We start from the raw sequence: 57,507 nt of genomic DNA on the forward strand, positions 1-57,507 counted from the left end.
GAAAAATCCGGGTAGTGACAAAGAAATTCGGTGGAGCGGTAGTTCAGTTGGTTAGAATACCTGCCTGTCACGCAGGGGGTCGCGGGTTCGAGTCCCGTCCGTTCCGCCACTTATTAAGAGCCCTGAGCATTAGCTCAGGGCTTTTTCTTTGCCTGCGATTTGATTGTTGCTAAAAACGCAAAAATCCTCTGCATTTTTCACTCTTCTTCTATAAAGAGCAGAAGGTCATAATCCCCTCAGTTAACGAACATTGTGATTAAAAAGAGGAATTCTATGACTATCCCTGCATTTGGTTTAGGTACTTTCCGCCTGAAAGACGACGTGGTTATCGCTTCGGTTAAAACGGCTCTTGAACTGGGCTACCGGGCCATCGACACCGCACAAATTTATGATAACGAAGCGGCTGTGGGCCAGGCGATTGCTGAAAGTGGTGTGCCGCGCAGTGAGCTGTATATCACCACCAAGATTTGGATTGAGAATCTCAGCGAAGCAAAACTGATCCCAAGCCTGAAAGAGAGCCTGAAAAAACTGCGCACAGATTATGTTGATCTGACGTTGATCCATTGGCCTTCACCAAACGATGCGGTTTCTGTTGAAGAATTTATGCAGGCATTACTGGAAGCTAAAGCACAGGGCCTGACTCGCGAGATTGGTATCTCTAACTTTACCATTCCGCTAATGGAAAGAGCCATTGCTGCAGTGGGCGCAGAGAACATCGCGACCAACCAGATTGAGCTGTCCCCGTATCTGCAAAGCCGTCAGGTGGTTGACTGGGCCAAAGCGCACGGTATTCACATCACGTCTTACATGACGCTGGCATACGGTAAGGCACTGAAAAATGAAGTCATTGCCGGTATTGCCGCGAAACATAATGCGACACCGGCTCAGGTGATTCTGGCATGGGCGATGGGTGAGGGATACTCGGTGATCCCTTCTTCGACGAAGCGAGAAAACCTGGCCAGTAACCTGCTGGCGCTGGACCTGTGTCTGGATGCTGAAGACAACGCGGCGATCGCGGCGCTGGACTGCAACGATCGTCTGGTTAGCCCGGAAGGTCTGGCACCCGAGTGGGACTAATGGCCTGACCCTGCGACCCTCTGTGCCCTTTAACCCTCTTTCACAGCTCCTGCGGGAGCTGTTCTTATATGTTCACTCAAAAAGTCGATAAATGCCCGAATGCGAGTGCTTACTGCCCGATCGCTGTAGTAAACGGCGCTGAACGGCATCTCTACTGGCAGGCGTTTATCCGCCAACAATTCGACCAGTTCACCTCGTGCGATCTCCTTATCAATCATATAATCTGAAAGACAGGCAATACCGTTTCCGCTCAGACAAAGTTGTTTTAGCGTTTCGCCGCTGTTAGAAGATAGTCCGCATTCAGCCTCATGAAGCTGCCCATCGCTGCAGGCAATCGGCCAGGTATTGAGTGAAACCGGTTCAGAAAAACCGAGACACAGGTGCTGCTTAAGCGCTTCGACGCTCTCTGGAACACCAAATTTCGCAATATAGTCAGGCGAAGCAATAATCTTACGATAGCTGGTAAACAATGGACGTGCGCGTAGGCTCGAGTCAGTCAGCGTGCCTGCACGTATAGCTACATCCACTTTTCGTTCAATAAGATTGATGAACGTTTCTGAAGAGACCAGCGACAGCGTCATCTCAGGATAGCGTTCGCGGAAGGGCTTGATGAGCGGAATCAGGAAATGCAGCATAACCGGCGTAGCGGCGTCAATACGCAGCAAGCCACGCGGCGTATTGCGAGACTCCATAATTTCCGTCTCTGCGGCGGCCATTTCCTGCAAGATTAGCTGTACGCGCCTGAAGTAACGTTCGCCTTCCTCGGTCAGGCTTAGCTGTCGGGTGGTCCGATTGAGCAAGCTGACACCCAGTTTCATCTCCAGTTTTTTTACGGCCCGACTGACGGCAGAATTAGCCTGTCCCAACTGCTCTGCGGCGCGGCTAAAGCTGCCGCTTTCCACAACAGCCACAAAAATTGCCAGTTCTTCTGAGGTTGCTTTCATTTTTGCACCTGAAGCAAAATTATATTGAGATTTTGAATATTTTTGTTATTAAAGCATCCCGGCATACTGCATGTCATCTGATTACTGATGATATGGAGTTTATTTATGCCACTCGCTTTATTCGCACTGACTATAAGTGCCTTCGCCATTGGCACGACCGAATTTGTGATTGTCGGCCTGGTACCGACTATTGCTGAACAACTGGCGATCTCTTTGCCTTCTGCGGGGATGCTGGTTTCAATTTATGCGCTGGGGGTGGCGATTGGCGCACCAGTGCTGACCGCTCTGACAGGGAGCCTGCCGCGTAAACAGCTGCTGGTTGCGCTGATGGTGCTGTTTACTGCCGGTAATTTGCTGGCTTGGCAGGCTCCGGGCTATATGACCTTAATTGTCGCCCGTCTGTTGACCGGTCTTGCACACGGCGTGTTCTTCTCGATTGGTTCAACCATTGCAACAAGTCTGGTGCCTAAAGAGAAAGCGGCTTCGGCCATCGCCATTATGTTTGGCGGTTTAACGGTGGCCCTGGTGACGGGCGTTCCGCTGGGCACATTTATCGGTCAGCATTTTGGTTGGCGTGAAACCTTCCTCGCAGTCTCAATGCTGGGCGTCATTGCGCTAATTAGCAGCCAGTTGCTGATCCCGGCGAATATTCCAGGTCGGGCTGCCGCCAGTATCCGCGATCAGGTGAAAGTCTTAACCCATCCTCGTCTGCTGTTGATTTATGCGGTTACGGCGCTGGGCTATGGTGGTGTCTTTACGGCGTTTACCTTCCTTGCACCGATGATGCAGGATCTGGCCGGATTCTCCCCGACAGCGGTAAGTTGGATCTTATTGGGATACGGCGTCTCTGTGGCTATCGGTAATATCTGGGGCGGTAAACTGGCGGATAAACATGGTGCAGTCCCTGCATTGAAGTTCATTTTTGCTGCACTGTTTGTTCTGCTGATGCTATTCCAGTTAACGGCATCCACGCAGTACGCGGCGCTGGCAACGATATTAGTGATGGGGATCTTTGCCTTCGGTAACGTACCGGGATTACAGGTTTATGTTGTGCAGAAAGCGGAACAATTTACCCCCAATGCAGTTGATGTCGCCTCCGGACTGAACATTGCGGCGTTTAACGTCGGTATTGCACTGGGTTCGGTGATTGGCGGGCAAACGGTAGAGCATTATGGCCTGGCGCAGACACCGTGGATTGGCGCGCTTATCGTACTGGCTGCTTTCTTACTGATGGGCATCAGTGGTCGTCTTGATAAACCTGCGCGTATCACGCTGGGATAAATCATTGATGTAAGTACCCACTTACAAAACAAACTGCAATTGCTCGTTGAAAGTAAGCCCTAAAGTCCCTATAACTGAAGAACCAGTCCGGCTGCGGACTGGTTGACGTTACAGAGGTTTGAAAGTCTACAGTGCGAAAAAACACCTATGCTATGCGCTATGTTGCCGGGCAACCCGTTGAGCGGATTTTACCGCCAGGGTCGTTTGCGCATCTTGGTCAGGCATTACCCGCCGGCGTTCCCTTAAGCAGTGAAGACCGTATTCGCGTGCTGGTGTGGAATATTTTTAAACAGCAGCGGGCAGAATGGTTGTCGGTGCTGAAGAACTTTGGCAAAGACGCGCATCTGGTGTTATTGCAGGAAGCCCAAACCACGCCGGAACTGGTGCAGTTTGCGACCGCTAACTATCTTGCTGCCGATCAGGTTCCCGCCTTTGTGCTGCCTCAGCACCCCTCTGGCGTCATGACGCTGTCGGCGGCACATCCTGTTTACTGCTGCCCTCTACGCGAACGTGAGCCTATTTTACGGCTGGCAAAGTCGGCGCTGGTGACGGTATATCCCCTGCCAGACTCACGTTTATTGATGGTGGTGAACATCCACGCGGTTAACTTCAGCCTCGGGGTGGATGTCTATAGTAAGCAGTTACTTCCCATTGGCGATCAGATTGCTCATCACAGCGGCCCGGTGATTATGGCCGGTGATTTCAACGCCTGGAGCCGTCGACGGATGAATGCGTTGTACCGTTTCGCCCGTGAAATGTCGCTACGCCAGGTGCGCTTTACCGACGATCAGCGCCGACGCGCGTTTGGTCGCCCGCTCGATTTTGTGTTCTATCGTGGTTTGAACGTCAGTGAAGCCTCTGTGCTGGTGACGCGCGCATCCGATCACAATCCACTACTCGTTGAATTTAGTCCCGGCAAGCCTGAACAATAAAGGTGTGTCAGGTCTGCCGTGGGGCAGGCCTGTTAGGGTGCTGTCCTTTATCTTTCACCACAACCGAAGGACAACACAATGACTACACGCTCTCATCATGACAACGTCGAAAAGCAGTTTGGCTCGCAAGCGAATGCCTATTTAACCAGCACGGTACACGCCTCTGGCCGTGATTTACAACGGCTGGCGGAAAGGCTGTCGGCATTTCCACAGGCCAGCGTTCTCGACATGGGATGCGGTGCGGGACACGCCAGCTTTGCGGCGGCACATCAGGTAAAACAGGTCGTGGCGTATGATTTATCGGCGCAGATGCTCGACGTGGTCGCGCAGGCGGCAAAAGAGAAGGGATTAGACAATATCGCTACCCGGCAAGGATATGCCGAAAGCCTGCCGTTTGAGGATGGCTCTTTTGATGTGGTGATTAGCCGCTATTCTGCGCATCACTGGCATGATGTCGGACGCGCGCTGCGAGAAGTTAATCGTGTATTGAAACCTGGCGGTGTGGTGATTGTGATGGATGTCATGTCACCTGGGCACCCGGTGCGGGACATCTGGCTGCAAACCGTTGAAGCGTTACGCGATACCTCACATGTGCGCAACTATTCCAGCGGTGAGTGGCTGTCATTGATGAATGATGCCAATCTGATTGCCGATACGGTGTTGACGGACCGCCTGCCGCTGGCGTTTAGCTCATGGGTCGCGCGGATGCGTACCCCGCAGGTGTTGATTGACGCGGTTCGTTTATACCAGCAGAGTGCGTCTGCCGAAGTGCAGGCCTACTTCGCGTTACAGCAGGACGGGTCGTTCACCAGTGACACGATTATGGTTGAGGCGCATAAAGCGGCATAAATAAAAAAGGCACTGGGGGGAAACCAGTGCCTTAATGTTTATACTGCTATCAGGAGTCCGGCATACCGTTGTTTTTCACAAACAACGTCAGCTGATCGCCCGGCTGCAGATTGTCGGTATCGTTATTCCAGCGCATCACATCCTTGATGTTGACCCCGTGACGTTTAGCAATGCTCGAAAGCGAATCGCCCTTACGTACACGATAGGTAATGCTATCGCTGTTTTTAGCCAGTCGCTGCGCGCTGGTGCCTGCACCTACGGTCAAGCTTTGGCCCACTTTCAGAGTCGAACTACGCAGATTATTCCACTGCTTTAGCTCATTCGCATTCACGCCAAGACGTGAAGCGATGCCGGAAAGCGTATCGCCAGAGCGAACCTTGTAGCTACGGCTGTTCAGCGGCGTGTTATCCGCGACCAGCGTTGACTGTACGGCTGCAATCTCACCTGACGCCAGGGACTCACGCAGTTTCTCCGCGTGCTTCTTTGGCACCATCACATATTGCGGGCCGCTGACACCCAACGTGGAACCTTTCACGCCAGCATTGAAGGTCTTCAGCTTGCTGACGGAAATACCCGCCATATCGGCAACCTGAGCCATCTCAACCGGGCTGTTCAAGCGAACACGTGCCAACGCGCGGCTTTCGTCTGTGGTTGGCAGACGCACGCCATAACGCTTGCTGTTCTTGAGAATATCACTCAATGCCAGCATTTTGGGCACATACTGCTTCGTTTCCTGAGGCAGAGGGAGTGACCAAAAATCGGTGGGCTTGCCACGAGATTTGTTCGCTTTCATTGCCTTCATCACGCGACCTTCACCGCTATTATAAGCGGCAACGGTCAGCAGCCAGTCGCCATCAAACATCTTGTTCAGACGCTGCATCATGTCCAACGCGGCAGTGGTGGAAGCCACAATGTCGCGACGTGCATCATAATTGCGGGTCTGCTTTAAACCATAATTGCGCCCCGTGCTCGGAATGATCTGCCAAATGCCTGCGGCATTGGCGCCAGACGTTGCGTGAGGATCAAAAGCGCTCTCCACTATGGGTAGGAGTACCAGCTCCATCGGCATGTTACGTTTCTTAACTTGCCCGGCTATCCAGTACATATACGGCTCTGCCCGTAACGTTACATCGTGGAGATAGCTCTTATTGCGTAAATACTTCTGTTTCTGTTCGCGAATCCGGTTGTTTTCCGGAATTCCCATCTTTAGCTCGTCACCAATGAAAGCCCACAAATCCTGATCGGCGGCGATAGATGTCCCATCGTCCATCCAGCGCGCCTGGCTTGTAAACTTTCCTGCTTCCCCTTGACCAGCTGCAGAAAGGCTCTGTGCGTGTTGTTGGACGTTACCAGTATTCTGGCACCCAACAAGCAGGACAGAGGCGAGTAATATCGCTTTTGCCTTCATGTGTGTGTCAATAGTTGCTTAAAAGACGACCGATCATAACGGCGAAGTTTTCAAAAGGCAACCCGGAATTGTCAGAACGTATCTTTCTTTGACCTTAACCACGCAAAACGCGCTTCAGGTTGTTGCAATATTGTTTCTTTGTTAATTTCATTAATCAAATCAATATCTTCCGTTCTTAAAAAAATATTATTTCTGCGCTCATTTTTCAGAATTACGGGTAGTGTCATTTGGTTTTTTACGCGTAACTCATTAACTTTACGATAATAATCATTTACAGACGGATCGTGCGGGAGGATGCTTAAGGCAAACTTCATATTTGCTAAAGTGTACTCATGTGCGCAACAAATTAACGTATCATCCGGAAGGGCACTTATTTTCTTAAGTGATTGATACATTTGTAATGCTGTGCCTTCAAAAAGCCGGCCGCAGCCGCCGGAAAACAGCGTGTCGCCGCAAAACAGATAAGGGTGGCTGAAGTAACAGATATGTCCTAAAGTGTGACCCGGCGTGGCAAATACGCTAAATTCATGCCCTAAAACGAGTGCGATATCACCCTCTTCGACTATACGTGTGGTTCCCTTATCTTGTGTTTCAGCAGGTCCATAGACCACTATTTGTGGAAAGCGCTGCACAAGTTCTTTCACGCCGCCCACGTGATCATGATGGTGGTGGGTAAGTAAAATAGCCTCTGGCACCCAGTTGTGCTCAGTAATGGCTTGCAGTACCGGAGCCGCCTCGCCAGGATCGACAATCAGGCAATGATTCTCATTATTGGTCAGGACCCAGATGTAATTGTCATCAAAGGCGGGAATACTGTTAAGATTCATAAATTACCTCTCAATGCGAAACGGAAGGTTGTGATGAAACCGGCAAGGCTCCCTCAAACTGTCGTAGCGCCCGTGAGCTGGGATGATTTACCCTGGGGCGAACACTATCGTGAGGCGCTGGAGTATCAGCTTAACCCGTGGTTTGCAAAAATGTACGGTTTTCATCTGCTTAAGATTGGTAATTTAAGCGCAGAAATCAATTCCGAAGCGTGCGCGGTTTCTCATCAGGTCAATGTTTCTTCGCAAGGCTCGCCGATGCAGGTGCTGGCGGATCCTCTGCATCTTCCCTTTGCCGATAAATCTGTTGATGTGTGCCTGCTGGCGCATACGCTGCCGTGGTGTTCCGATCCGCATCGGTTACTGCGCGAAGCCGATCGTGTGCTTATCGATGACGGCTGGTTAATACTGAGCGGATTCAATCCGGTCAGCCTGATGGGCCTGCGCAAGCTGGTACCGGTATTACGTAAAACATCACCTTACAACAGCCGGATGTTTACGCTGATGCGCCAGCTGGACTGGCTTTCGTTGCTGAATTTCGAAGTGCTGCACGTCAGCCGTTTTCACGTTTTGCCCTGGAAGAAGCACGGGGGAAAAATGTTAAGTGCGCATATTCCGGCGTTGGGATGTATGCAACTGGTGGTCGCGCGCAAGCGAACTATCCCGCTTACGCTTAACCCAATGAAACAAAACAAAAGCAAAGCGCGTATCCGCCAGGCCGTTGGTGCAACCCGGCAATACCGTAAACCGGACGCTTAAGCTTCGGGTTGATACCCAACATCATCCTGTGTAGGACTCATCGCCGCGGCGCGGGCAAGCTCGTCGCAGCGTTCGTTTTCCGGGTGGCCCGCGTGGCCTTTGACCCATTCCCACTTGATTTGGTGCTGACCCAGCGCCGCATCCAGGCGTTTCCAGAGATCGACATTCTTGACCGGTTTTTTGTCTGCGGTTTTCCAGCCGCGTTTTTTCCAGTTGTGGATCCACTGGGTGATACCCTGGCGCACATACTGGCTGTCGGTACTGAGCACCACTTCACATTGTTCTTTAAGTGCTTCCAGCGCGACGATAGCCGCCATTAGCTCCATGCGATTGTTGGTGGTGAGGTTGTATCCTTCGCTAAAGGTTTTTTCTCGCCCGCGAAAGCGTAAAATTGCCCCGTAGCCGCCGGGCCCTGGATTTCCCAGGCAAGAACCGTCGGTGAAAATTTCTACCTGTTTAAGCATCTCTGGTAGACTTCCTGTTTTAGAGATCGATATAAACGATAAGTCTGACATAAATGACCGCTATGAGCACTGGAATTACACGGCAGATCGTCCTCGATACCGAAACCACTGGTATGAACCAGATCGGTGCCCACTACGAAGGCCACAAGATTATTGAGATCGGTGCGGTTGAAGTGGTGAACCGACGCCTGACCGGCAATAACTTTCACGTTTACCTGAAGCCCGATCGGCTGGTGGACCCGGAAGCGTTTGGCGTACACGGCATCGCGGATGAATTCCTGCTCGATAAGCCCACTTTTGCTGATGTTGCCGATGAGTTTCTTGACTACATCCGCGGTGCGGAGCTGGTCATCCATAACGCATCGTTTGATATCGGCTTTATGGATTATGAGTTTGCAAAGCTCCATCGCGATATCCCGAAAACGAACACCTTCTGTAAAGTGACCGATAGCCTGGCGCTGGCGAGGAAGATGTTTCCTGGCAAGCGTAACAGCCTTGATGCACTATGCTCGCGTTATGAGATAGACAACAGCAAGCGTACCTTGCACGGCGCATTGCTCGATGCCCAGATTCTGGCCGACGTTTATCTGATGATGACCGGTGGGCAGACCACGATGGCATTTTCCATGGAAGGTGACAGCCAGCAGCAGAATGATACCGGGATCCAACGGATTGTGCGTCAGTCCGGCAAGTTACGTGTTGTTTTCGCCACTGATGAAGAGTTAGCGGCCCATGAGTCGCGCCTTGACCTGGTTCAGAAGAAGGGCGGAAGTTGCCTCTGGCGGGCATAGTTTGCGCGTTTACCGTGCAGAAATGGCTATTCGGGTGATTTTTACAGCAAACGATTAAAAACGTGAGAAAAAGCGTTGACGAGGGGCGAGGCAATCCGTAATATTCGCTTCGTTCCCAAGCGGAACACAACGCGGAGTGGTAGTTCAGTTGGTTAGAATACCTGCCTGTCACGCAGGGGGTCGCGGGTTCGAGTCCCGTCCATTCCGCCACTATTCAGAAAGCCTGAATCAGCAATGATTCAGGCTTTTGTCGTTTTAGTCCGCCCAAAATACCTATCCCACCCTGGCTGGCTATCAATCTCCCCGTCCTGTCGATTCCGGCAGCACATCAGGTCATCCTTAACCTGATGAATAGCGCAGCGTGCTTAACCAGAGAAGCGATTCATTACGCAGGCAAAGCGGGGGGAAAAATTATCGCCAATCAGGACCGTCTCTTTATTCAGGTGCTTCAACATATACAGTTTGTCAGTACGTTCGTAGGCATCGAAGAAGAGATAATCAACAGCATCCGTTGCGTTATCATCAGGCGATTTCTCACGTCCCTCGGGCGTTAGCATGAAAACCCCCGCGGTATGGCCGAGCGGCCGTGCGTAACGGAAGAACAGTTTGCGGTTAACGCTGAACTCGCCTTCATCACTTTTTAATTTCCCTTGTACGGACAATGAGAGATGCCCGGAATTGTAGCTGGTTATCAGCAGGATCCCATTGAGCTCCTTTTTTGTATTATGGATGTCGAGTATCGACGTGAATTCTGAGGAACAAGAAAAACTGATTTCCTTTTTCTTGGCATCTCCGGCGACGACGAGAAAAGCGATAGCCGCCAGTCCGCAAATGGCAATCATGACGGACCACAATAATGGAGAGCGATCGCTTTCCGGTTTCATATTATTCCTCATGATGGCGATACTGGCTGATGCAATGGTAGTAGCCGAGGTTGAGTCCGCATTCTGCCGAAAACGACCAGTCAACCAGATTATGGTTGCTCGACCAGGTATTGAGATACAGCTCTTTTGGGGTTGAACAGTTCGGGTTAATGCCGACGGATTTAAAAATATCCAGCGCCTTCTTTTCAGTAATGGTGTCTGTGAGGGCATTCCCTAATATATGTACCCGGCATTGCTCGTAATCGATGGTGCGCAAAATAGAGGCATCGGTCATGGCAATTTCATTTGGTATCCACGTTAACCAGGCTGTTGCCAGCACGGCGATGCCGGTAATTAATGCGGTGATTGCTACAGGCCATCGGTTTCGTTTTTTTGTCTTTCGTACCGATGTAAAAGAAGCGGTACCGGTGAGGGGCTTTTTTTCTTCTTGCTGCTGAATATTGATATTGACGTCGCCCATGCGAAATCCCGTACGCGGAATCGTTACGATGTATTCTGCCGGGTGCCCCGTCGACGTTATTGCTTTGCGCAGAAATGAAATGTGCTGATTGAGATTAGCATCTGTCGCTCTGGCGCCATTATGCTGGAATACATTGAGTAGAATCTCATCGCGCGTGGAGATATCTTTACCATTTTGCAACAAATACATCAGTAATTGTACTGCTACATTATTCAATGTGGCTATCTCACCAGATGAGATATCTTTTAGCGCATTTTTATGTGGTTTAAATACTAATCCATCACCAATAATTACGGATTTAATCTTATTTATTGGTATATGAGAAATCACGGATATCTCCTTTGATGCAACAAAGCATGGAATCTCACAGTCGAGTGGTTGAAGCAATAGCATAACATAATTTATTTATGAAAAATGACTGTGTTATTGAACGTTTTATTAATGTTTTTATAACAATATTTCAATATTTATCTGAACGTGCGCTATTATCCTTTCCCATTTCTCCTATCTTATTGTCATTCCTCGTTTTTGATATCCATTGGTATTTTTACAAAACTTTCATAAATACATTGCTCCTCCTTCTTAAGCTAAATAAAAAAATATTCAATAGATAAAAACACTATAAAAGATATAAATGATAGGTATTAACACTGGTTTTCTTGCGATTTTAGGCGGTTTTGGCGCGATAGATCGGTGTGATAGCGGGGAGACAACATGATTCCCTGAGTTTGATTGAATGCACGATTTTTCGTTGTCTCATTTTATTGCCGATTTAATATAAGCCCAGAAACAGCGTGAACGGCTGCGGAGGGTATTTCGGATGAAATGCCAGTAACGTTCAAAATCAAGGGTGGTTCGAGAAGGAATGTTTGCAAGGTAATGCGCGTCTACCACCTGAAGACCCATATTTCCCAGGAAAAGTAGCCTGTGGAAATAGCACGTCAAAATAACCAGAACAGAAATAAGGTTTAGAAGTAATATGAAAATGAAAAATGTGGTCGTCGTCTGTGCACTGATGGCAGGAATGACTTTTACTGCCTCTTCTGCTTTCGCTGCAAAAAGTGTAGAGCCGACCAACGGTAAAATTCATTTCACCGGTTCACTGGTGAATTCAGCATGCGGCCTGGCACCGGAATCCAGCCCGGTACAGGTAAACTTTGGTGAAATCCCAACGTCTCAGTTAAAAGACAACCAGCGTGCTGGTGTTAAACACGCCAAAATCGTTCTGCAGGGCTGTGATACCACTGTCGCCAAAACCGCAACCGTAACATATACCCCAGCAACAATTGACCAAGACAATAGTGCGCTGGCTGCATTTACTTCAGGTACTGCACAGGGTGCGGGCATCGGTATGATTGATAGCGGCAACCAGGATGTGAAATGGGGCGAAGCTGCCTCCCAGGTTAATATTACCGATGGTGAAAGTGACATCGATTTTGTGGCTTACCTGCAGGCAAATAATGCCTCCGCAGCGGTCACACCGGGTGATTTTGAATCTACCGTAAATTTCCAGATTGACTACCAGTAATGGTCTACAGCAGGCGCATTAATGCGCCTGCTTACGCCTTTCCGCGAATAAATGAAAGGAAATGCGGTTATGCCTGGATGGCGAACGTTACTGCTTTTTTTCTTTATCTCGCCTGCGTGGGTCATGGCTGGCACTGCGCCTGTCGCCAGCACGCCCGGCAAAATGCGCATGCGGGGACATATTATTGAGGCTGCTTGCTATGTCGATCCGCGCGATCGTTCGTTGTTGGTTGAATTTAATGATATCTCCGCTCGGGATATATCCGGGAGACCAGAAAAAGTCTCTGCGCATGGTTTCAGTATTCATTTGCTGGGATGTTCATTAGGGGATTCTCGACATTCAGAGAATGTGTTTCAGCGCGCAAATATCACTTTTTCCGGCATGCCCGATCGCGACAACCCTGATTATCTGAGCGTGCAGTCGACGACTGAAGATTTAGCGATAGAAATATTTGATAGCACCGGACAGCAAATTCATCTGGGGGAGCCTTCTCCGGATTATGTCCTAAACCCTGGAAAAAATACGCTCAATTTTACAGCTTATTTAATCTCCCGCGACGGACGAATGACATCCGGCGAATTTACTGCGGTTACGCATTTTGTTGTGAATTATCTCTGAGCTGCTTCGGCAATTTGGGTATCTGAAGGTTTGCGAACGAAAATGATTACGCTGAAAACAGATAAAAAACGTCTGGCGCTTATTATTGCTCTGGTCTGCAGCGCTTCATGGGCTGAGGCGGATGAGGCTATTGAATTTAATACCGACGTCCTGGATGCCAGCGACAGGCAAAACGTAGATTTGCAGCGCTTTTCTGAAGGCAACTTTGTCACCCCCGGGGAATATTTGCTGGATGTTCGTATTAACGGGCAGGAGATCCCACAGCAGTCGATTCGCTATATCACCGATCCTGACAATAAACATAAATCTCTGGCGTGCCTGTCACCATTACAGCTCGAATTACTGGCGCTCAAAGAAGACGCATTGGCGCATATTCACCCGATTACCGCGACCTGTCATGACATATCCCGCCTGCCGGGCGTGGTGTTGAATAACAGTGCCGGACTTCTGGACATTACCGTGCCGCAGGCATGGATGAAATATACCGATCCTGACTGGACGCCGCCGGAACGTTGGGATAATGGCGTCGCGGGGCTGATTTTTGATTACAGCGTGTCGGGTCAGGCCACCCACTACGAACAAGGCGGAGGTCATTACCGCTCGCTGTCGGGCTATGGGCAAACGGGGTTCAACCTTGGCGGCTGGCGTTTTCGCGGGCAGTATCAGGCCGATTACTCTTCTGATAATCAGCACGGGCAGATTAACTGGGATCAGATCTACGCCTATCGTCCATTGCCCATGCAGGCTGCGAAGCTGACGGTGGGTGAAATCTATCTGAATTCTCAGGTCTTTGATTCTGTTCGTTTTACCGGGGTTAACCTCGCCAGCGACGAGCGTATGCTACCGCCAAATTTGCAAGGCTACGCGCCTGAAGTTCACGGCATTGCCCGCAGTAACGCCAAAGTGACCGTCAGCCAGCAGAAGCGCGTGATCTACCAAACGACCGTTCCTGCGGGGCCGTTTAATATTCAGGATCTGCATGCTTCGGTACGCGGCACGCTGGATGTGCGGGTCGAAGAGCAAGATGGCAGCGTGCAAACTTTTCAGGTCAATACCGCTGATATTCCTTATCTGACACGTCCGGGCTATGTTCGCTACAACACCGCCGTCGGTAAACCTTCACTCTATAACCATGATGTTCAGGGGCCGGCATTTTACAGCGGTGATTTTTCATGGGGAGTGAGTAATGCCTGGTCCCTGTACGGCGGGGCACTGCTAACAGGTGAACGCTACAACGCCTGGTCGATGGGCATCGGGCGGGATCTGAGCTGGCTGGGTGCGTTGTCGGCTGATGCGACGCAATCCGTCAGCCGGGTGAAGCATCAGGACGAACAAAAAGGCATGTCCTTTAAGCTGAGCTATGCCAAAACTTTCGATGAATACAACAGCGCCATCACTTTTGCCGGTTATCGTTTTTCACAGCGTAGCTTCCGTTCTTTCTCGCAGTTTCTCGATGAGCAATATGAAAATAATAACAGCGCCGGGAACGAGAAAGAGATGTACACCATCACCGGTAATAAGACCTTCTTTGCAGACGATCCGCGCCTCTCCACGACGCTGTATCTGACCTATACCCACCAGAACTACTGGGATCGCCGTTCGCAGGATCGCTATGGGCTGTCGGTGGGTCATAGCTTTTCATTTGCAGGCATTCAGGGGATCAGCACTAACCTTGCCGCATATCGCTCCGAGTATCAGGGAAAACGGGATGACAGCCTCTCGCTCTCGCTGTCTATTCCGTGGAGTGATGGCCGCTCGATGGACTATGAGCTGCAGAACAACGGCAACCAAACCAGCCAGATGGTTTCGTATTCCGATAACCGTGACCGAAATAATCCGTGGCGCCTGCGCGCCGGACTCTCTGGCGAAGGCCATACCGCCTTTGACGGCTACTACCAGCACCGCAGCATGATGGCCGAGCTTGAATCTAATGTCAGCTGGCAGCAGTCACGCTACTTCTCCGTGGGCGGCACCCTGCGTGGTGGTTTTACCGCAACCCGTCATGGCGCGGCGCTCCACAATAGCCAGGCATCGATGAATACCGCCCGCGTAATGGTTGACACCGACGGCGTCGCTAACGTGCCGCTGAACGGCGAACAGGCACACTCGAACCGCTTTGGCATTGCCGTGGTACCGGATGTCGTGAGTTACCACAGCTTTGATACCCGTATCGACGTGGACACAATGGATGAGGATATTTCCGCAGCCAAAGCCATCGTCACCAACACCCTGACCGAAGGGGCGATTGGCTATCAGCGCTTTGCCGTCGCACAGGGGTTAAAAATGATGGCCCAACTGCGTATGAAAGATGGCTCGGTACCACCGTTTGGCGCCGAGGTGTTTAACGCCAACGGCGTGAGTGTCGCCATGGTGATGGAAAACGGTGAGGCCTGGATTGCTGGTGTGAAACCTGCCGAACGCCTTTCCGTTGCCTGGGGAGGGCGCGCGCAGTGCCATCTGGCTGTGCCTTTGCAACCTAACCCGGAAGGTAACGTCCTGTTGCCTTGTGAATAATATTAACTACCTGAATGAAGCGATCCATGAATAACCAAGCTATTTACTCCGTGCAGCGCTGGCTGAAGCCGGTCGCCTGCGGTTTGCTGTTTGCCGCGGACATCCATTCCGCGTGGGCGGGCATTGCGCTTGACCGTACCCGACTGATCATCACCGGCGATGCGCGCTCTGTTAGTGCGAACTTAAGCAATACGAGCCCGAGCATTCCATTCCTCGCGCAGTCATGGGTGGAGGATGCCAGCGGGACAAAAATCACCTCGCCGCTGATGGTTTTGCCGCCGTTGCAGCGCATTAATGGCGGGCAAAAGGGCATTGCCCGGGTAACAAAAACCGGCGGCATTAACGCATTGCCGCAGGATCGCGAAAGCCTGTTCTATCTGAATGTTCGTGAGATTCCACCTAAGCCAGATAAGCCAAACGTGCTGCAACTGGCGATGCAGTCACGCATCAAACTGTTTTACCGCCCGTCGTCAATTGTGCCTGAAACACCCGGAGCGGTATGGCAAAACCAACTGGTGTTCCACAAGCAGGGCGCCCGCTGGACCGTGAATAACCCGACGCCTTACTTCGTGACCTTAATTGGCTTGAGCCGCAAGCCGGAAGCGCAGGGCGGCGGGCGGTTGACTGACTTCCCCGGAATAATGATCTCGCCTAAGTCGTCTCTCGATTTCAGCGTGAAAGAGGGCGATATCAGCCAGTTCAGCATGATGTACGTGAACGATTTTGGCGGCCATCCCGAACTGAAATACCACTGTACAGGCAATGTGTGTCAGGCATTGCCGATGGAGCAACAGCCCCGGTAACAGGACTCGGTAAATGAAAAAAATGCTTTGCGCCCTGCTGATGCTGGGAGTGGCCGGGATGGTTCAGGCCAAAAGCGGCCGTCAGGATATGAGCCATGTGTCCGGCGAGTATGGCAACGTTCGCTTTCACGGTCGTGTTTATGTCTCACCGTGCGTGCTGGATATGGCATCGCGCGATCAAACCATCAACCTTGGCGATATTTCTGCCCGCCGGTTTCATCAGGGAGGCGATCGTAGCGATTCGGTGTTGGTCACGCTGTATCTGAACGACTGCTTAAAGGGCTCAGGTCATACCCTGCAGGATTTTCCCGGGCAGGCCAGCGAAATGCATGAGTTGGCGCACAGCACGGTGGAGCGCGGTGTCTCGCTGACGCTGATGGCCGACAGTTCGCCGGGAAACAGCGATCTGGCCCGCATCCATGGCGATGTGCGAGGGGCAGGCATTCGGCTGATGACCGAACGTCAGCAACCGATCCATCTAAGCCAACCGCAGCGCATGTGGATCCTCAAACCTGGAGATAACGCTATTCACTTTCTTGCCGCGCTGGAGTCTATCGGGCGCGAGGTCAGCGCCGGTGAATTTCGCGGTCTGGTGAGACTTAAGCTGGAGTATCTATGAGCGTTTGGCATAAAACGTTGTTCTGGACAGCGCTGGCTTGCTGTCCGCTGGCGGCGCACGCATTTAGCCAGGGAGAGGGTGAACCAGAGGGCGGGGCACCGCATCAGTACGATATTGAACTGAGTTCGCTGGATGTCAGCAAAAACCACGTGGGTGGTCGAACGGAGCCGTTTCCATGGAATCTGGGTAGCTGGTATGTGGTGAATTTTTATTGCCAGCAGGCCGATATCTCACGAGAACCGATTTACTACACCACCACCACCACGATGCCACCTTCAAGTCAGGGGGCGAACCGTTTCCGACTCAATGAGTATCTGGATGTCGATGTTCAGGTATGGGTCGCCGGGGGCTATAAGAAATATGTCCAGGCTCCCTTTACCAATGTTTCAAACCGCAACAACAGCAACACCTGCAAAAAGCGAAAGGGCTACGTGCGCGCCAGTAATGTTGAAAGTGGTTCGAAAGGGAAAGTGACGTTTATTGTCACCAAACCCATTATTAACGGCATCAGTATCACTTCTCAGTCGTTGCTGGAGGTCGCCGGGCGCATGGGAAGCGGTGGACCCACACCCACAACGGCGATTTCCCGCGTGGTGATTAAATCCGGGCTGATTACCGTGCCGGATAAATGCACCTTTAACCGGGGCGATAAAATCAGTATCGAATTTGGCGATTTGCCCGGTTCTGCCGCCCGGCTCAATGGCTCCAATTTCAGCAAGTCGATCCCCATTCATGTGTCCTGCGAAGGCGGCAGTTTTGATCAAGGGGCGCTGAACATCAATTTGGGCGTACAAACCACCACGGCTTCAGGTACGGCGGGGTTTAACGATCATTTCCTCGGCACTCTCAGCAGCGGAGAAAAACGCGACGACCTCGGTATTGTCCTGAAGGATGAGAGTGGAAGCATTGTGGTGCCGAATCAGTTTTATAACGTCAAGGGCTTTTACCAGAATCAGGGCGACTGGAACCTCACCGCCGCGCCAGTGGCGAAGCCAGGCGTGGGTAGCGTTAAGGTGGGGGAGTTTGAAGCTTCGGCCACCGTTGTTGCGCAGTTTCAGTAAGGTAATGCCATGATATTCAGGACGTTAATCACGCTCAGCGCGCTGCTGATCGGCGGTACGGCGCAGGCCGACACCAAACTGGTCGGCGGCGATATGCACTTCCACGGCACCATCAGGGCGCTGGCCTGTAGTCTTGCGCCGGGTGGCGACAAAATCGAGGTCGATTTCGGGCAAATCGCGACCCAGGATCTTTATCTTGCCGGGCGCGGTAAGCCGGAAAAATTCAGTATTCAGCTCCGTGATTGCGATCCTGATGTCTTTCGTGGGATCTCCGTGACCTTCGGCGGCACTGAAGATGCGGAACTGCCCGATCATCTGGCACTGGATAGTCACGAGCAGGGGGGCGCATCAGGGATCGGCATAGGGATGAGCGAAGAAGACGGCGCGGCAATCCGGCTTGATGAGAGTACGTCAGTGACAGACATTACCAAAGGATCGATGACGCTGAATTTTCTGGCGTGGGTCGAGGCCCAGCCGACAGCGTTGAAAAATCAGTCCCTTGAGTACGGTCCTTTTAGCGCCAGTGGGACCTGGACGCTGAACTATCAATAGCATGAAAAATACACTGAATCGCCTTACCCCGCTGCCTGCGCAGAGAGTGTTTCTCGGGCTCAGCCTGTTTTACTGGTGCGGGGCAATGCACCTCTACTGGCCGAATAATGGCGGCAGCGGCCTGTCGTTACCACTCAATATTTTGGCCTGGATCTACGCGGTTGTATTGGCCGGGTGCGTATCCGTACGGCCCCCGCGCCAGGGCTGGCGCGTCACCTTGCCTGCCGTCGGGTTTATCGCAGGCTCACTCATTCTGACGTTGCTCTGTCTAATGACGCCCGCAGTCTGGCAACCTGAGTCACAGCTGGTGGCTGGGGCGTTGTTGGGCGGTGTGCTGGTTTATCTGGTGGTGCTGCAAATTCCGCTGGCGGCGAAGACCCTGACGACGTTACTGGCGCTGTTATGGGGAGCCAGCCTTATCGAGTGCCTCGTCTTCGTCTATCAGTACTGGCATCTACCGGGCGTGGGCTACTGGGAGTTTGCCTGGTGGCGCAGTACGCGGCCCTACGGCATTTTTCAGCAGGTTAACCTGATGGCCAGCTTCACCGCCTGCGGCACCCTGCTGTCGGTAGTGTTGTCCCTGCGACTACGCGGCAGAAAGAGAATCACCATGGTGTTTGCCCTTGGTGTGATGGGGTTTGTGCTGCATGAATCACAGTCGCAAACCGGGTATTTGTCACTGGTCGTCGGTGAAGCGCTGCTGCTGGTGATTTTCCCCGCCCGGCGGCGGACGTTACTGCTTCTTCTGCTGCCGCTGGTGGTCGGAATGCTAGCAGGAGCGGCCGCGCGCCATGTTATGTCCGTTGCGACGGTCGAGCACCTGACGTCATCGCAGGTGCGCTGGACGGTATTGAAAACGTCGCTGGCCCTGTTTATGGCGCGACCGTGGACGGGCTGGGGCATCGGCAGCTTTCCCGCTTTGTTTCTTGACCGCGCGGGCCATCTGGGACTGAGCAGCATGTCGCACCCGCACAACGAGCTGGTGCTATGGATGGTCGAAGGCGGCATGGTCGGACTGGCGGGCACGCTCTGTTTTATTGCCGGAGGGTTCTGGCTCTGGCGGCGTGGCGATCGCTGGCACCGCGCCTGCATGGTGGCGGCACTGCCGGTGGCGATTCATATGCTGACTGAATATCCCGTCAGGCAGTCGACGCCTCACTGGCTGCTGCTGATCCTGCTGCTACGTTGTGCGGATCGCACGGGAAACGCGTATCGGCTGGCGCTGTCGGTGACGAAAGGGATGTGCGTGACCGCGTTTATTACATTTTTGCTTTTAACACCGGTATTGCTCCTCACGCTACACACGCAACAGCAGTTGACGATGGTGGAGCGGCGGGCAGAGCAGTGGCGACTGGCCAAATCGCTCCCGGTAGGGGGCTGGTTGCTGGTCAGTCGCTACCGGTTTGATGTTGCAATGGGCGATGTGCAACGTTATCAGCAAACCCGGGATACCCGCTGGCTGGCGCATGTTCAACGCTGGGCGCCTGACTATGTACGTGTTCATCCGGACCCGAACGTCTCCTACACCCAAATCTTGCTAGCGCTCAAGCAGCGCGACATGCCCGCAGCACGTCGTCTGGCGGCACGCTTTTATCGTGAATACCCGAACGATCGCCGTATCCCCTGGCTGCAGGATGCCCGACGCCCTTTTAATCAAAAAATGGAATGACATGAACAGACCAAACGAACAGGCTCAATATCTACCCGCACGTCCCCGCAATGCCGAGCTACTGCGGATAACCGGGATCCGTTTACAGCGCATTCATTTTTTTGATGACGCCTCGCTGGATGTCCGTGAGGTGTTGAGTCAGGTTCGGACGTCGTTACCGCTGGATCTTTTTTTCAAGCACCTTTCCACCACCGCGAAGCAGCAACTCTTTCTTTGGCAAATGCAGCGGGTACTGGCGTTGCCGGGAAGTTACTCCCTGAATGTGTCTGTCCGGATGCTGACCTGCATGTCGTGGGTGACACGATTGATTAAACGGGCGCATCAAGGGCGTATTGTGATCGAAATTCAGGACCCTGGCACCATGATGCGTCTGGAAAAGTCAGAACAGCAGGCGGTGTGTATTGCGATAAGAGCCCTGGTGCGTCACGGGTTCCGCGTCTGGCTGGATGATGTATCGCCCGAGCTATTTTTTGTCTGGCGACTGTCTGGGGTTCGGTTCGATGCCATCAAAATTGAAAGCGGAATGTTTCATCAGTTCAGAGAATCGGAGTGGCAGCTGAGAGTTCTCATCAACCAGTTTCGCGGGTTGGGCGAGCGGGTGGTGATCGAGGGGGTGGAAACCCCGGAGGATTATGCCATCTGTCGCGTAAGCGGTGCCGATGCCGTGCAGGGATTTCTGTTTGCGCAAGAAATAATGCCTGAGCTGACAGCCTGAACCATTGCTGATTCAGGCTTATGCCATTACTCGCCCAGCGTCTGTGCAATATCTTTTTGCACCAGCTTACGCTGCTCTGGTGTGAGGACTTTGCTTAGGTCAAAGTAGTATTTCACGCGGTAGTAACGTGCCTGCTGTTCGATGTTGCTGAACGCGGCAAGCTGTTTCTTAACAGCGGCATCATCCCATTTTCCGGACTTGATCACGTCAATCAGCACGCCGTCTTTGACATCGTTCACCGAAATCTGGCTGACATTGGTTTCCAGCTGTTGGTGCAGCTTTTTAATCTGCGCCACCTGGTCATTGCTCAGTTTCAGGTGCTGTACCACTGGATCCTGGGCCGGAGCCGGAACGTTGGATACGTTTGCTGCAAGTGTGCTAAAGGAGGCACCCGCTAGGGTAGCAGCCAGCAAAGTCATGCGTACGAATTTCTTCATTTTGATATCCTGATAAAGGAATTTACGTGTGATTATCATTTTCAGAATACGTTGCCTGAGGCATGTCGCCACGCGAATTTGTTTTGCGGTTAGTTACGGAGTGAAACAATCCCGCCACGAGGAAACCGTTCCGTAACGGGCGAGAAGAGATATCTCTATAGCGTAAACGGGTCGGCATCCTGCCAGGCTGGAAACTTCTCGCGATACTCCCGCAATGCTGTAAGCGACAGCTCAGCATCAATCCGCGTGGCCTGGTGCGCCTCGGCGGTGGCAATAATTTCCCCTTGCGGGTTAATTACCCGGCTGTCCCCGCGATAATGATGGCCATTGCCATCGCTACCAACCCGGTTACATCCTGCTACATAAGCCTGGTTCTCAATTGCCCGGGCGACCAGCAGCGCCTGCCAGTGCAGTGAGCGTGGTGCAGGCCAGTTGGCGACATATAATGCCAGGTCATAATCCTCGCGATTGCGTGACCATACCGGAAACCGCAGGTCATAACAGACCAGCGGTAAAATACGCCAGCCGCGCCATTGAACAATGACGCGTTCTTCTCCAGCCTGATAATACTGGTGCTCGTTCGCCATGCGGAACAGGTGGCGTTTATCATAAAAATGAACGCATCCTTCGGGTTCTACCAGTAAAAAACGATTTACCGGGCCACGTTCTGACTGTAACGCGGCGCTGCCGGCGATTAGCGCATTTGTCTGCTGCGCTTTGGCGTGCATCCAGCGAACAACCTCTTCCTGCGTAAGCGACGTGCTGGCCGCTTCCATCGCAAAGCCGCTGGTAAACATCTCGGGCAATACAATGACGTCTCGTCCGGTGATGGTTTCAAGCTGTCGGTCGAAATGGCGCAGGTTAGCCGGGCCATCCATCCAGATCAGTGGTTGTTGCAGTAGGGTAATTTTCAAACCAGGCACAATCGAGGCTCCTCGTTGAACAGCATTTTGACACTGTAGCATGAGCATTACCGAAAATGTGGCAATAAAAAGCCCCGCGTTAAGCGGGGCTGGAAGTCGTGCGCGATCGCTATGCCGCTTCGACTTTACGCACTTTCTCTGGCAACTTTACCGGTTGGGTCGCCAGCTCCTCAGGGTCAAAATCATCCACGTTGATGCTGCGCAGACGGCTCTCTTCCGCTTTCACCAGAATCGCGGCTTCGTCTTTATCAATCAATCCTTTTGCCAGCGCGTTACGCGCCAGTTCATCCAAGCGGGTAAACGGCAGGTTTTTACCCAGCTCTTTGCAGATACGCTGGTGGATAGGGTCGGCGGCAATCACGTCCAGCAACGCTTCTTCCAACAAGCCGACCGGATTGTATTGGCTTGGCGTCAGGTACTGACCGCGACCGATGCGTGAACGGGTTGCGCTCGGCACCTGTAAAATCTTCGCAACCTTATGATCCAGCTTGTCAGACGGTGCATGATAGTGACGACCGGTCGGGAAGATAACCACATTCAGCAACCCGGCAACGAAACGGTTCGGGAAGTTTTGCAGCAGATCGTCCATCGCCTGTTCCGCTTTATATAACGCATCCTGTACGCCCCAGTGAACCAGCGGCAGGTCGGCTTCATGGCGGCCTTCATCGTCATAACGCTTCAGCACGGCGGAGGCCAGATACAGCTGACTTAACACATCGCCCAGACGCGCGGAGATACGTTCGCGACGCTTCAGGCTACCGCCCAGCACGGCCATGGAGACATCTGAGAGTAATGCCAGGTTGGCGCTCAGACGGTTCAGGTGCTGGTAGTAACGTTTGGTGGCATCACCGGTTGGCGTGCTGCTGGTAAGCCCGCGCGTCAGACCGAGCCAGAAACTGCGTACCTTATTGCTGCCGACGTGACCAATGTGCTTAAACAGCAGCTTATCGAACGCATTCACATCGTTGTTCTGCGCCGCCGCCATCTCTTCCAGCACGTACGGATGGCAACGAATTGCCCCCTGGCCGAAGATCATCATGCTACGGGTCAGAATATTGGCACCTTCAACGGTGATGGCGATCGGGGCGCCCTGGTAAGCACGCGCCAGGAAGTTGCTTTCGCCCAGCATAATGCCTTTACCGCCAGTGATATCCATCGCATCGATGATTGACTGCTGCCCGCGGTGGGTACAGTGATATTTCACGATGGCGGAAAGTACCGCTGGTTTTTCGCCGAGCATAATACCGTAGGTAATCAGCGACGCCGCGGCGTCCATCACGTAGGCGTTACCGGCAATACGCGCCAGCGGTTCTTCAATACCTTCCATCTTGCCGATAGAGATTTTGAACTGGCGACGAATATGCGCATAGGCACCTGTTGCCATGGCAACCGATTTCACGCCACCTGTCGAGTTAGATGGCAGCGTAATGCCGCGCCCCACAGACAGACATTCCACCAGCATACGCCAGCCCTGACCGGCCATCTTCGGGCCACCGATAATGTAATCAATCGGTACAAAAACATCTTTACCCAGCGTCGGACCGTTCTGGAACGGGACGTTCAGCGGGAAGTGGCGACGACCAATTTCTACACCCGGTGTTGAGGTGGGGATCAGCGCGCAGGTAATGCCCAGATCTTCTTCGCCGCCCAGCAGTTTTTCCGGGTCGGAGAGTTTAAACGCCAGGCCCAGCACGGTGGCGATAGGGGCCAGCGTGATATAGCGTTTGTTCCAGGTCAGGCGCATACCCAGCACCTGCTGACCCTGCCATTCACCCATGCAAACTACGCCGGTATCCGGAATCGCCCCTGCGTCGGAGCCCGCTTCCGGGCTGGTCAGCGCAAAGCAAGGGATTTCCTGACCACGCGCCAGACGCGGCAAATAATGGTTTTTCTGTTCTTCGGTGCCGTAATGTTGCAGCAGTTCACCCGGGCCTAATGAGTTAGGTACGCCAACGGTGATCGCCAGGATCCCGGAGACGCCGGAGAGTTTTTGCAGTACGCGAGCCTGTGCATAAGCAGAGAATTCCAGACCGCCATACTCTTTCTTGATGATCATCGCGAAAAAGCGGTGCTCTTTCAGATACGCCCACAGTTCTGGCGGCAGATCCGCTAATTCATGGGTGATCTGGAAGTCGTTTGCCATGCGGCACGCTTCTTCGACCGGACCGTCAATAAAGGCCTGCTCTTCTGCCGTCAGGCGTGGCTGCGGATAGCTGTGCAATTTCTTCCAGTCCGGTTTGCCCTGGAACAGATCGCCTTCCCACCAGGTGGTACCGGCATCAATTGCTTCTTTCTCGGTGCGCGACATCGGCGGCATAACCTTACGGAAGCCGCGGAACACTGGCGCAGAGATCATGGATTTACGCATCGGCGTAAAGTTAAACGGCACCAGAATAATGGCCAGAGGAACCAGCAGCCAGACCGACCACAGGCCAGCTACGCCGAGCGCAGCCGTCCATGCGAGCAAAATTACGCTGCTGAGAAACAAGCTCACGCGGTGATAAAACAATACGCCGAGCAGAACAATCGTTGCGAGAATACTCAAAATCATCATATCGAAAAGCTCCCTTGCTTGTAGGAGGTCTGACCACTTGTGATGATATGGTTGTAGTGGATGTAAATTCTTTTAGCAATGTGTTTACAAAATAATTACAACAAAGCTCACATTGTTGTTGTTTTCACCGGCACAAAAAATCAAAAGCCACAGCCATTCCTGTGGCTTATGCTTCTCGCCTGTAGTGCTATCCGGTACACTGCATCTTGTCATTTACATTCATGCTGAAGGATATCCTCATGTACCAGGATCTTATTCGTAACGAACTGAGCGAAGCGGCGGAAACGCTGGCTAATTTTTTAAAAGATGACGCCAATATTCACGCTATTCAGCGCGCGGCGGTCCTGCTGGCAGACAGTTTTAAAGCGGGTGGCAAGGTACTTTCCTGCGGTAACGGCGGTTCCCATTGCGACGCAATGCACTTTGCTGAAGAGCTGACCGGGCGCTACCGTGAAAACCGTCCGGGCTATCCGGCGATCGCTATCTCTGATGTCAGCCATATCTCCTGCGTCAGCAATGATTTCGGTTACGATTATATTTTCTCTCGCTATGTTGAAGCGGTAGGGCGTGAAGGGGATGTCCTGTTAGGCATTTCGACCTCCGGTAACTCGGCAAACGTGATTAAAGCCATTGCCGCTGCACGTGAGAAAGGAATGAAAGTCATCACCCTGACCGGGAAAGATGGCGGCAAAATGGCCGGCAGCGCCGACATTGAAATTCGCGTCCCGCACTTTGGCTATGCTGACCGTATTCAGGAAATTCACATTAAAGTGATTCATATTCTGATTCAGCTGATCGAAAAAGAGATGGTTAAGTAAGAAGGCTATTGCCGGATGGCGGCTGAAGCCTTATCCGGCCTACTTGCGTTTTGCGTAGGCCTGATAAGCGTAACGCCATCAGGCAGTTCAGCGTTTTAAGGTAGGTGATATATGTGCGAACTGCTCGGGATGAGCGCCAATGTGCCAACCGATATTTGCTTTAGCTTCACCGGGCTGGTTCAGCGCGGCGGAGGCACCGGGCCGCACAAAGACGGCTGGGGTATTACGTTTTATGAAGGTAAGGGTTGCCGTACGTTTAAAGATCCGCAACCCAGCTTTAATTCGCCTATTGCCAAACTGGTACAAGACTATCCCATCAAATCCTGTTCTGTGATTGCCCATATTCGCCAGGCTAATCGGGGGGAAGTGGCGCTGGAAAACACCCATCCGTTCACGCGTGAACTGTGGGGGCGCAACTGGACTTACGCCCATAACGGACAGCTCAGCGGCTATAAATCGCTGGAAACCGGTAATTTCCGCCCGGTCGGTGAAACCGACAGCGAAAAAGCATTCTGCTGGCTGTTACATAAACTGGTTGAGCGTTATCCGCGCACGCCTGGCAATATGGCGGCGGTATTTAAATATATTGCCGTGCTGGCCGGGGAATTGCGTGAGAAGGGCGTCTTCAACATGCTGTTGTCCGACGGGCGCTATGTGATGGCCTTCTGCTCGACCAATCTGTTCTGGATCACCCGCCGTGCGCCTTTCGGCGTGGCGACGTTATTGGATCAGGATGTAGAAATCGACTTTAGCTCCGAGACCACACCCAATGATGTGGTCACCGTGATCGCTACGCAGCCGCTGACGGGCAATGAAACCTGGCAAAAGATTATGCCAGGTGAATGGGCGCTATTTTGTCTCGGGGAGCGTGTAGTTTGACGCCAGCTGCGGCTGAATCACTTCATGGCTCAATGGCTTGCTGACGACGTAACGACCATCGACAACGGAAACGGTCGGTGGCTTACGCGTCTGTTCAAAATAGTCGTATCCCGGTTTTAGCTGTGACCAGAACTCTTTGTAATACGAGTTCTTGTGGCGCTGCATGTTGGTATCGGTCATACGGAACGGGTAAATGCTGACCTGCACGCTGGACTGGCCAAATACTAACGCCCCAGTGACAAACTGGAAAATCTCATCAATGCCGTTGTCGGTCATGGCATAGCAGCCGACAGAAACGCAGGCGCCGTGGATCATCAGGTATTTACCTTCGTACCCGTGCGCGCGGTCATAGGCGTTGGGAAAGCCAATATTAATCGCTTTATAGAAGCGGCTATCCGGTTTGAGCTGACCGCGTTGTACGCTGTAAAACCCTTCCGGGCTTTTAAAATCGCCCTGACGTTGCTTGGGTCCTAACCCGCCGGAATAGTTACAGATCTTGTAGCTGTCGAGCAATTGATACTGTTCGCCCATTTTGACGTACAGATCCAGCGTGCGTTCTTCTTTAAAGATCTGAATATAGACAGGAGATCCCATCAATTGCTGCTTATATTCTTTGCTGACAGGTGCAGTTGGACTGCTACTGCTCAGCAAACCGGCAAATGAAACGCACGGTAATAAAAGCATCGCAAGAAAAAATGCGATTTTACGCATACTGCTTATTCCTTGATAAAACGGTTACACACGCCAGGACGGCAAATAGAGTCGCCAAATCGGATAAATCTGGATTTGGAGCGCTCACATTAGCACCAAGAAAGTTTTTCGCAAGTCTCTCGTGCTGCGTTTACACTTTAGTTTCTCTTTATACGCAAAATTGGACTTAAAGGCAGTCAGACAGCGGCGTAATTTGTCGCTGCTATCCGTCCATTGCATAAGATTAATACTGACTTTCTAATCTATTGAATTTAAAAAATTAATCTATTAATAATCAAATATTAAAAAAGATATCCCGCCAATAGCAGTACACTGCGCCGAACGTGTTTGACCAGGTATTCTTTTTTCATGTCTTTTGCCACTGCACCCCGACGCCTTTTGCCGGGCCTGCTGTCTTTGTGTGTCGTGTTGTCATTACCGTGTATCGCCAAAGTTCAGCCTGTCTTATCAAATACCCCCTTAAACTATGCGGCGCAGTTGCGTATGCGTAATCGTGCCCGGTTACTAAAGCAGTATCATGTGCAGGTTAAAAAGCAGGCCAGCTACGTGGTAGAAGGTAATGCGGAAAGTAAAAAGGCACTGCGCCAGCAGAATCGCGTGCAGATTAAACAGCACCCGGAGTGGTTCCCAGGTCCGCTTAAAGCCAGCGATCATCGCTGGCAGGAACTCGCCGAAAATCCTCATTTTCTCAGTAGCGATCACCTGCACAACATCACCGAAGTGGCGATTCATCGCCTTGAGCAACAGTTAGGTAAACCGTATCTGTGGGGGGGAACCCGTCCGGATGAAGGCTTTGACTGCAGCGGGCTCGTTTTCTATGCCTACAATAAAATTCTGGCGGCGAAACTGCCCCGTACTGCCAATGAAATGTATCACTATCGGCGGGCGACAATTGTCTCTAATCGCGATTTACGTCGTGGTGATTTACTGTTTTTCCATATTCACAGCCGGGATATTGCCGATCATATGGGGGTCTATTTGGGGCAGGGGCAATTTATTGAGTCGCCACGTACCGGCGAAACGATCCGGGTCAGCACCTTGTCCGAACCTTTCTGGCAGGATCATTATCTCGGTGCCCGACGAATTCTGACGGAAAATACAATTCTGTAATAGTCAGGCGGTACTTTCAGCACCGCCTCATCACGCGTTAGCTCAACGCGCCCATAATTTTTAATTCCAGCTCATCCGGCACTTCATTATAAGACAGCACCTGTAGCCCCGGCGCGAACAGACGAGCATAGCGAGCGAGCAGCGGACGTAACTGTGGAGCGACCAACAATATCGGTTCTTTCCCCGCGGCTTTCATTTGTTCTTTTATCTGCGGCATATTGGTCTGGAACTGATTAAGCATATTCGGATCGACCGGTACGCTGTCGAGCATCACTTTGCCACTTTGCTGTGCCTGATTGACCACGTTTGCCAGTAAATTCTCCAGTTCACTATTGAGCGTGTAGACCGCCAGCTCATCTTTGCGTACAAACGGGTGAGTAATACTGCGACGCAGCGCAAGACGGACATCTGCCGTCAGCAGAATGGGATCTTTGGTGGTCGCGCTGCTGGCAACCAGCACGGTGGCAATGGTAACGATATCGCGTAATGAAACGCCTTCGATAAGCAGCGTCCGGTAAATCTTCAATAACTGGCTGTAATTCAGCGCCGCGCTGAGATCTTCCGCCAGACGCGGTGCCATGGACGACAGGCGGTTATGTAACTGCGTAATATCATCGTAATTAAACAGATCGGGAATATAGCGACGAATAATCTTATTCACGTGCGTGGCAATGACGCTGGCGCTGTCAATAACCTGATACCCCATATTTAATGCCTTGGCTTTTTGCGCCGGCACAATCCAGGTAACGGGCATCCCGTAGGCCGGGTCGTTCCCTAACACGCCATCTATTTCGCCGTAAGTTTCGCTGGAGGGTAGCGCCATCAGCTTATCTGAGGGGATATCCGCCTCATCCGCTTTAATCCCATTGATGAAAATGGCGTACTGCGTGGGTTTCAGTCTGAAGTTTTCGCGGATACGAATTTCAGGCAGCAACACGCCGTTGCCGTCAGAAATCACCTGCCGCACGCCACGAATACGCTGGGTCAGCGGATTACCTTTCGATTTATCGACCAGCGCCACCAGCTTATAGCCCAGACTCAGGCTAATGGGCTCAATTAACGGAATGGTTTCCCAACTGACCTGCTGCTCGGTGGTTTCGGTGATGGTTTTGGTCAGCGTTTCGAGATTTTTCTCTTCAGTCTCGGCGACTTTCGGACGCTTGCTCATGCGCCAGGCGGTGAACCCTAACAGCGCCGTAAAAGCCAGGAACGGGAAATGTGGCATGCCCGGCACAACGGCCAGCACGAACATAATGCTGGTGGCGGTATAGAGCACCGAAGGGCTGGCCAGCAGCTGGCTACGTACGTCGGTAGCAATATCGCCGCTGTCGCTGACGCGCGTGACGATAATCGCCGCCGCCGTCGACAACAGCAAAGACGGGATTTGCGCGACCAGGCCGTCACCGATGGTCATCAGCACGTATTGCTGGAACGCGGCCTCAGCGCTTAAATCGTATTTAAAGATCCCAATACAGACGCCGCCGATCAGGTTGATGGCCAGGATCATCATCCCGGCGATGGCGTCCCCACGCACGAACTTTGAAGCACCATCCATCGCACCGTAGAAATCTGCCTCACCCGCCACGTCTTTGCGTCGTGTTTGCGCCTGCGCCTGGTTGATCAACCCGGCATTCAGATCGGCATCAATCGCCATCTGTTTACCGGGCATCGCGTCCAGCGTAAAGCGGGCGGACACCTCGGAGATACGTTCAGCACCTTTAGTGACCACGATAAAGTTGATTGTTAACAGCGTCAGTAAATCCGATCGTGAAAATATCGTGGCGGCATTGCACGGTCAGTCCATCTTCAACGGGGGAGGGCTCACGCCGTTAAACAAAATAGGCAAAAAGCCGATTACGCCGAGCGTGAGCAATAAAAATGTTGCCCGCAATACGCTGGATAAAAAATCGACGCCACAGGAAACGGCGCAGGTGACGGAAGAAACGGCCAAAAAGGTCATGGATGTGAATGAAAAGACCGCGCTGCTGAAGAAGAGATCCGCCACTGAACTCGGGGAGCTGGCAACTGATATCAACGCTATCGCCCGCAATGCGCACATGGAAACCAACCTCGAAATGGAGATTGTTCCCCAGGGGTTACGCGTGCTGATTAAAGATGACCAGAACCGCAATATGTTTGAACGCGGTAGCGCCAAAATAATGCCGTTCTTTAAATCGCTACTCGTTGAGCTGGCACCGGTGTTTGACTCGCTGGATAACAAGCTAATCATCACCGGTCATACGGATGCGATGAGCTATAAGAGCAATATTTACAACAACTGGAATCTTTCCGGCGATCGTGCGCTGTCGGCTCGTCGCGTACTGGAGGATGCCGGGATGCCTCAGGATAAGGTCATGCAGGTCAGCGCCATGGCGGACCAGATGCTGCTGGATGCGAAGAATCCAGAGAGCGCGGGCAATCGCCGCATCGAGATCATGGTACTGACGCAAAGTGCCTCCGACACGCTGTATCAATACTTTGGCCAGCATGGTGAGAAGGTTGTGCAACCGTTGGTGGATAAGCTGGATAAACAAAAGCAGGTGACTTCGTTACGTCAAGCGCCGGTTGTTGTGCCTCACTAATTTTGTTCTCCCGCCCCGCGCAACGTGGGGATTGGGAGGATTGTTCATGTCTAACTGTTCGGACTTCTCACATTATAAAAATACTGTATACTTAAACAGTGTTATGGGAGGGGTGATGCGTAAAATTATACATGTCGATATGGACTGCTTTTTCGCGGCGGTAGAAATGCGCGATAACCCCGCTCTGCGTGATATTCCCATTGCCATCGGCGGCAGCCGTGAGCGTCGGGGGGTCATCAGCACCGCCAATTATCCGGCACGGAAATTTGGCGTCCGCAGTGCGATGCCCACGGGGATGGCGCTAAAACTGTGCCCGCATCTCACCTTATTACCCGGTCGTTATGAGGCGTATAAAGAAGCGTCTCGCCAGATTCAGGCGATCTTCGCACGCTACACCTCGCTTATCGAACCCCTTTCGCTGGATGAAGCCTATCTGGACGTCACCGACAGCACGCACTGTCACGGATCGGCCACACTGATTGCCCAGCAAATTCGCCAGACGATTTTTGACGAGCTACAGCTCACCGCCTCCGCGGGGATTGCACCGGTCAAGTTTCTGGCCAAGATCGCCTCCGATCTCAATAAGCCCAACGGGCAATATGTGATCACACCGGATGATGTGCCGGAATTTATCAGAACGCTCCCACTGGGGAAAATTCCCGGTGTCGGCAAAGTTTCCGCCGCCAAGCTGGAATCCATGGGATTACGTACCTGTGAAGACGTGCAAAAGTGCGACCTGGCAATATTACTTAAGCGTTTTGGTAAATTTGGTCGCGTGCTGTGGGAGCGCAGTCAGGGTATTGACGAGCGGGATGTGAGCAACGACAGAATGCGCAAATCTGTCGGCGTTGAACGCACGCTGGCGGAGGATATCCATGAGTGGTCAGAATGTGAGGCGATTATCGAGCGGCTTTATCCGGAACTGGAACGGCGTCTGGCAAAGGTAAAACCGGATTTATGTATTGCTCGCCAGGGCATCAAATTGAAGTTTAATGATTTTCAGCAGACCACTCAGGAACACGTCTGGCCGCGCTTAAGTAAAGACGATTTGATTACCACGGCGCGTAAAACCTGGGATGCGCGTCGGGGAGGGCGCGGGGTCAGGCTGGTGGGATTACACGTCACGCTGCTGGATCCACAACTGGAAAGGCAGCTACTGCTGGGAATTTGACTCTGATGTATTGCCGGATGGCGGCGTAAACGCCTTATCCGGCCTACAAATCAGCGTGTAGGCCGGATAAGCGCAGCGCCATCCGGCATGTATTGCAGAGACTTACTTCGCCGGAATTGACTTCAGCAGTTCGGTCAGAAGCGTCCAGTAATGACCGACGCTTTCGATATGAACCTGCTCATCCGGGGAGTGCGGACCGGTGATGGTTGGCCCGATGGAAACCATGTCCATCTCCGGATACGGCTTTTTGAACAGACCGCATTCCAGACCCGCGTGGATAATCTGGATGTTCGGCGTCTTGTTGAACAGACGCTGATAAGTTTCGCGCACCAGGTGCATGACCGGCGAGTTCGCATCCGGCTGCCAGCCAGGATACGCGCCTTTGGCTTCGGTCTTCGCGCCAGCCAGCTTGCCCAGAGAATCCAGCATGCTCACCACATAGTCTTTACCGCTGTCGATCAGCGAGCGAACCAGGCAGTGAATCTGCACGTTGTCGTCCGTCATGGTGACAACACCGACGTTCAGGGAGGTTTCCACCACGCCTTTTGCCACGTCTGAATTGCGGATCACGCCGTTTGGTGTCGCGTTCAGCAGACGAACAAAGGTATCGCGGGACTGAGCGGTCAGTGCGGCTTTGTCGTTAGAGACGGTATCCAGCAGCAGTGCCAGATTTTTCTCTTTGGCTGCCAGCTCGTTTTTCAGGATTTCCTGATAAGTGCTGACCAGCGCTTTTAACGCATCGACTTTATCTGCGGCAACAGCAAGGGTAGCAAAGGCTTCACGTGGGATCGCGTTACGCAGCGTACCACCGTTGAAATCAACCAGACGCAGATCAAGTTCTTCAGCGTGGCCAGCCAGGAAGCGTACCAGCAGCTTGTTGGCATTACCGAGGCCAACATGGATTTCGCCGCCGGAGTGGCCGCCTTTCAGGCCTTTCAGCGTCAGCTTAAAGGTCTGGAAACCTGCAGGAATGGCTTCACGAGACAGCGGCAGATTGGCGGTGAAGTCGATTCCCCCAGCGCAACCCATGTAGATTTCCCCTTCTTCTTCGGAGTCGGTGTTGATCAGAATATCTGCCTGCAGCCAGTTAGCCTGCAGACCAAACGCACCGTCCATGCCCGCTTCTTCGGTCATGGTCAGCAGAACTTCCAGCGGGCCGTGAACCACGCTGTCATCCGCCAGAACGGCCAGCGCAGAGGCCATACCGATACCGTTATCCGCACCCAGCGTGGTGCCACGGGCTTTCACCCATTCGCCGTCAATATAAGGCTGGATCGGATCTTTGGTGAAGTCGTGAACGGTATCGTTGTTTTTTTGCGGCACCATATCCAGGTGCGCCTGCAGAACAACCGGCTTGCGGTTTTCCATTCCTGCGGTAGCGGGTTTGCGAATCAGGATATTACCCACCTGATCGCGCTCGACGTGGAAACCTTTCTCTTGGGCCCAACTCAGAATATGTTCAGCGAGTTGCTCTTCATGGTAGGACGGATGAGGAATAGAACAGATTTTGGCAAAAATATCCCACAGCGGTTGCGGGGATAATTGAGACAGTTCAGACACGTTGAGTCTCCTTGGCGATGCCCTGCAAAATTGACTTACAGGCCACGGGGTTAGCAGAATTAAAAACACCACAAGTCAGGCTTGCGCGATGCAATTGAGAATACCACTTTCTCTGCTCACGGCTAGCAAAAAGCATGCAAAAAGAGGCCTGGATTCCGCTTAACACTGGTTTTTAGCGCGTCAGATCTCTATAATCTCGCGCAACCTATTTCCCCCTCGAACACTTTTTAAGCCGTAGATAAACAGGCTGGGACAACTTCACATGAGCGAAAAATACGTCGTCACCTGGGACATGTTGCAGATCCATGCACGTAAACTGGCAAGCCGCTTGATGCCTTCTGAACAATGGAAAGGCATCATTGCCGTTAGCCGTGGTGGTCTGGTGCCAGGCGCGCTGCTGGCGCGTGAATTGGGTATTCGTCATGTCGATACCGTATGCATCTCCAGCTACGATCACGACAATCAGCGCGAACTGACCGTTCTGAAACGTGCCGAAGGTGACGGTGAAGGTTTCATCGTAATCGATGACCTGGTTGACACCGGTGGTACCGCGGTTGCGATTCGCGAAATGTACCCTAAAGCGCATTTCGTCACCATCTTCGCTAAACCGGCAGGCCGTCCGCTGGTGAATGATTATGTTGTTGATATCCCTCAGGATACCTGGATCGAGCAGCCGTGGGATATGGGCGTCGTGTTCGTCCCGCCGATTTCAGGCCGCTAATCTAAATCGTTTTCAACGCCTGGCTATGCCGGGCGTTGTTCTTTTTGTGCCGTGTCAGGTTACACTATGCCTTAGTGAGTACTCATGGAGGCCGTAATTATGTCACAGGCTAACCTCAGCGAAGTCCTGTTTAAACCCCGCTTCAAACACCCTGAAACGTCAACGCTGGTTCGTCGATTTAATCACGGCGCGCAGCCGTCTGTGCAATCTGCCCTGGATGGCACAACCATCCCGCACTGGTACCGCATGGTGAATCGCCTGATGTGGATCTGGCGCGGCGTCGATCCGCGCGAAATCCTTGAGGTGCAGGCGCGTATCGTCATGAGCGAAGCAGAGCGCACGGATAAAGAGCTCTATGACACGGTTATTGGCTATCGTGGCGGGAACTGGATCTACGAGTGGGCGAAGCAGGCGATGGACTGGCAACAGAAGGCCATGGCAGAACAGGACCCACAAATTAGCGGACGCCACTGGCTGCACGCCTCTACGCTGTACAACATTGCGGCGTATCCGCATCTGAAAGGCGACGAGCTGGCTGAACAGGCGCAGGCCCTGGCGAATCGCGCGTATGAAGAGGCGGCTCAGCGCTTGCCCGGTAAGCTGCGCGAACTGGAATTCACGGTTCCCGGCGGTGCGCCGATCACCGGTTTTTTGCATATGCCAAAAGGTGACGGCCCGTTCCCGACGGTGCTGATGTGCGGGGGGCTGGATTCCATGCAAACGGATTACTACACCCTGTATGAACGCTATTTTGCCCCGCGTGGTATTGCCATGCTGACGCTGGACATGCCCTCGGTCGGTTTTTCGTCGAAATGGAAACTGACCCAGGATTCCAGCCTGCTGCATCAGCACGTATTAAAAGCACTGCCCAACATTCCCTGGGTCGATCACACCCGCGTGGCGGCATTTGGTTTTCGCTTTGGCGCCAACGTGGCGGTACGGTTGGCGTATCTCGAATCTTCGCGCCTGAAAGCGGTGGCGTGTCTGGGGCCGGTGGTGCATGCGCTGCTCAGCGACCCGCAGCGGCAGGCAAGCGTCCCGGAAATGTATCTTGATGTACTGGCCAGCCGTCTGGGTATGCACGACGCCTCTGATGACGCACTGCGTGTCGAGCTCAATCGCTATTCATTAAAGGTACAAGGCCTGTTGGGCCGACGTTGTCCAACGCCGATGCTATCGGGCTTCTGGAAAAACGATCCGTTTAGTCCGGAAGAGGAGTCTCGCTTAATCACATCGTCATCTTCTGACGGTAAGCTGATGGAGATCCCGTTCAACCCGGTGTATCGCAATTTTGATAAAGCGCTGCAAGAAATAACCGGATGGATCAATCAGAGATTGTGTTAATAGATTGCTAAATTTTATTGATTTGGTAAAACAGTTGCTTCACCTAAGGAGATCGCAATGACGTTACCGAGTGGACACCCGAAAAGCAGATTGATCAAGAAATTCACCGCGCTTGGCCCCTACATCCGGGAAGGGCAGTGCGAAGATAATCGATTTTTTTTCGATTGTCTGGCTGTTTGCGTCAACGTGAAACCCGCGCCGGAGAAGCGTGAATTCTGGGGCTGGTGGATGGAGTTAGAAGCACAGGAAAAACGCTTCACGTACAGCTACCAGTTTGGTTTGTTTGATCAAGACGGCAACTGGACCGCCGTGCCCATCAAAGAGACTGAAGTGGTAGATCGACTGGAGTACACCTTACGTGAGTTCCATGAAAAATTGCGTGGGTTGCTAACGTCGCTGAATCTGGCGCTGGAACCTGCGGACGACTTTAAAGATCAGCCGGTTAAATTAACGGCATAGTGAACAGCAAAATGCCGGATGGCGGCGCAACCCCATCCGGCATTTTTTATGTTAGATCAGAACTGGTAGGTCATCCCCACCGCGACGATATCATCATTGTTGATGGCCAACTTATTATCGCTATCCAGCTGGTTGATTTTATAATCAACAAATGCTGACATATTCTTGTTGAAATAATAGGTCGCGCCAACGTCGATATAATTCACCAGATCTTCATTACCGATACCTTCAATATCTTTGCCTTTCGACAGCACATATCCCAGGGACGGACGCAGACCAAAATCAAACTGGTACTGAACCACTGCTTCGACGTTCTGTGTTTTATTGGCGAAGCCACCGGATATAGGCGTCATTTTGCGCGTTTCAGAGTACATCGTGGCAATATAAATATCGTTGGCATCGTATTTTAAACCGGTTGCCCAGGCTTCGGCTTTATCGCCCGCGCCACGGTTTTGCAGATTCTGCTGATTGGTACGGTCAGAGTTGGTATAGGCGCCGCTGATGGCGAAATCGCTGCCGCCAAAGTCATAGGTCACCGACGTACCAAAACCGTCGCCATTCTGTTTTTTCACATCGCGGTCTTCGTTTTTACCCTGGTATTGCAAGGTGAGATCCAGGCCATCAACGACGCCGAAGAAGTCGGTGTTACGGTACGTCGCCAGACCGCTGGCGCGTTTGGTCATAAAGTTATCGGTCTGCGCGGAAGAGTCCCCGCCGAACTCCGGGAACATATCGGTCCACGCTTCAACGTCGTACAGCGCACCCAGGTTACGACCGTAGTCGAAGGAACCGAGGTTTTTCAATTTCAGACCCGCGAAGGCCAGACGTGTTTTTTGCTGGTTAGGATCGCTTTCGGCTTTATTGCCTGCGAACTCTGCTTCCCAACGACCATAACCGGTCAGCTGATCGTTAATTTGAGTTTCACCTTTAAAACCAAAACGGATATAGCTTTGGTCGCCGTCTTTGCTGTCATTATCGGTCATGTAGTGCATGGCTTTAACTTTGCCGTACACATCCAGTTTATTTCCGTTCTTATTATACACTTCCGCTGCCTGTACGGATGCCGATGCCATAATACCCATCACCACTAATGCCAGAGTGCTCTTTTTCATTTTCATTCCTGATTTAAAGTACGCGCGAATATTTACTGGGTGTGTTCCCCGTTCAAAGACAGGAGGGTTTTTAACGTCTGGCAATGAACGTTTTATGACAAAGTAAGAATATTTTTAAAAAAGAATGTTTATTTGTTTCTGTCATAAAAATGTCAAAACCTGCCGCTATGCTTGCTGATCCTGCGCAATAAAATTTCATGCTTTGTGCGCTGGCTGTTGGCAACCGGGGCCAGTCCTGCTAAAACGTTCGTTTGATATCATTTCCCCAATCTTGAATGGCAGAGAATCATGAGTGACAGCCAGACGCTGGTGGTAAAACTTGGCACCAGTGTGCTAACGGGCGGATCGCGCCGCCTGAACCGTGCCCACATCGTAGAACTGGTCCGCCAGTGCGCGCAGCTCCATGCCGCAGGGCATCGCATTGTTATTGTTACCTCGGGCGCGATTGCCGCCGGGCGTGAGCATCTTGGTTATCCTGAACTTCCGGCAACGATCGCCTCTAAACAGCTGCTGGCGGCAGTAGGGCAGAGCCGACTGATTCAACTGTGGGAGCAGCTGTTCTCCATTTACGGCATCCATGTCGGGCAGATGCTGCTGACGCGTGCGGATATGGAAGATCGGGAACGCTTTCTCAATGCCCGCGATACCCTGCGTGCGCTGCTGGATAACAACATTGTTCCTGTCATCAATGAGAACGACGCGGTGGCAACCGCCGAAATCAAAGTTGGTGATAACGACAACCTGTCGGCGCTGGCGGCGATTCTGGCCGGGGCCGACAAGCTGCTGCTGCTCACCGATCAGCAGGGCCTGTTCACCGCTGACCCGCGTACTAATCCGCAGGCTGAGCTGATTAAAGACGTCTACGGGATTGATGACGCGCTGCGGTCTATCGCCGGAGACAGCGTCTCTGGCCTCGGCACCGGCGGTATGGGCACCAAGCTGCAGGCGGCAGACGTGGCCTGCCGCGCTGGTATCGACACTATTATTGCCGCAGGCAGCAAGCCTGGCGTGATTGGTGATGTGATGGAAGGTGTGTCCGTGGGGACGCGTTTCCATGCTCAGGCCTCGCCGCTGGAGAACCGCAAACGCTGGATCTTCGGAGCACCTCCAGCAGGGGAAATCACCGTCGATGAAGGCGCAACCTCGGCCATTCTGGAACGCGGCAGCTCGTTATTGCCAAAAGGCATTAAAAGCGTGACAGGTAACTTCTCTCGTGGTGAAGTGATTCGTATCTGCAATCTTGAAGGGCGCGATATTGCCCACGGTGTCACTCGCTATAACAGCGACGCGCTGCGCCGTATTGCCGGACACCACTCTCAGCAGATTGACGCGATTCTCGGCTATGAATATGGCCCGGTTGCCGTCCATCGCGATGACATGATCACCCGTTAAGGAGCAGGCATATGCTGGAACAAATGGGCATTGCTGCCAAAGCAGCGTCGTATAAGCTGGCGCTACTCTCCAGCCGCGAAAAAAACCGCGTGCTGGAAAAGATTGCCGATGAACTGGAAGCACAAACCGAAAGCATCCTCAGCGCTAACGCACAAGACGTTGAGCAGGCACGGGAAAACGGTCTGAGTGAAGCAATGCTTGACCGTCTGGCGCTGACCCCGGCACGTTTGAAAGCCATCGCCGACGACGTACGTCAGGTGTGCAATCTCGCCGACCCGGTCGGGCAGGTGATTGACGGCGGTCTGCTGGATAGCGGCCTGCGTCTGGAGCGTCGTCGCGTTCCGCTGGGCGTGATTGGCGTGATTTATGAAGCGCGTCCTAACGTCACCGTTGATGTCGCCTCCCTGTGCCTGAAAACCGGCAATGCGGCGATCTTGCGCGGGGGCAAAGAGACGTACCGGACAAATGCGGCAACCGTGGCAGTGATTCAGCAGGCGCTGGAGGCCTGTGGTTTACCGGCGGCCGCCGTGCAGTCGATTGATAATCCGGACCGCGCGCTGGTCAGCGAAATGCTACGCATGGATAAATACATCGATATGCTGATCCCGCGCGGCGGTGCGGGCCTGCACAAGCTGTGTCGCGAACAGTCGACCATTCCGGTGATCACCGGCGGTATTGGCGTTTGTCATATCTATGTGGATGAAAGCGCCGATATCATCGCCGCACTCCGAATTATCGTTAACGCTAAAACCCAGCGCCCAAGCACCTGCAATACCGTGGAGACGCTGCTGGTGCACCAGAATATCGCTGGACGCTTCCTGCCAGCACTGAGCCAGCAGATGGCGCAAAGCGGCGTTACGCTGCATGCTGACAACACGGCGCTGACCCCATTGCAGGCCGGCCCGGCTAACGTGGTGGCGGTGAAGGCGCAAGAGTACGACGACGAATTTCTGTCGCTGGATCTGAACGTGAAAATTGTCGCCGATCTGGATGAGGCCATCGCCCATATTCGTGAGCATGGCACTCAGCATTCCGACGCGATTCTGACGCGCAATATGGCCAACGCCAACCGCTTCGTTAACGAGGTAGATTCGTCTGCGGTGTACGTTAACGCCTCCACCCGTTTTACCGACGGCGGCCAGTTTGGTCTCGGCGCGGAAGTGGCTGTCAGTACGCAAAAATTACACGCCCGCGGACCGATGGGGCTGGAAGCACTGACCACGTACAAGTGGATCGGCTTCGGTGACGACACGATTCGTGCGTAATTGAAACCGGGTGATGCAAAAATAGGCGTTTGATTCGCAAGGCCATTGACGCGTCGCCCGGTTAGTTTTAACCTTCTACCCCGTGTTCACAGTCGTGGGCATGTCTTTATCAGTGCCGATATAGCTCAGTTGGTAGAGCAGCGCATTCGTAATGCGAAGGTCGTAGGTTCGACTCCTATTATCGGCACCATCCTACCTATTTTAACGTCTCCTTAAGTCTACTCAAACACCCTTTAAACCCTTATAATACGTGGTTTTACGGCCCTTATTGTCTCTGCTCGTCTACTCACGTTCACGGAAATCTACGGTGAGTTGGGGGTATCAATGGGGGTATTCGCTGTTCGGTCTAAAGGAGATACCCCCAGATGAAGCTCAATGCCAGACAGGTCGAGACTGCCAAGCCCAAAGAGAAACCCTACAAGATGGCTGATGGTGGTGGCCTCTACTTATTGGTGAAAACCAACGGGTCACGCTACTGGCGTTTAAAGTATCGTATCGATGGAAAGGAAAAGTTATTGGCGCTGGGGGTATATCCCGATGTGTCCTTGGCTGATGCCAGAGCAAAACGTGATGAAGCTCGAAAGGGTATCGCTGGGGGTATCGATCCTTTGGAGGCTAAAAAAGAACAAAAAGTTGAGCGTGAAGCGCAGGTCAAAAACACCTTTCAAGAAATTGCGCTCGAATGGCACAGCATGAAAGTGAAGAAATGGTCTGCGGGATATGCCTCTGACATTCTTGAAGCCTTCAACAAAGACGTCTTCCCGTTCATTGGTCAACGCCCAATCGCAGACATTAAGCCGCTGGAATTGCTGAACGTGCTGAAAAAGATGGAAGACAGGGGAGCGACCGAGAAAGCCAAGAAAGTACGTCAACGCTGCGGCGAAGTGTTTCGCTATGCCATTGTGACAGGCAGGGCTGAGTATAATCCCGCGCCAGATCTCACCAGTGCCATGCAGGGGCATGAATCTACACATTACCCATTCCTGACCACCGAAGAGCTTCCTGCCTTCTTTAAAGCCCTTACGGGCTACTCTGGTAGTGAATTGATGGTGCTGGCAGCAAGATTGCTGATCATTACCGGCCTGAGAACAGGGGAATTGCGCGGTGCGTTATGGTCAGAAATCGATACCAAGAAAGCGCTATGGGAAATTTCTGCTGAACGCATGAAAATGCGTCGTCCCCATATCATCCCGCTCTCTACCCAAGCGTTAGCCATTATCGAACAGATCAGAGCAATGACGGGGCAATTTCCTTTACTGTTTCCGGGACGCAATGATCCAAGTAAGACCATGAGTGAAGCCAGTATCAATCAGGTGTTTAAGCGAATTGGCTATACAGGCCGGGTTACGGGTCATGGTTTCCGTCATACCATGAGCACCGTTCTTCATGAACAGGGCTATAACACCGCATGGATTGAAACCCAACTGGCGCATGTGGATAAGAATGCTATCCGTGGCACCTACAACCATGCGCAATATCTCGATGGCAGACGTGAGATGCTGCAATGGTATGCCGACTACATGGCAAGCCTTGAGAAAGGCGGCAATGTGGTGCAGGGAGCGTTTAATCGACGTGGGTAAGGATAACTGCTGATGAAAGAATGGCTATGTCTTAACGGGCATAGCCCTTTTTTTTGGCTAAAGCAGATAAGAATTAAGTCAGAATTTAAACTGATATTGATTAACTAATTGATTATTATGTAAATTATAAAATACCTTAAAACAGCAAAATAAATAGCACTTATTGCTAAATCGCTCTACACCCCGCCCAGTGACAGCTCTCCCGCCATTTCATCTGTTATTGTATGAAAAACACTCAATTCAAGTTCAATTCTGATTTTCCGAGGCTTGAACGTCATAAGCGATCTGCAGATACTACATTCATCAAAACAACAACGGAGAAATATATGACAACAAGAAGACTTATTCGCCTGCCGGAAGTGATGAATAAAACAGGATATAGCAAAGCATGGATTTATCGACTTATTAGCAGAGGCGTATTCCCAGAACCGATAAAGATTGGAATAAGAGCCAGAGCTTTTGTTGAAAGTGAAATCGATGAATGGATTGAAAATATTATTCAGTTTTCACGTAAACACGCTGATTAATGAATCAATACACTATTAATGCGATGAGGAGGTTTTATGTAAAACGTTAAACGCTGTGTTTTTTACAATATTAAAAAATAAGAAACTAAAATATTTTATGCATTAATAATGCAGGGTATTTTACACTATAAACAAAGAAAAGGAAAAATAAATGAATAAGAAAAATAATGGTTTTGATAGGATCGCTACTGAGATGTTTCTACTATCAGCTATGAAAGAGTATTACCGTATCTATTGGGATATAGTCAAAAAAGGGCCCAAAGAGGCATTTAATTTACTTACTGATAATCATCATATGGAAACAGTCTATGACCAAGTAATCGAACGAGCTAAAAAGGGGGTAGCCAAAAATAAGCGCTATCTTATCGATTTCGAAGGGGTGAGAATGGAGGTAATGACGCTGCATACCAAAGCATTAGTGTTAGCCTATATGTAAATCTATTTGGCCCCTTCTTGGGGCTGAAAAAAACTAAATATTAAATAATCATATAAAAGTGAGGGTTGATTATGTCTAAAAATAATAAAGTTAAAAACAAATCTACAAAACTGTTCCTTGATCTTGCTAAAAAATCGTTTGAGGCAAGTTGGATCAGTTTACAAAATGATCACGATGGGGATATAAGAGAGTATATTAGTGATCATGATTTTATGAGTGCAACTATCATGTGCGTGATTATGCATATTAAAGATAACTTTGAGAGTTTAACACAGAAAGAAGGAAATAATGGAAATGTTGACGAGGTTGATCTTAAGGGAATCGCTAATCTGCTGGTGAGGCATTCGTATTTATTTGTTCACAAATCTTTGTAGTTTTCTTTGAATATATATTTGCCTCGTAAGGGGCAGATAAACAACGTTTATTATAACAGGAGAAATCTGATGATTGATGAGTTCCACGTTATGTTTATGTATAAAAAAATCCAAGCTGAAGCCGCTACTACTGATATCAAAACACTGAATCAGCTTTTGAAGAAGTTCCGAAAAGTGGTAGAGGAGCGGCGTGAGGAGTATTATCAGGAGATTGGTGAAAAGAAGGTGCGTAATCTGAGGATGAAGAGGCTCCTCAAGTTGATGGCGCGAGATGGTATTTCACCACAGGAACTATGTGACTGGCAGTAGCCAGTCTACAAGAAATATACTCATTAAGTTCTATCGAAAAATTAGTAAAGTTGGTGTTTGCGAAAGTTTGGTGGCTATTAATATTTAAATTTTACATTTTGTTATTAGCGGCTATCGCCACGATCATTAATGAATAAATCCATCATTAACAGGGGCAAGCCCTGTCCAGCAAAGTGATTGTTGGCGACAATCACCAAGTGCTGCTTTGATAAATGGCTTTTGATCCAATAGGAAAAATATTTGTATATCAGCATTAGGGCGTAGCCGTGCGTCAGCACATGAGCGTTAGCTCATAGATGGTGGGGATTTTCAAAAAAAAATTTTTAGTTAAATAGAAAGGGATACTTAGCAATAAATAATTAGAAACCCCAGATGGCGATCATAAAAATCGCCCGGTTTCTTTTAATCCTCTTAAGTATTATCTCTTACTTCTTGCAAAATTAAGTTAAGACAAAAACGGCCTGCAGCCCTTGGGGAATAAGGCTTGTATTAGAAAACCACGACTGACTATACGGTCAGTATTACTGACTCTATTGTCAGCATCACTGACTGCACGGTGAGCTTTCCTGACTCTGTAGTCAGTTCTGATATCATTTTTACGCTAAAAAATGACAGTGATTTAAATCATCGTCACTGGAAAACTTGCTATTTATAAAATATTTTCGCAAAAAAACATGCAAAAAACTTGATATCTTTTTCATGTATGGTATTTACTTTAATATAAATAAAATAATAAAAGGTGATAATATGATTAAAGAAATGGAAGTTGACTTGGATTTAGGCTTAAACCCTTTTTGCTTTGAGACAGAACTAAAGATTGAGACAAGAAAGAAAAATCTGACTGTTTCAAGGGGAACGGAACTTATCGAAAGAAAAGATGCCAGTCGAAGCTATTTTGCTAATATTGTGCATACACAAGAGGTTGATAAAGAAGAGTTCATCAAACTCTATACCTCACAAATAAAATCCTACTTTGATCTCACGAAAACAGCATACAAAGTATTTTTTATCTTTTTACGTATTTATCAGGATGCGATAGGTAAAGATCATTTCTACCTGAGCTGTAAAAAGGCAATGTCCCTTGCGGAAAAGATAGATCATTTTGTCTTATCGGAATCTATTTTTTACCGGGGGATAAAGGAACTCATCGAGAAACGCATTATTGCTAAAACTAATGAGAAAAACTGGTATTTCATAAATCCTGCGATTGTTTTCAACGGTGATCGTGCTCGCTTTGTTTCAGAGATCAGAAAAAAGAAAGAGAAAATTGACATTGAACAGGTTGAAAGCATTATTGATAGCGGAGGAGACTATACTAAAAATGAAGATAAGCGTAGGTCTATTGAGTCAGTCATTGAAAATGTAAACAACAAAGAAGATATCGATGTATTAATCGCCAGATTACAAGCTAAAAAGTCGCAGGGATTCGCAAAGTGCGAAAGTATAAAAGTAAGCACCTCTTATGAAAACATAAGCTTAGTGCCACCAGAAGAACCACTAGATTGGGATAACATCTAAGGTAAGGCGAGTGACCAGAATTAACTAAAAGATAATCATCATTGTTTTTTTTGTAAAACAGAAAAGGAATCTTTACCAAGTTGTTTTAGTTTGTCTTCGCCATTAATTTTTATCAAACTGTAATAATAATCTGGTTCGATGCTTTTAATATGAGAAAGCATACCCAATAGATAAGGTATGTCTTTATGATTGATTTTATTATTTGAATATAAATGAAATAATGCTCTTATTTTTTTTCGTAAAAACCTTCCTACTCCTAGATCACCAGTATTCGAAATAACAACACCTGTTATGCGACGAGACCTTCCTTTACCTATGAACTTTGTTTTACTTGTGTTGATTATTAGCTCTGGTTTTTTTTGAATAGACACTAAATTAATAACAAAATTCTTTACATCATTAAGTTTATCAAAACTGTCAGATGAAAAAGATAAATCATCTGCATATCGCGTATAAATAACATCATTGTCCTTACAGTGGTTGAACAATTTTTCATCAAAATCATACATGACAATATTTGATATCATGGGTGATGAAGGAGCACCAATGCATAATCGTAGTTTTTTTTCTCCTTTTTTTCTTCGGAAAAGATAATGACTAATAACTTCATATTCAAACTGGTTAAGTTTTATATCGTTTTTTGAGATAAAATAATTAAGGTCTTGTGGTTTAATAGAATAAAAGAAATTCTCAAAATCCATCTTAAGGATGTATTCGTTTTTTTTATGCGGTTCCGCATTGTCAAAAATTGATTTTTCTTCGATATAAGCAGTGGCGCATTCATGCACTGGTAATAATGAAAGTAAGGAATCTACTATTGCACGTTGAACATTTTTAACATCAGGAGATGGTTGTGCTATTTCCCTTAAGCCTTTACCATTTTTTTTCTTTATAAAGAAGACTTTGTATTTTTTTGGCGCTTTAATATAGCCAGAAATTATGGTCTTAGGGGTGCAATTTAATGTTTTAGACAACTCATCTATGTAACTCATTCCTTCCTCCTGTTATCTATTCAAAGCATCGTTTCTAGAAATATCACCTTCTCTATAGAAGAGAATAACTTTGGTTTTAGCATCATCAGCATCTACAAAGGATGATACCTGTTTTTTATTATTGTTGTATCTATATTTTACAAAACCATAGTTGTTATGAGATGCGACATAGAATACATCTCCAGAATTGACCTTTATTATTAATTCTAGATTCTCGAGAATATAAAGGTATTCTTTTATCTTTTTAACACTAAGGTCAATGGAAAAACCAATGGATAAATATATTTTAATCTCACCAACCTTCAATGCTGAAAAAATATAAATAAGATCAGCGATTACTAGGCAGATATGACCTTTTCGGTCTTTTTCAAATTTTACTGTTGATTGTGTCTTTTGTTCAATTTCTTGTTTTAATTTATCTAATATAATATCAGCTTTGTTATAAATTACTTGATTAGTGTCAGAAAAGCGAAGGTTGACCTTTTTTCTATCTCCTGATGGTATATATTCCACGTTCCATTCGTATCTTAAAATAACTTGCTTATTATCTTCAAGATACTTAATCACACCTAGATTTATGAAGGATTTTTCAATTATTGTATTTGTGTTTAAAATAGTGATTAATTTTTTTGATATTGATTCAATGATGCTAAATGCGCCAAGTTCTGCATACGCACCTAATCCTTCGACTATTAAAATTACAGCACTTGCTAAATCAGCTAGAACAATTTCAAGATCAATTAAGTTATCTATTTTTGAATGCTCAAGCCAATCTTGAAACTCTTCTGCTTCACGTATACGAGAACTTAGCTTGCTATCAGTGTGCTCAAGGCGGCGTAATAAAGCATCCCGCATCGAGCCGGGATTATCGACATCAACTGAGTTACGTACACCGCCACAAATGAACACAAAATTAGGTAGGTTTTCTAACCTTAGTTCTTCTGCATCGATGCAGAGTATGAAATCGTCTCTGATATCGTCCATTGAGCAGCCGCTTATGTTATAAAAAACCCCGGTTTACCGGGGTTCTGCTCTTTACCTAGAAGGGCACGGCCTGAGTAAAAATCGAAGATTTTTGGGAAGGCCGTGGCATAAATGACCACAATAAACAAGTTCCGGTGATACACCAGATGAAGCAGATACGCCTCTATCGCGTAAAGAGTGTTTTATACACTAACTTAATGATTTGCATCAATCAAGCTGCTTGTCTCAAGATTATGGAAGGCATTGATAATGGCGAAAAAATTGTTGAGCGCATAGTTAGCTTTGAATAATCATATCGTTTAACTTAAATGCTAGTAATATCAATCAAGTAACCCACGCGAAACCTTACTCGCCGTTTGGCTGAAATTATATCGGTCAACAACATTTCCCTTGAACCAGATCTCAAGGGAGTTCATGTGAACCGTGTTGCTGTTCTTAAGCAGGGCCAGACCGGGAATGTAGTTTGATATCTGACTCTCACCTGACATGCTGGAGTAGGACCACATTTCCTGACCATCATTGGTCGCGCGCGTTTGTGGTTGCCCGAATGCGTTAATAACATCTTGCTGGGTCGTTTTCCCTTTGACGATTTTGGTTTTTACGGTTTGTTGGGATTCGTCTTTAAGGGATTTGTTGCCATAGGTGGTGCAAGCGGTAAGAGGCAGGATCACCAACGCAGCGATAAACAGTTTTTTCATGTTAACTCCATATAAACAGTAAACGAAAAAATAAGCGTAAAGGAGCCGGAGCCAGCGTTGTGCCGCATCTGGCTATTAAGACTCATGTAAATCAATAGTGAAGAAAGCCGCTTATCAGAAGCCTATTAGTTTTTCTATCTAATCAGCTAACGGCATCCCTCATGATTGTTTTCCCTGATATTGGATTAATAAAGGCCAAGAAAGGTCCATAGTGCAGTGCTGGCTGTTGGTCATTGGGTTTGACGTTCTATACCCATGAACCAACCCACAAACGGTCCAGTGATCCTTCTGTTCACTTTATCCAGTAAAGATTCATCTAGCAAGAAAATGATCGGTATTGCAGATCGATAAATTGATATTGATAGTTTTAATCGATTAAATATTCCTTATCGATCGGTGTTTTAATTGTTTTAATCGATCGATATGTATTTAATGATAGATTTTAACTATCATTATTTTGATTTTGATCGTTACAAACGATATGACGGCCCACAAAAATAATTTAATCCTATCAATTGGTTAATCAGGTGGTTTTGTTGCGTTATGCCAGTAAGAACAAGCCTTAACGACTACAGATGCGCTGCAGACAACCTCTACATAACAGCATTTTTGATTATTAGGATGGATAGGAAGATGAAGAAGATTTTACTTGTTGCTGGCACAGCTCTTGTTCTGGCGGGATGTGGGGAGAAAGGCGACTTTGAGAAGGCGATTAACGCGAAAATTTCAAAATCAAAGGTGTGCTACTCACTTCAAAACAATGACTTTGCTTTCAACAAAGGTTTTCCAGTAAAGGTTAATCATGGCTATCGTTCTGCTGGATACAATGCCAGCGATGAAATCCTGAAAGGTCTTGTTGAGCAGGGGCTGCTCACTGTTTCACAACAGTCTAACGGCTTTAGTAGCGTTGATGTTCTGGAAGTCACCGACAAAGGACAAGAGGTTGATTTTTGGAACCGTGAGGAAGGTGCCTGCGTGGGTCATCGTATTGTTGCTGAGATCACAAGCTGGACTGAACCGAGTGATGGTGCTGGCGCTAAAATTACGCAAGTGACCTATAGATGGAAACTCGACGGCGTTCCGGGCTGGGTTGATAAAAATGCGTTCTCTGGTGTGAAAGGGATGGCTGAACCAGAAGAAGCCAAAATTGTTCTGGTCAAGACCAATAACGGCTGGGTCGCTCGGTAATTACAGGAAAAAACGCTATGAACTCTATCTATGGGGTGCTTATCATTGGTCTGCTGATGAATATACCATCATTGGCACCTGTGCTGTTTCTCGGGAATAGACAAAAACAGGTGAAGGTTTCGATGGCGGTCAGACTTTACCTGCTTAACACTTTCTTGGTGCTGTCGCTGATGACGTTATCGCAAAATACTACGCAAAAATACGGGCTGTTCCCTGTATGGCTTGTGTTTGCCACCGTTGGACTATTTGTAGTCATGCTGGTGCCAACGGTAAAATTTCTGCGTAAGCATTTAACCGTAGGTAAAAGCCGTGCGGTTATCCTTTCATCATTCTTGATTGTCTACGCGATCAGATTTCACGGCGTGTTTTCAGTTGGGAATGATAGTGAATATACGCTTAACGGATTCAATGTGGTGTGGACATTTTTCTTCTTGTTTGCTTGCCTGCTGGCTTATCTAGGTTGTGCTGGAAGTAAAACATACTCCGGTTCTTCTGCGTCGTCATCTGCACCACAATCCGATTATTTTAAACCTACTAAAGAATATGAAACACAATCTCAAATTGATTACGATATTGCTGTGAAGGGGCGGAGTGTGCTGTCTGATCCTAATCTGAGTATTGTTGAGCAACAGCGCTATAGAGATAGTATTGAAAAAAGATATACCGATAATTGATCATTCAATTCTGGTTTTTTTCGGTTTTTATGTATTCATTGCGGTGTGCTTTCATTGTCCCGTTAAAAACACACCGCAAGTGATTCAATCGTTCATAAATCCGCGCTTATGTGGTTCGAAAAAAATATTTTACTTACGAACTCATCATTTATTAAATATTCTCTTTTTCTTAACCTTTTGATAAAAGGATTTAATTGATTTTTATCTTTCAAAATAATGTATCGTATGTCATCGATTCCAAATCCGAGATGAATGTGTTCTACTTTGTCATTGTATTCTTGCTTAGATATTGAATCTCTTATGTTTTTCAAAAGAGCTATTGGGATAATTCCTTTTTCATTTATTGAAGGGACGTAGCGCCATTCCATTTCATCTGCAAAACAATACTCAACGGTCTTTTTGTTATTTCTTCTTAATGGGCCGGTATGGTTTTTCATATAACGTAATATATTTACAAGCGAGATGTAGTTCTTCATTTTAGTGAAGGTTTCAACAGTTTGTTCATTTTTATCAATTCCTTTTATTATGATTCTTAATTGTTCATCCAATAATTCGAAAGTATCGGAGTTTTTGCTCATATATAGGACTGGATTTAGATTGTTTTTCGCTGCCCACTCCTGCGTTAGACCGATACCATAGCAACCATATTTTTTAGTATGTTCTGATAGCAGAGAGAGTCTTATATTACAGAATGACACCATTGGTATTCCAAAGTATCGAATTAATCCCTTTCTGCCGTATATGCGTTCTCTCGCATAAGATGGTTTGAAGAAGCCATCAATAAGTATTGACTCTAATGCATGTATTTTTTTTGTAAAGTGAAGGAATGTTTTTGGATATAGACTTTTTCCCATTGTCATGCTTTCCTGATTGTTAATTATTGTCGATGTATAAACATTGTGATATGGATTATTAATCCGTGTATTTTATAAAAATATACGTGTGTTTATGATAAAAAGTCAATGTAATCCAAAATCATGTTCGAAAAATAATTTGAATCAGCCTCTATCAAATCGAGATGGTTTTAGCTTTGGTAAGGCATTTTTATTGTCCGTACGAAGAGTTGGTGTGTGGTTAAAATCTGCGTCCGGTACTTCGTCTTTGGTTGCGCGACTTGGAAAACGCCTGATCTCATCTGGTGTTGGACTATAAGTGTCACTGTTAAATCTAGCACGTCTCTCATGCTCAGCGCGTGGTACATAGATGCCTTGTACCTCATCAAACACATATTTTTCAGCAATGCGCTTATCATGATCAGCTTCAACAGAAACCGGGGCTGGTTTCCTCTTGGCCCAGACGAATTTCTCCCTTATATATTCAACCACCAGTAGGGTGAAACGCTTGAACAAACCATCTTGACGAGGTTTAACCTGCTTTCTCTTACTTTTAACAGGAGCGCGTTTAACCGCTCTGGCAGTTGTAGAGGATGGGGTTTTCAGTGTAGTGCGTGTATGAGGTGTAGGGGCAACCAGAACAGGCTGTTGCTCTTCGGATGATGACGACTGCGAACCTGTTTCAGGCAATACGATTTCAACAGGCTCAGGCATTTCTGATACGGTGAAGCTTCTAAGGTCAACAACGATCTGCAGATCTAAATCTTTGAAGGTGTTGTATGTGGCCTGAGCTTCTTGTTTCATCTCATCACGAACAGCCTGTTCAGCAGCACGCTTTTCCTGAACACTCTTACTGTTCCACTTGGCACGATGAACACGCTGCATTGGTGGACGGCTGGTTAACGTAGCTTTGGCAAGCCATAGCGCTTTTTCTTCAACATCCAAGGTAATAGTGGCGTTTTCGAGTGCTTCGGCGTGTTGAGCATCAATAGAGCGATGATCAATACGTTCATTACTGCCAGCAGCGGCTAGATAGCGATTGGCAATCACAGACCATGATTCACGCCAAAGGATTACGTTTTTCTTGTCATTCCAGCTTCTTTCTTTTTTGCCGAAGCCATCAGCGGTGATCGGTTTTAATGTCAACATCACATGCACATGGGGATTTTCACCATTGAGATCATGAAAAGCAATATCAGCAATCATTCCCTTATCAACGAAATTTTTTTGGCAGTATTCAACAACCAGTTTTATCTTGTCTTGATTGCTCAGTTCACAGGGAATAGCTACATCAAAATAACGGGCTGTTTGACCGTCTTTCTGACGTTCAACTCTCTCAACTTCATTCCATAGTGCTGTTGAGCTTTCGATAATATGAGCAGGTGCTGAAACAGGGGCTAATATCTGATGATGGAATAAATCAGCACGATGGCTGAAATCATAGGTATTGCCAGTGCGATCATCTGTTATTCTGCAACGCGCATGATAAGCAGCCTTCCTACAGGAAGACATGCCCCCAGAACGTTTCACAATTTTAAACTCAAGATGAAAAATCGCCATAAAATACATACCTCAATATAACCATGCTGCTGTTAGTTTTTCGTCAGAAAAACTTTTGTGTTGACCTTGGTTTTTCTTTTAGCCTGCGGCAGGCAACCCCCGGTAGGGCCCACACGCTCACGAAGTGAGTGTATAAGTGGGCATTGTTTTTTCTAACAATGTAAAACCCTTACTTAATTAATACGAAATATATGAATGCCTGTAAAACAAAACGCCGAGTTAAGCGGCGCAATCTAGATGAAAGGGCGAAGTATTCCGCTATATTAAACAGAGGGGTTTTGGATGTTCTCCGAAGGACAATAAGATTATTAGTTTATCCCGCCGTAAGACGTGAAAGCACTAAAAAAATAGTTTTATAGCCGGGCGTTTTCCCTGTTGCACAATTCACAGGTTAAAGTGTGAAATCATAAATGAAAATTAGCAGGTGGAAATAAAAGCACTAATGAACAAAAAGAAGTAACGCGGAGAGAACGCAGTTTTAAGTATAGGATGATTTTGCATACTGTATTTTTAAATTTAATTTTTCGATTCATTTTATTACCGTTAGCTTTTTTGTGTTTGACCTGTTTTAAGTAATGTGGTTTTTTAACGACCACGAAACACTGTTATTTTAAAAAAAACAAGAAAATACATTACACATGCATTTAAATAAGGAAAGCGATGGATAATATGAAAGTTGATTTAATCATAGGTAGAAAAAATTTTGGATACTGATGACAATATTTCACAACTTGCTATAGCTATGAGTAATAATGAAAGTGAAGATTATGAGGTCATGTCAGATCTCTTTTGCCACATTCAACTAACTGAAGCACTGCCACTTTTCGTTAACTGACTGACAAGACAAAATAGTGTGATGGTGTTCAAAAAAATGTTCCTTGCCATGCTGGACATCAAACGGTTCTGATCCAGTGTTAATACTTATATTTCCACGATTTCAGCGGGGAGCAGGCACATAGCCACGGGTTTGTTCGACATCACCCCGCTAGGTGTTCGTGAGCGTAAGGCGTTCTCATTTGCTTTCATGGTGGTATATTGTGGTTATTGACATCACACAATCTATAATTCCCTCGATTGAGTGAATTATCAATGATAATTATATCCAAATGAAAAGATTTGGCATCCGTTTGAAGGAAGAACGTATTCGACTTGGCCTTGATCAAGACGGTTTTGGGCAGCTTGGGGGCGTGAAGAAAAATGCACAAAGTAACTATGAGAATGGGGTGCGCAAGCCGGACAGCGACTATCTCGCTGGGATAGCGGCAGCGGGAGCTGACGTTTTGTATGTTTTGACCGGTAACCGCACCCCTGTAGCTAAGTTATCCAGCGAAGAGAGTGCGTTGGTTGAAAAATATCGGGCCTCCACGCCTGAGCATAGGTCTATCCTTGATACGGTTAGCGCTGCGCTTGCGCAACTGGGGGTAGGGAAGAAAGCTGACAGGGCTTAATATGTATTAGTTTAATTTTGGAAGAGATATTTATTATGAATGCGTTGGGCTATTTATCGTTGATGAGAGAAAAGGGCGTATCTTTCAGGGTTGTTCAACATGGCTTGAAATTCAGCAATCTTTCATCAGCAAGAGGATGGGAGCCATTATTAGAACATTACTCCGAAATTAGCAGTGAAGATATTAACAATTCGGTAAAAGAATTATATTTATCTCAGCTTTTTTTTGGACAAAGGACGGTATATTTTAGTCAGATATCTGAAGATGAGCATGATGACCTTTCTGTTAATATCATTAATGTATGTAGTGTAATAAAAGAGATATTTCATTTATCAACTCATACGAATCTATCTCTTTATAGGAATAGTTATCCACTGCCAATTGGTTACGATGAGTTGCAGTCAGTTCCTCTGACTAATCCTTGCCCAGTTTACCTTGATGAAACTGATGATATGTTACGAATCATATTTACATATCCGAGAGCATATAAAGAAAGAGTAATAATTGATATTTCTGAAATTGATTTGTCGAGTGATGAAGGAAGCCAGTTTAGTGGTTTTGAAGAAATCATAGGAATTAAATCTGGCAGAGCGCAATCTTTCGATTGTGTTCAATTAGATAAAAACACTGGAATAATACAATTTCAGATAGACCATAGTCGTAATATTTTAAAAGATGAAATGGATAGTGCTGCTCGTCGTTATCGTCATATGCTGATGGATGGATATCGAGATATGAATAGTGTTTCTATCCCAATGGAAAGTATAAATATTCACTCTAAAATTGATGAGTTGTATGATAGCGGCGATGGTAGAATTCATAATCTTGAACATGCCACAGCAACAGGTTCTGTCAAAACCGAAAAGATGAGAAAACGCGAAGATGACCTCAGAGATGAGCAATTCCATCAGGCTGGGTTAGATGCTATTGATGGTGATACTAATAATTTTTGTATTACTAAACAATGGGATGGGGAGTGTGGTAGTTGTCTGAAACTTACAATCGACGGTGGTGTTTCACTGGCTGCTCGCTCGAATCCTAAAGTCGATTGTGCTACACTGGAAGGGTGTATTACTGAGGATGATTTCAATTTATTGATTTCAAAGGTCTTGTAATAATGTTAACTAGGGCGCAGATCGTTGAGATGATAGATACAGACTTCAGGTCAGATCCTGAAGTTTGTCGCGCCTGCCATTCTGTGATTGAGTATATATGTACGTCATCAAAAGATAATCTCAAACATATTGCTTTTTTCAATTTCAAAAAGGTAATTGATACTCATGATGATAGCTTGGTTATAAATGTTGCTCGCTATTTTTCTGGTGATTCATTACCCATTATTAATATTTGTTTCGAGTTTATAGAAGATGATTTCATAGAACAGGTTAGCATTGACGATTTCCGACAAACTCAATTAGATAATAAGTATTATCATCCAGAAACTGGTGAATTAGTTAAAGATTTTGAATCAAAAATATTTATGTACTTCTCACTTTCAAAATTAGGGTGGGAAGTGGAATGCAATTAGATGAAAATATTACAATTGCTCAGTTAAAAGCTATCGCTCTTGTTGATAGGAATACACAACATTTCTTGGGGCAATTATTGTGCTCTTCTTATGATGAGTTTTTATGTCTTTTTTATAAAGATATGACCGAATGCATAGAATTCATGGAAGAGGATCCGAGAGTTAGACAGAATGATGGAGAAGACCGTTTAACAACAGATGTCATTCACCATTTCAGAGCTAAGGGCTATCATGCTAGCCATGATGAAATGGTCGGTGGACACTCTGATGTTGTGATCAGATATAGGGATTATATGTGGTTAGGAGAAGCTAAAATTCATTCTGGTTATGACTATTTAATGCAAGGGTTTAATCAGTTATGTACTCGCTATTCATCAGGTACTAATAATAACTGTAATGGTGGAATGTTAATTTATATTAGGAACAATAATGCTGCTGCCGTTATTTCTGAATGGAGCAATCGCCTCAATGGTGCCGGACTTAATGGTTATTCATCTTCTGAGTGTGAGAATAGACAGGGATTAAGTTTCTACTCGCAGCATACACATGCACGTTCAGGATTGCCTTATAAAGTTAGACACATGGGGATTGTCTTGGGGTTCGACCCACAGGATAAAAAGTAATAGTTACTCTAGCCTCAGTTTATATTCAATAGCCGCAGCATACCCACTAGCATCACATGCTGTGTAATCACCCATATGGGGCGCAGTCGATCTCCTTATTGAACTACTTCATCTACACCGGAAAAAGCTAGAGTCGCCCTCTCGCTAATATCTTGCTACCAAAGTATTCTCTATGACTAATAGTTAATTCAACCATATATCATATCTATACTTATATTTTAATATTGAATAATTATCCTATTCAGGCACACAGCAGTAATGTTTAAATTGAAAAAACATAAACTAATGAAATATCGACTGCTAATTTTACAACTTAAAAAATAAAATGGATGATAACAGGAGTGAAATAAAAGAAGAACTATATGAAACGCGATGAGTCGGATGAAACAGCATTAATTTTAACGACAATAAATTCTATGATATTTGGAAAACATTTAAGATTGATTGGTTTGAATTTTATTAACTAAAAATGCCTTGTGATATTGATAATTATCCAAAATGTGGTAAAGGATAATGAACAACACATGCAAGGAGGTTCAATGTATAAAAACAATGATGAAGCCATTGATTGGGAAGCAAAAAGACTTCTTGATGATGGGATCTATACCGATACAGAACAAGCTTATTTAGAAGCAGAAAAGATAGTAATAAATATTAGGGAACAAGCAAAGCAGCGCCAGATTAAACAACAGTTTAAGATGAAAATTAAATCAATCAAGAAACAAATTGGAAATGGCTGTGATTATGCTGACATCCCTTATTCCAACAAGAAAAAACATTGGGGAGATAAACAATGACAACAAAAACGATCAAACAGCAAATTGCTTCAGCGCAGGAACGCCTATACTTCTTGGAAGCTAAAAAGAAACAACAAACGAAAAAAGAAAATACCCGTCAGAAAATTATTTTCGGTGCAGAGGTTGCCAAAGTCTTAGGATGTGATATTGGTTATGTAGATAAGGATCTGGTCTTTGGAATTCTGCTTGATATCCCGAATCTTCATGAAAGTGATGTTGATGCCTACAGAGCACAAGGCCAAGCCTATATCGAAAGCGTTTTAAATAAATCCAAGTCCTAATCATGTTTTTCACGTCAGAACGGTGAACCGGCCTAAAACTCGTTTTTAGGTCGGTGAGCTGTTGAGTAAGCCCCAGAGGGCGCGGTAGCCAATTTGTTATTTATCCATGAATAACGATTTAGAATGTGCTTTATATAAACAGAACCATTTATTAGATGCAATAATAAGTCTTTTTGTTATTGACCACTTTTTTATTTTTGCTAATTAATAATTACGTGAAGGAAAATATGATGATGACCGCACCTATCCCTTGGTAAAAGAAGAGCAGGTGGCCCACATTCATCTTGCCGATGCAGATGCCCCTTTCCCTAAGTTCTTACGTCAGTTCAAACGAACCAGCGATCAGGCCCATTTGGTATACTGCCAAAGTGCGATGGATCCCGATGCCTACTTGCTGATTATCATTCTGAAACCCGAAGCGCATAAAACGGCACGCAACAATAACCATATGCATAAGATCGGGATGATAGCCGAAGCGTTCAGGATGAAGCATTAAGTTGGTTAAAAAATACCCGTCTAAGCAGGACACAAAATTCATTGGGGGTATCTTTGGGGGTATCACCAAAGATGAAACAGGTAATTTACACTACTAATCAATGAAATAGCGAATAGGTATTGTTCCTATTATCGCACCATTTCAAACTCTTCCCAGGTCTATTGAAATCAACTTAAAGTCCGTGTTTTTCCGCTTCTGACATGTTTCTAAAACTCCAGCGTTAATCGGCCTCAGCCGACATCACGTTCCTGTTGGTGGCATTAATGGGGGCATTCTGTGTTCGGTTCAGAAAGATGCCCCCAATGAAGATAAACGCACGCCTTTGCCGCTATTTCTCGTTCCTCTCTGGCCTATGACTCAGGGTGCCCGTCGATCGCGGCTTTCAGGTCGCGATATTCTTCGCATTGAGTGCCGCAGAGGGTTTTAATGGTGGCCAGTTCCGCTTTTGCCAGATCGGGGCGACCCTTAACCATCCATGCCTCACCGAGGTATTCGCGTACTTTGGCATAATGCGGATCAAGGGCAATCGAGCGTTGATAATAGCCAATCCCTTCATCCGTACGACCCAGTTTGCGGGTGGCATAACCCCGATAGTTCCAGGCCTCACGCGTATTGGGTTGCTGTAAGGTATCGAGTAAATTGATAGCGTCCTGATAGTGACCGGTTTTCGCCAGGTGATACGCATACTGTGTTTTATCCTGATCGTCGATCATACTGCTTTTTTCTGGTAAACAGTTTTTGGTTTTGTTGTCGTAAACCTGGCCCTTCGGGCAGGTTGGCGTCGTGGTATCGTCATTTCCCATGGCGTTTACCGAAGCTGAATAGAGCAGCCCGCTTGAGACCAGACAAATCAGCGGCAGATATTTTGTAG

56 protein-coding genes, 3 tRNA genes and 3 pseudogenes (1 of these 62 only partly in view) are annotated in these 57,507 nt (G+C 48.3%); 43 read left to right on the plus strand and 19 right to left on the minus strand.

Annotation, left to right across the window (positions count from 1 at the left end; all coding sequences use genetic code 11):
- The first annotated feature begins 32 nt into the window (after window positions 1-32).
- A tRNA-Asp gene (locus tag QNN86_RS14010) sits at window positions 33-109 on the plus strand.
- A 164-nt stretch (window positions 110-273) separates the two neighbouring features.
- Window positions 274-1,077 (plus strand): 2,5-didehydrogluconate reductase DkgB, encoded by an 804-nt coding sequence (dkgB, locus tag QNN86_RS14015; protein ID WP_414211314.1) that lies wholly within the window; start codon window positions 274-276, stop codon window positions 1,075-1,077.
- A gap of 29 nt (window positions 1,078-1,106) precedes the next feature.
- On the opposite strand, the gene yafC is transcribed toward dkgB, so the two are convergent.
- Window positions 1,107-2,021, minus strand: coding sequence for a DNA-binding transcriptional regulator YafC (yafC, locus tag QNN86_RS14020; protein WP_096758211.1), 915 nt, complete (start codon window positions 2,019-2,021; stop codon window positions 1,107-1,109).
- A 105-nt stretch (window positions 2,022-2,126) separates the two neighbouring features.
- Between yafC and QNN86_RS14025 the strand changes: the two genes are divergently transcribed.
- From QNN86_RS14025 to QNN86_RS14035, 3 genes are all read left to right on the plus strand, one after another.
- Window positions 2,127-3,302 (plus strand): MFS transporter, encoded by a 1,176-nt coding sequence (locus QNN86_RS14025; RefSeq protein ID WP_115259373.1) that lies wholly within the window; start codon window positions 2,127-2,129, stop codon window positions 3,300-3,302.
- Between the two features lie 131 nt (window positions 3,303-3,433).
- A complete protein-coding gene (locus QNN86_RS14030; protein ID WP_096758209.1) occupies window positions 3,434-4,234 on the plus strand; it encodes an endonuclease/exonuclease/phosphatase family protein in 801 nt (266 codons plus the stop codon).
- A 78-nt stretch (window positions 4,235-4,312) separates the two neighbouring features.
- On the plus strand, window positions 4,313-5,083 hold the full coding sequence (locus QNN86_RS14035) for a class I SAM-dependent methyltransferase (RefSeq protein ID WP_115259369.1): 771 nt from the start codon (window positions 4,313-4,315) through the stop codon (window positions 5,081-5,083).
- Between the two features lie 49 nt (window positions 5,084-5,132).
- Here the strand turns inward: QNN86_RS14035 and mltD are convergent, their stop codons facing one another.
- Window positions 5,133-6,491 (minus strand): murein transglycosylase D, encoded by a 1,359-nt coding sequence (gene mltD / locus QNN86_RS14040; RefSeq protein WP_096758207.1) that lies wholly within the window; start codon window positions 6,489-6,491, stop codon window positions 5,133-5,135.
- 71 nt (window positions 6,492-6,562) lie between these two features.
- The gene (gene gloB, locus QNN86_RS14045; RefSeq protein WP_279277235.1) at window positions 6,563-7,318 is read right to left on the minus strand and encodes a hydroxyacylglutathione hydrolase; all 756 of its coding nucleotides are present in this window, start codon (window positions 7,316-7,318) and stop codon (window positions 6,563-6,565) included.
- Between the two features lie 33 nt (window positions 7,319-7,351).
- Here gloB and QNN86_RS14050 point away from each other — a divergent pair, with 33 nt between their 5' ends.
- Complete coding sequence (locus QNN86_RS14050; protein WP_115259365.1) at window positions 7,352-8,074, plus strand: class I SAM-dependent methyltransferase; 723 nt, start codon at window positions 7,352-7,354, stop codon at window positions 8,072-8,074.
- Here QNN86_RS14050 and rnhA read toward each other — a convergent pair.
- Window positions 8,071-8,647 (minus strand): annotated as a pseudogene (rnhA, locus tag QNN86_RS14055) (ribonuclease HI). The gene QNN86_RS14050 and the pseudogene rnhA sit on opposite strands and share 4 nt — an antisense overlap.
- Here rnhA and dnaQ point away from each other — a divergent pair.
- Both dnaQ and QNN86_RS14065 read left to right on the plus strand, forming a co-directional pair.
- A complete protein-coding gene (gene dnaQ, locus QNN86_RS14060; protein ID WP_197737705.1) occupies window positions 8,601-9,329 on the plus strand; it encodes a DNA polymerase III subunit epsilon in 729 nt (242 codons plus the stop codon). The pseudogene rnhA and the gene dnaQ sit on opposite strands and share 47 nt — an antisense overlap.
- 133 nt (window positions 9,330-9,462) lie before the next feature.
- Window positions 9,463-9,539 (plus strand) — tRNA-Asp (locus QNN86_RS14065).
- A 155-nt stretch (window positions 9,540-9,694) separates the two neighbouring features.
- Here QNN86_RS14065 and QNN86_RS14070 read toward each other — a convergent pair.
- Both QNN86_RS14070 and QNN86_RS14075 read right to left on the minus strand, forming a co-directional pair.
- Entirely contained in the window at window positions 9,695-10,213 is a 519-nt protein-coding gene (locus QNN86_RS14070; RefSeq protein ID WP_181618698.1) for a hypothetical protein, read from the minus strand.
- 1 nt (window position 10,214) lies between these two features.
- Window positions 10,215-11,003 (minus strand): winged helix-turn-helix domain-containing protein, encoded by a 789-nt coding sequence (locus tag QNN86_RS14075; RefSeq protein WP_181618699.1) that lies wholly within the window; start codon window positions 11,001-11,003, stop codon window positions 10,215-10,217.
- A gap of 649 nt (window positions 11,004-11,652) precedes the next feature.
- Here QNN86_RS14075 and QNN86_RS14080 point away from each other — a divergent pair.
- The 9 genes from QNN86_RS14080 (at window position 11,653) to QNN86_RS14120 (ending at window position 20,752) form a co-directional block, all read left to right on the plus strand.
- On the plus strand, window positions 11,653-12,201 hold the full coding sequence (locus QNN86_RS14080) for a fimbrial protein (protein WP_414211320.1): 549 nt from the start codon (window positions 11,653-11,655) through the stop codon (window positions 12,199-12,201).
- Between the two features lie 69 nt (window positions 12,202-12,270).
- Entirely contained in the window at window positions 12,271-12,819 is a 549-nt protein-coding gene (locus tag QNN86_RS14085; RefSeq protein WP_414211322.1) for a fimbrial protein, read from the plus strand.
- A gap of 42 nt (window positions 12,820-12,861) precedes the next feature.
- Window positions 12,862-15,333 (plus strand): fimbria/pilus outer membrane usher protein, encoded by a 2,472-nt coding sequence (locus tag QNN86_RS14090; RefSeq protein ID WP_414211324.1) that lies wholly within the window; start codon window positions 12,862-12,864, stop codon window positions 15,331-15,333.
- Window positions 15,334-15,359: 26 nt separating this feature from the next.
- The gene (locus QNN86_RS14095) at window positions 15,360-16,136 is read left to right on the plus strand and encodes a molecular chaperone (RefSeq protein WP_414211326.1); all 777 of its coding nucleotides are present in this window, start codon (window positions 15,360-15,362) and stop codon (window positions 16,134-16,136) included.
- 13 nt (window positions 16,137-16,149) lie between these two features.
- Window positions 16,150-16,755 carry a fimbrial protein gene (locus QNN86_RS14100; protein ID WP_181618702.1) on the plus strand — a complete coding sequence of 202 codons (606 nt, stop codon included), beginning with the start codon at window positions 16,150-16,152 and terminating at the stop codon, window positions 16,753-16,755.
- Window positions 16,752-17,816, plus strand: a complete 1,065-nt coding sequence (locus QNN86_RS14105; protein ID WP_135912547.1) for a fimbrial protein — start codon at window positions 16,752-16,754, stop codon at window positions 17,814-17,816. Before QNN86_RS14100 ends, QNN86_RS14105 begins: the two co-directional genes overlap by 4 nt.
- 9 nt (window positions 17,817-17,825) lie before the next feature.
- Window positions 17,826-18,368, plus strand: a complete 543-nt coding sequence (locus QNN86_RS14110; RefSeq protein ID WP_414211329.1) for a fimbrial protein — start codon at window positions 17,826-17,828, stop codon at window positions 18,366-18,368.
- 1 nt (window position 18,369) lies between these two features.
- Window positions 18,370-20,037, plus strand: a complete 1,668-nt coding sequence (locus QNN86_RS14115; protein ID WP_414211331.1) for an O-antigen ligase family protein — start codon at window positions 18,370-18,372, stop codon at window positions 20,035-20,037.
- 1 nt (window position 20,038) lies between these two features.
- Window positions 20,039-20,752, plus strand: coding sequence for an EAL domain-containing protein (locus QNN86_RS14120; RefSeq protein ID WP_249417864.1), 714 nt, complete (start codon window positions 20,039-20,041; stop codon window positions 20,750-20,752).
- A 26-nt stretch (window positions 20,753-20,778) separates the two neighbouring features.
- On the opposite strand, the gene QNN86_RS14125 is transcribed toward QNN86_RS14120, so the two are convergent.
- The 3 genes from QNN86_RS14125 to fadE all read right to left on the minus strand — a co-directional run bounded on the left by QNN86_RS14125 (window position 20,779) and on the right by fadE (window position 24,666).
- Window positions 20,779-21,189: a Spy/CpxP family protein refolding chaperone gene (locus tag QNN86_RS14125; RefSeq protein WP_096758202.1), complete on the minus strand. Its 411-nt coding sequence runs from the start codon at window positions 21,187-21,189 to the stop codon at window positions 20,779-20,781.
- Window positions 21,190-21,344: 155 nt separating this feature from the next.
- A complete protein-coding gene (locus tag QNN86_RS14130; RefSeq protein ID WP_115259360.1) occupies window positions 21,345-22,112 on the minus strand; it encodes an amidohydrolase in 768 nt (255 codons plus the stop codon).
- Window positions 22,113-22,221: 109 nt separating this feature from the next.
- Window positions 22,222-24,666, minus strand: coding sequence for an acyl-CoA dehydrogenase FadE (fadE, locus tag QNN86_RS14135; RefSeq protein WP_117342002.1), 2,445 nt, complete (start codon window positions 24,664-24,666; stop codon window positions 22,222-22,224).
- A 239-nt stretch (window positions 24,667-24,905) separates the two neighbouring features.
- Here fadE and lpcA point away from each other — a divergent pair, with 239 nt between their 5' ends.
- Window positions 24,906-25,484, plus strand: a complete 579-nt coding sequence (gene lpcA / locus QNN86_RS14140; RefSeq protein WP_096758199.1) for a D-sedoheptulose 7-phosphate isomerase — start codon at window positions 24,906-24,908, stop codon at window positions 25,482-25,484.
- Between the two features lie 111 nt (window positions 25,485-25,595).
- Window positions 25,596-26,363, plus strand: a complete 768-nt coding sequence (locus tag QNN86_RS14145; protein ID WP_414211335.1) for a class II glutamine amidotransferase — start codon at window positions 25,596-25,598, stop codon at window positions 26,361-26,363.
- Here QNN86_RS14145 and dpaA read toward each other — a convergent pair.
- Window positions 26,334-27,074, minus strand: a complete 741-nt coding sequence (gene dpaA, locus QNN86_RS14150; RefSeq protein ID WP_182270406.1) for a peptidoglycan meso-diaminopimelic acid protein amidase — start codon at window positions 27,072-27,074, stop codon at window positions 26,334-26,336. The genes QNN86_RS14145 and dpaA overlap by 30 nt on opposite strands.
- Before the next feature lie 348 nt (window positions 27,075-27,422).
- On the opposite strand from dpaA, the gene QNN86_RS14155 reads away from it, so the two are divergent.
- Entirely contained in the window at window positions 27,423-28,184 is a 762-nt protein-coding gene (locus QNN86_RS14155) for a C40 family peptidase (RefSeq protein WP_096758196.1), read from the plus strand.
- Window positions 28,185-28,221: 37 nt separating this feature from the next.
- Here QNN86_RS14155 and QNN86_RS14160 read toward each other — a convergent pair.
- A pseudogene (locus QNN86_RS14160) lies at window positions 28,222-29,940 on the minus strand (flagellar biosynthesis protein FlhA); the annotation flags it as partial.
- Here QNN86_RS14160 and lafU point away from each other — a divergent pair.
- Window positions 29,906-30,766: a putative lateral flagellar export/assembly protein LafU gene (lafU, locus tag QNN86_RS14165; protein WP_279277231.1), complete on the plus strand. Its 861-nt coding sequence runs from the start codon at window positions 29,906-29,908 to the stop codon at window positions 30,764-30,766. The pseudogene QNN86_RS14160 and the gene lafU sit on opposite strands and share 35 nt — an antisense overlap.
- Window positions 30,767-30,881: 115 nt before the next feature.
- Window positions 30,882-31,937: a DNA polymerase IV gene (gene dinB / locus QNN86_RS14170; protein WP_414211338.1), complete on the plus strand. Its 1,056-nt coding sequence runs from the start codon at window positions 30,882-30,884 to the stop codon at window positions 31,935-31,937.
- Window positions 31,938-32,039: 102 nt separating this feature from the next.
- Here the strand turns inward: dinB and pepD are convergent, their stop codons facing one another.
- The gene (gene pepD / locus QNN86_RS14175; protein ID WP_117342051.1) at window positions 32,040-33,497 is read right to left on the minus strand and encodes a cytosol nonspecific dipeptidase; all 1,458 of its coding nucleotides are present in this window, start codon (window positions 33,495-33,497) and stop codon (window positions 32,040-32,042) included.
- 262 nt (window positions 33,498-33,759) lie between these two features.
- On the opposite strand from pepD, the gene gpt reads away from it, so the two are divergent.
- From gpt to crl, 3 genes are all read left to right on the plus strand, one after another.
- Entirely contained in the window at window positions 33,760-34,218 is a 459-nt protein-coding gene (gene gpt / locus QNN86_RS14180; RefSeq protein ID WP_115259349.1) for a xanthine phosphoribosyltransferase, read from the plus strand.
- A gap of 99 nt (window positions 34,219-34,317) precedes the next feature.
- The gene (frsA, locus tag QNN86_RS14185; RefSeq protein ID WP_115259348.1) at window positions 34,318-35,562 is read left to right on the plus strand and encodes an esterase FrsA; all 1,245 of its coding nucleotides are present in this window, start codon (window positions 34,318-34,320) and stop codon (window positions 35,560-35,562) included.
- A gap of 57 nt (window positions 35,563-35,619) precedes the next feature.
- Window positions 35,620-36,021, plus strand: coding sequence for a sigma factor-binding protein Crl (gene crl / locus QNN86_RS14190; RefSeq protein ID WP_096758190.1), 402 nt, complete (start codon window positions 35,620-35,622; stop codon window positions 36,019-36,021).
- A 56-nt stretch (window positions 36,022-36,077) separates the two neighbouring features.
- Here the strand turns inward: crl and phoE are convergent, their stop codons facing one another.
- Window positions 36,078-37,133, minus strand: a complete 1,056-nt coding sequence (gene phoE, locus QNN86_RS14195) for a phosphoporin PhoE (RefSeq protein WP_096758189.1) — start codon at window positions 37,131-37,133, stop codon at window positions 36,078-36,080.
- Window positions 37,134-37,421: 288 nt separating this feature from the next.
- On the opposite strand from phoE, the gene proB reads away from it, so the two are divergent.
- From proB to QNN86_RS14240, 9 genes are all read left to right on the plus strand, one after another.
- The gene (gene proB, locus QNN86_RS14200) at window positions 37,422-38,525 is read left to right on the plus strand and encodes a glutamate 5-kinase (protein ID WP_096758188.1); all 1,104 of its coding nucleotides are present in this window, start codon (window positions 37,422-37,424) and stop codon (window positions 38,523-38,525) included.
- Between the two features lie 11 nt (window positions 38,526-38,536).
- Window positions 38,537-39,790 carry a glutamate-5-semialdehyde dehydrogenase gene (gene proA / locus QNN86_RS14205; RefSeq protein ID WP_414211342.1) on the plus strand — a complete coding sequence of 418 codons (1,254 nt, stop codon included), beginning with the start codon at window positions 38,537-38,539 and terminating at the stop codon, window positions 39,788-39,790.
- Window positions 39,791-39,904: 114 nt separating this feature from the next.
- Window positions 39,905-39,980, plus strand: a tRNA-Thr gene (locus QNN86_RS14210).
- Between the two features lie 175 nt (window positions 39,981-40,155).
- Window positions 40,156-41,370, plus strand: coding sequence for a tyrosine-type recombinase/integrase (locus QNN86_RS14215; protein WP_199977729.1), 1,215 nt, complete (start codon window positions 40,156-40,158; stop codon window positions 41,368-41,370).
- 326 nt (window positions 41,371-41,696) lie between these two features.
- Window positions 41,697-41,897, plus strand: a complete 201-nt coding sequence (locus QNN86_RS14220) for a helix-turn-helix transcriptional regulator (RefSeq protein WP_049594956.1) — start codon at window positions 41,697-41,699, stop codon at window positions 41,895-41,897.
- A 151-nt stretch (window positions 41,898-42,048) separates the two neighbouring features.
- The gene (locus QNN86_RS14225; RefSeq protein ID WP_019105355.1) at window positions 42,049-42,333 is read left to right on the plus strand and encodes a hypothetical protein; all 285 of its coding nucleotides are present in this window, start codon (window positions 42,049-42,051) and stop codon (window positions 42,331-42,333) included.
- Window positions 42,334-42,404: 71 nt separating this feature from the next.
- Entirely contained in the window at window positions 42,405-42,707 is a 303-nt protein-coding gene (locus QNN86_RS14230; protein WP_199977731.1) for a hypothetical protein, read from the plus strand.
- Between the two features lie 69 nt (window positions 42,708-42,776).
- The gene (locus tag QNN86_RS14235) at window positions 42,777-43,016 is read left to right on the plus strand and encodes a DNA-binding protein (RefSeq protein ID WP_199977733.1); all 240 of its coding nucleotides are present in this window, start codon (window positions 42,777-42,779) and stop codon (window positions 43,014-43,016) included.
- Between the two features lie 750 nt (window positions 43,017-43,766).
- A complete protein-coding gene (locus tag QNN86_RS14240; protein WP_199977756.1) occupies window positions 43,767-44,534 on the plus strand; it encodes a hypothetical protein in 768 nt (255 codons plus the stop codon).
- 38 nt (window positions 44,535-44,572) lie between these two features.
- Here the strand turns inward: QNN86_RS14240 and QNN86_RS14245 are convergent, their stop codons facing one another.
- The 3 genes from QNN86_RS14245 to QNN86_RS14255 form a co-directional block, all read right to left on the minus strand.
- Entirely contained in the window at window positions 44,573-45,526 is a 954-nt protein-coding gene (locus QNN86_RS14245; RefSeq protein WP_199977735.1) for a retron St85 family RNA-directed DNA polymerase, read from the minus strand.
- 12 nt (window positions 45,527-45,538) lie between these two features.
- Window positions 45,539-46,510 carry a retron St85 family effector protein gene (locus tag QNN86_RS14250; protein WP_199977737.1) on the minus strand — a complete coding sequence of 324 codons (972 nt, stop codon included), beginning with the start codon at window positions 46,508-46,510 and terminating at the stop codon, window positions 45,539-45,541.
- A 320-nt stretch (window positions 46,511-46,830) separates the two neighbouring features.
- Complete coding sequence (locus QNN86_RS14255) at window positions 46,831-47,208, minus strand: hypothetical protein (protein WP_414211348.1); 378 nt, start codon at window positions 47,206-47,208, stop codon at window positions 46,831-46,833.
- A gap of 633 nt (window positions 47,209-47,841) precedes the next feature.
- On the opposite strand from QNN86_RS14255, the gene QNN86_RS14260 reads away from it, so the two are divergent.
- Window positions 47,842-48,396 (plus strand): membrane lipoprotein lipid attachment site-containing protein, encoded by a 555-nt coding sequence (locus tag QNN86_RS14260; RefSeq protein ID WP_414211350.1) that lies wholly within the window; start codon window positions 47,842-47,844, stop codon window positions 48,394-48,396.
- Window positions 48,397-48,413: 17 nt separating this feature from the next.
- Entirely contained in the window at window positions 48,414-49,070 is a 657-nt protein-coding gene (locus QNN86_RS14265; RefSeq protein ID WP_414211352.1) for a hypothetical protein, read from the plus strand.
- A 92-nt stretch (window positions 49,071-49,162) separates the two neighbouring features.
- On the opposite strand, the gene QNN86_RS14270 is transcribed toward QNN86_RS14265, so the two are convergent.
- Entirely contained in the window at window positions 49,163-49,930 is a 768-nt protein-coding gene (locus QNN86_RS14270) for an abortive infection system antitoxin AbiGi family protein (protein ID WP_414211354.1), read from the minus strand.
- A gap of 138 nt (window positions 49,931-50,068) precedes the next feature.
- Window positions 50,069-51,463, minus strand: a complete 1,395-nt coding sequence (gene mobQ / locus QNN86_RS14275) for a MobQ family relaxase (protein WP_414211356.1) — start codon at window positions 51,461-51,463, stop codon at window positions 50,069-50,071.
- A 1,106-nt stretch (window positions 51,464-52,569) separates the two neighbouring features.
- Between mobQ and QNN86_RS14280 the strand changes: the two genes are divergently transcribed.
- The 7 genes and pseudogenes from QNN86_RS14280 to QNN86_RS14310 all read left to right on the plus strand — a co-directional run.
- Window positions 52,570-52,911 carry a helix-turn-helix domain-containing protein gene (locus QNN86_RS14280; RefSeq protein ID WP_287856046.1) on the plus strand — a complete coding sequence of 114 codons (342 nt, stop codon included), beginning with the start codon at window positions 52,570-52,572 and terminating at the stop codon, window positions 52,909-52,911.
- Between the two features lie 35 nt (window positions 52,912-52,946).
- Window positions 52,947-54,026 carry a hypothetical protein gene (locus QNN86_RS14285; RefSeq protein ID WP_414211358.1) on the plus strand — a complete coding sequence of 360 codons (1,080 nt, stop codon included), beginning with the start codon at window positions 52,947-52,949 and terminating at the stop codon, window positions 54,024-54,026.
- A 2-nt stretch (window positions 54,027-54,028) separates the two neighbouring features.
- Window positions 54,029-54,439, plus strand: a complete 411-nt coding sequence (locus QNN86_RS14290) for a hypothetical protein (RefSeq protein ID WP_287856042.1) — start codon at window positions 54,029-54,031, stop codon at window positions 54,437-54,439.
- Window positions 54,430-55,062 carry a hypothetical protein gene (locus tag QNN86_RS14295; protein WP_287856040.1) on the plus strand — a complete coding sequence of 211 codons (633 nt, stop codon included), beginning with the start codon at window positions 54,430-54,432 and terminating at the stop codon, window positions 55,060-55,062. The genes QNN86_RS14290 and QNN86_RS14295 overlap by 10 nt, the downstream gene beginning before the upstream one ends.
- A 539-nt stretch (window positions 55,063-55,601) precedes the next feature.
- On the plus strand, window positions 55,602-55,859 hold the full coding sequence (locus QNN86_RS14300; RefSeq protein WP_414211361.1) for a hypothetical protein: 258 nt from the start codon (window positions 55,602-55,604) through the stop codon (window positions 55,857-55,859).
- Window positions 55,856-56,140: a conjugal transfer protein TraD gene (locus QNN86_RS14305; RefSeq protein WP_287856036.1), complete on the plus strand. Its 285-nt coding sequence runs from the start codon at window positions 55,856-55,858 to the stop codon at window positions 56,138-56,140. The genes QNN86_RS14300 and QNN86_RS14305 overlap by 4 nt, the downstream gene beginning before the upstream one ends.
- Window positions 56,141-56,354: 214 nt before the next feature.
- Window positions 56,355-56,636 (plus strand): annotated as a pseudogene (locus QNN86_RS14310) (type II toxin-antitoxin system YafO family toxin); the annotation flags it as partial.
- 350 nt (window positions 56,637-56,986) lie between these two features.
- Here the strand turns inward: QNN86_RS14310 and QNN86_RS14315 are convergent.
- Window positions 56,987-57,507: the 3' portion of a tetratricopeptide repeat protein gene (locus tag QNN86_RS14315; protein ID WP_135912505.1), read on the minus strand. The gene runs 16 nt beyond the window's last position; the window shows 521 of its 537 coding nt (coding positions 17-537); its start codon lies beyond the right edge, outside the window; its stop codon occupies window positions 56,987-56,989.

It is taken from the genome of Citrobacter sp. C348, from assembly GCF_047467975.1.
In the GTDB taxonomy this organism is placed as follows: domain Bacteria; phylum Pseudomonadota; class Gammaproteobacteria; order Enterobacterales; family Enterobacteriaceae; genus Citrobacter; species Citrobacter gillenii.

Coding starts and splice junctions, on each gene's coding strand:
- dkgB (WP_414211314.1), top strand. CDS start 274: ATGACTATCCCTGCATTTGGTTTAGGTACTTTCCGCCTGAAAGACGAC.
- yafC (WP_096758211.1), bottom strand. CDS start 2,021: ATGAAAGCAACCTCAGAAGAACTGGCAATTTTTGTGGCTGTTGTGGAA.
- QNN86_RS14025 (WP_115259373.1), top strand. CDS start 2,127: ATGCCACTCGCTTTATTCGCACTGACTATAAGTGCCTTCGCCATTGGC.
- QNN86_RS14035 (WP_115259369.1), top strand. CDS start 4,313: ATGACTACACGCTCTCATCATGACAACGTCGAAAAGCAGTTTGGCTCG.
- mltD (WP_096758207.1), bottom strand. CDS start 6,491: ATGAAGGCAAAAGCGATATTACTCGCCTCTGTCCTGCTTGTTGGGTGC.
- gloB (WP_279277235.1), bottom strand. CDS start 7,318: ATGAATCTTAACAGTATTCCCGCCTTTGATGACAATTACATCTGGGTC.
- QNN86_RS14050 (WP_115259365.1), top strand. CDS start 7,352: ATGAAACCGGCAAGGCTCCCTCAAACTGTCGTAGCGCCCGTGAGCTGG.
- dnaQ (WP_197737705.1), top strand. CDS start 8,601: ATGAGCACTGGAATTACACGGCAGATCGTCCTCGATACCGAAACCACT.
- QNN86_RS14070 (WP_181618698.1), bottom strand. CDS start 10,213: ATGAAACCGGAAAGCGATCGCTCTCCATTATTGTGGTCCGTCATGATT.
- QNN86_RS14080 (WP_414211320.1), top strand. CDS start 11,653: ATGAAAATGAAAAATGTGGTCGTCGTCTGTGCACTGATGGCAGGAATG.
- QNN86_RS14085 (WP_414211322.1), top strand. CDS start 12,271: ATGCCTGGATGGCGAACGTTACTGCTTTTTTTCTTTATCTCGCCTGCG.
- QNN86_RS14090 (WP_414211324.1), top strand. CDS start 12,862: ATGATTACGCTGAAAACAGATAAAAAACGTCTGGCGCTTATTATTGCT.
- QNN86_RS14095 (WP_414211326.1), top strand. CDS start 15,360: ATGAATAACCAAGCTATTTACTCCGTGCAGCGCTGGCTGAAGCCGGTC.
- QNN86_RS14100 (WP_181618702.1), top strand. CDS start 16,150: ATGAAAAAAATGCTTTGCGCCCTGCTGATGCTGGGAGTGGCCGGGATG.
- QNN86_RS14105 (WP_135912547.1), top strand. CDS start 16,752: ATGAGCGTTTGGCATAAAACGTTGTTCTGGACAGCGCTGGCTTGCTGT.
- QNN86_RS14110 (WP_414211329.1), top strand. CDS start 17,826: ATGATATTCAGGACGTTAATCACGCTCAGCGCGCTGCTGATCGGCGGT.
- QNN86_RS14115 (WP_414211331.1), top strand. CDS start 18,370: ATGAAAAATACACTGAATCGCCTTACCCCGCTGCCTGCGCAGAGAGTG.
- QNN86_RS14120 (WP_249417864.1), top strand. CDS start 20,039: ATGAACAGACCAAACGAACAGGCTCAATATCTACCCGCACGTCCCCGC.
- QNN86_RS14125 (WP_096758202.1), bottom strand. CDS start 21,189: ATGAAGAAATTCGTACGCATGACTTTGCTGGCTGCTACCCTAGCGGGT.
- fadE (WP_117342002.1), bottom strand. CDS start 24,666: ATGATGATTTTGAGTATTCTCGCAACGATTGTTCTGCTCGGCGTATTG.
- lpcA (WP_096758199.1), top strand. CDS start 24,906: ATGTACCAGGATCTTATTCGTAACGAACTGAGCGAAGCGGCGGAAACG.
- QNN86_RS14145 (WP_414211335.1), top strand. CDS start 25,596: ATGTGCGAACTGCTCGGGATGAGCGCCAATGTGCCAACCGATATTTGC.
- dpaA (WP_182270406.1), bottom strand. CDS start 27,074: ATGCGTAAAATCGCATTTTTTCTTGCGATGCTTTTATTACCGTGCGTT.
- QNN86_RS14155 (WP_096758196.1), top strand. CDS start 27,423: ATGTCTTTTGCCACTGCACCCCGACGCCTTTTGCCGGGCCTGCTGTCT.
- dinB (WP_414211338.1), top strand. CDS start 30,882: ATGCGTAAAATTATACATGTCGATATGGACTGCTTTTTCGCGGCGGTA.
- gpt (WP_115259349.1), top strand. CDS start 33,760: ATGAGCGAAAAATACGTCGTCACCTGGGACATGTTGCAGATCCATGCA.
- frsA (WP_115259348.1), top strand. CDS start 34,318: ATGTCACAGGCTAACCTCAGCGAAGTCCTGTTTAAACCCCGCTTCAAA.
- crl (WP_096758190.1), top strand. CDS start 35,620: ATGACGTTACCGAGTGGACACCCGAAAAGCAGATTGATCAAGAAATTC.
- phoE (WP_096758189.1), bottom strand. CDS start 37,133: ATGAAAAAGAGCACTCTGGCATTAGTGGTGATGGGTATTATGGCATCG.
- proB (WP_096758188.1), top strand. CDS start 37,422: ATGAGTGACAGCCAGACGCTGGTGGTAAAACTTGGCACCAGTGTGCTA.
- proA (WP_414211342.1), top strand. CDS start 38,537: ATGCTGGAACAAATGGGCATTGCTGCCAAAGCAGCGTCGTATAAGCTG.
- QNN86_RS14215 (WP_199977729.1), top strand. CDS start 40,156: ATGAAGCTCAATGCCAGACAGGTCGAGACTGCCAAGCCCAAAGAGAAA.
- QNN86_RS14220 (WP_049594956.1), top strand. CDS start 41,697: ATGACAACAAGAAGACTTATTCGCCTGCCGGAAGTGATGAATAAAACA.
- QNN86_RS14225 (WP_019105355.1), top strand. CDS start 42,049: ATGAATAAGAAAAATAATGGTTTTGATAGGATCGCTACTGAGATGTTT.
- QNN86_RS14230 (WP_199977731.1), top strand. CDS start 42,405: ATGTCTAAAAATAATAAAGTTAAAAACAAATCTACAAAACTGTTCCTT.
- QNN86_RS14235 (WP_199977733.1), top strand. CDS start 42,777: ATGATTGATGAGTTCCACGTTATGTTTATGTATAAAAAAATCCAAGCT.
- QNN86_RS14245 (WP_199977735.1), bottom strand. CDS start 45,526: ATGAGTTACATAGATGAGTTGTCTAAAACATTAAATTGCACCCCTAAG.
- QNN86_RS14250 (WP_199977737.1), bottom strand. CDS start 46,510: ATGGACGATATCAGAGACGATTTCATACTCTGCATCGATGCAGAAGAA.
- QNN86_RS14255 (WP_414211348.1), bottom strand. CDS start 47,208: ATGAAAAAACTGTTTATCGCTGCGTTGGTGATCCTGCCTCTTACCGCT.
- QNN86_RS14260 (WP_414211350.1), top strand. CDS start 47,842: ATGAAGAAGATTTTACTTGTTGCTGGCACAGCTCTTGTTCTGGCGGGA.
- QNN86_RS14265 (WP_414211352.1), top strand. CDS start 48,414: ATGAACTCTATCTATGGGGTGCTTATCATTGGTCTGCTGATGAATATA.
- QNN86_RS14270 (WP_414211354.1), bottom strand. CDS start 49,930: ATGACAATGGGAAAAAGTCTATATCCAAAAACATTCCTTCACTTTACA.
- mobQ (WP_414211356.1), bottom strand. CDS start 51,463: ATGGCGATTTTTCATCTTGAGTTTAAAATTGTGAAACGTTCTGGGGGC.
- QNN86_RS14280 (WP_287856046.1), top strand. CDS start 52,570: ATGAAAAGATTTGGCATCCGTTTGAAGGAAGAACGTATTCGACTTGGC.
- QNN86_RS14285 (WP_414211358.1), top strand. CDS start 52,947: ATGAATGCGTTGGGCTATTTATCGTTGATGAGAGAAAAGGGCGTATCT.
- QNN86_RS14290 (WP_287856042.1), top strand. CDS start 54,029: ATGTTAACTAGGGCGCAGATCGTTGAGATGATAGATACAGACTTCAGG.
- QNN86_RS14295 (WP_287856040.1), top strand. CDS start 54,430: ATGCAATTAGATGAAAATATTACAATTGCTCAGTTAAAAGCTATCGCT.
- QNN86_RS14300 (WP_414211361.1), top strand. CDS start 55,602: ATGTATAAAAACAATGATGAAGCCATTGATTGGGAAGCAAAAAGACTT.
- QNN86_RS14305 (WP_287856036.1), top strand. CDS start 55,856: ATGACAACAAAAACGATCAAACAGCAAATTGCTTCAGCGCAGGAACGC.